Below are 57671 nucleotides of genomic sequence, written 5' to 3'. Positions count from 1 at the left end.
AAGGAACTCCATACTATGATGGAATGAAATTCCACAGAGTAATTCCAGACTTCATGATTCAAGGTGGTTGTCCACAAGGTACAGGTACAGGTGGTCCAGGATACACATTCGATGATGAGTTTCACGCTACTTTAAGACATGATGGACCAGGAGTATTATCTATGGCTAATGCAGGTCCTGGAACAAATGGATCTCAATTTTTCATTACTCACGTTGCAACACCATGGTTAGATGGTAAACATACTGTTTTCGGTAAAGTAGTAGAAGGACAAGATGTTGTAGATGCTATTGCACAAGGTGACTCTATCGATTCAATCGAAATCATTAGAGAAGGTGATGCTGCAAAAAGTTGGAATGCAGTTGAAGCTTTTAGAGTTTTTGAAGGGGCTCGTGAAAGAAGATTAGTGGAAGCTAAGCAAAAAGCTGATGCTGCTGTTGATGCTATTTCTGAAGGGTTTGAGAGAACTACAAGTGGATTGCGTTACCAAATGATTGTGAAAGGAGATGGAAAAAAAGCAGAAAAGGGTAAAACTGTTTCTGTACACTATAAAGGAGCGTTATCTGATGGTAGAGAATTTGATAATTCATACAAACGCAAAAAGCCAATCGAATTTCCTTTAGGACAAGGATATGTTATTGAAGGATGGGATGAAGGTATTTCGTTATTACAAGTAGGAGATAAGGCAAGATTTGTAATTCCTTCTTACTTAGGATACGGAGAAAATGGTGCAGGAGGTGTTATTCCACCACATGCAACTTTAGTATTCGATGTTGAATTAGTAGATGTTAAATAATAAGAATAAACATATAACTCTCAATCGCATAGATTGAGAGTTTTTTTCTGTTATAGAATAGACTAAAGGCTATGAAACAAGAATTAATTGATTGTCATGAACGCATAAAGGAGTATATTCATCATACTCCTATTATGGAATCAGGACATATAGAACATTTTTTAGGAAATGACCTTTATTTTAAGTGTGAGAACTTTCAGCGTGCTGGAGCCTTTAAGATGAGAGGTGCAACCAATGCCATTTTGCAATTAAGTGATGAACAAAGAAGCAAAGGTGTAATTACGCATTCTTCTGGTAACTTTGCTCAAGCATTGGCTTTAGCTGCAAAAAAACTCAATGTAAAATGTTATATTGTCATGCCACATGATGCTCCCTATGTAAAGCGAAATGCAGTCTTGATGTATGGAGGTGAAATTGTAGAATGTGCTCCGACTATGGAATCAAGAGAGCGCGTTTGCAATCATATGATAGAGGAAACAGGAGCTACTTTTATTCATGCCTCAAATGATATTAATGTAATCTTAGGGCAAGGTACTTCTGCTAAGGAATTATTGGAGTCCCAACCAGATTTAGATGTAATTATTGTATCAGTAGGTGGTGGTGGACTTTTGGCAGGAACTATCTTAGCCGCTCAAAACTTTGGCAAACCGGGAATTGAAGTTTATGGAGGAGAACCCTTGGAAGCAGATGATGCTTATCGCTCTGTCGAATCAGGTGTTATTCAATGCAACAGTTCTACAAATACTATAGCAGATGGTTTGAGAACTCAATTAGGCGATGTTACATTTCCAATAATTAAAGAAGGAGTAAAGCAGATTATTCGCGTGAGAGAGAATGAGATTGTATCTTCTATGCGTGTGATTTGGGAAAGAATGAAGATTATTGTTGAGCCCAGTAGTGCTGTAGCACTTGCTGTTCTAATTAAAGAGCGTCCTCTTTTCGAAGGAAAAAAAGTAGGTATAATATTGTCAGGAGGTAATGTTGATTTAGATAACTTACCATTTGATAATTAATTAGATAAAAGCAAAAGGAAGTTAGTTTTAAACTAACTTCCTTTTGCTTTTCTTTATTTTTATTTCTTTTCTACCAAAGTATAGTCCTGCTACAATGAGTACGCCGCCTATAATTTGCATAATACCTAAGTGTTCTTCATCCAGTAATCCCCAACCAAAGGCAATTAAAGGCATGAGCAAAGATACAGATGAAGCAAAGCTTGCATTTGTTTCGTTTATCAACTTATAGTAAAATATATTTGCCAACGCACTTCCGAAGAAAGCCAGTAGAAATACGAAGCCTATTCCTTGTATCGCTTCAGGGTGATCCCATATTGTTTGGAAGAAGCCAGTACTGATTAGCACGATAAGAGCTGGAACTAAAAGAACAAACTCAATAAAAGCGGTCCATACAATTGGGGGAATATCTCCCATATATTTTTGCGTTAACAATCCACTATAGGCATACATAAGTGAGGCTATAATCAGCAATAAGTGGTAGAACCATTCATTGGGAACGACTGTCGCTGTTTCTGGACTTTGTAAGAGTAAGATAACTCCTATGAAAGAAAGAACAACTCCTGTGACTTCACCTAAATGCGTTTTGTACTTAAAGAATAAGGCACCTAATACAATGACGAAAATAGACATCAAAGCGTTTAGTATTCCCGCAATAGAACTGTGAAGGTGTACTTCAGCAATAGGAAATAAGAACATCGGAATAAAGCTTCCTACGACTGCTGTTAAGAATAACCAATGAAACGTTTTTTTGGGCATTATCTTTATATGCTTAATCGAGATAGGCAATAGGAAGATACCTGCAAAAGTTATTCGCAGGGCTCCAACTTGTATGGGAGTGAAATACTCTAATCCTCTTTTTATCAGTATGAATGAAGATCCCCATACAAGCGATAGAACTATTAAGGTAATCCAGTGTTTAGGCTTTATTTTCAATGTTTATTACTTTTTGGTGCTGTGTATATTATAAAAAAAAGACCACAAATTGTTGTGGTCTTTATATTTTGATGGTTAAGTTAGTTAACTCTTTTTTCTTGTATCTAGTTCACCAAAATACATCTCTTGGAAACTCTTATTAACTCCGTGATCAACGCGTTTGTGGAAAGTTTTTGGGTCAATTTCTACCGGTTTTTCATATCCACATGCACTAATAAACTCACCTAAAGCTTTCATTGTATTAGCATGGAAGTTAGCAACGCGTTTTCTCTTGTCAGTTACATTCAAAGCAGAGTACAATTGCTCATCTTGTGTTGCAATACCTACAGGACAGTGACCACTATCACATTGTAAAGCTTGGATACATCCTAAAGCGAACATCATACCACGAGCACTATAACAAGCATCTGCACCTAATGCCATTGCTTTTGCAATGTCAAACGCAGAGATGATGCGTCCTGATGCTAAGATTCTAATTTTATCTCTTAATCCACTTTCGATTAAAGTTTTATTAGCAAACACTAAAGCATCGTTTAGCGCCATACCCATATAGTCAATGAATTCAAGTGGAGCAGCTCCAGTACCTCCTTCAGCACCATCAACAGTGATAAAGTCTGGGTGGATTCCTGTTTCAACCATTGCTTTTACTATAGCTGTAAATTCATCTTTTCTACCAATACATATTTTGAAACCAACTGGTTTACCATTTGCTAACTTTCTCAATTTAGCAATGAATTGAATTAATTCAGTTGGATTAGAGAATGCAGTGTGACCTGAAGGAGAGTGTACTGTTGTGTGAGGTACAATACTTCTGATCTTAGCAATTTCTTCTGTATTTTTTTCAGCTGGTAACAATCCACCATGACCTGGTTTAGCACCTTGAGATAATTTAATCTCAATCATTTTTACTTCAGGGTAGTTTGCACGTTCTTCAAATAAAGCATCATCAAAGAATCCCTTTTCATTACGACAACCAAAGTATCCTGTACCGATTTGCCAAATTAGATCTCCTCCTGAACGGTGGTATTGACTAATACCTCCTTCTCCTGTGTTATGAGCAAATCCTCCAATTTTAGCACCCTCGTTCAAAGCTGTAATCGCTCTTTTACTTAAAGCACCATAACTCATCGCACTAATATTATATATACTTGCACTATACGGTTGTGAACATAAATCGCTTCCGATAGTCACTCTAAAGTTAGTGTCGTTTACTCTTTTTGGATATACAGAGTGAGATGCCCACTCATAACCAATTCTATTTGGATCATCTTGCATACCAAAAGAAACAGTTTGTTTCTCGTTTTTCGCTCTTTGGTAAACGATAGAACGTTCACGTCTATTAAATGGTCTTCCATCTAACTCACCTTCCCAGAAATATTGTCTCATTTCAGGACGAATAGATTCGAACATATATCTAAAACGAGCGAATATAGGATAGTTTTTACGTATCGTATGTTTTGTCTGCTTCAAATCAATAATTGTAAGGATTGCTAAGAATCCAGAAATTACTGTGTTAACAATAGCCGCTATTGAATTTGGATTAAGGACTAAAGAGAGAATAGAATATGCTAAGTATAGTACCACACATGCAATTGTCAATTGTCCAAAAGTAAATCTGTTTAGGAATTTTTTGTGAAACATAAAATAGAATTTAATGCAATCTAATTGTTGTTTAGTTTGTAAATGTTATTACGGTTATTAGTTTAAATTTTCACTCAAATAATCATTGATTTGTTATAGTCAAATCAATCAATTAATTAAGTGTAAATCGTCGCAAAGGTAGCAAAGATTTTGAATTTACCGAGTTTTTGTAATTATTATTTTGTTAGTGAAAACAGGTAAAAATATCAAATTCATAATTTTTATCTTTTTATTATATAATTATTTGGTAATATGATATTTGATTACGAAGAATACTCTAATTTGTTATTAGATATTGGTGTTTTTCTAAGGCCACTTTTGCGACTTATAGATACTTTGTCTACCCGAAACTTGATAAGCAATGTAACACGCCAATGCAAAGTAGAGCGCATTCTCAATTCCAAACAGTTCGATTGCCATAAGTGTACAAGCCCATGGTGTCTTGGTTGCCCCTGCAAAAACAGCTACAAAACCAATAGCTGCCAAGATATCCACTGGTATATTTAAATAGATAGAAAGAAAACTTCCCAATGTAGCTCCAATGAAAAACAAAGGCGTTACTTCACCTCCTTTAAATCCTGCACCAAGCGTAATGGCTGTAAAGACTATCTTTAGCAAAAACACTTCTGCACTTTGTTGCACAAAAAAAGATTCTTCTATTGTCGGTACACCTAATCCCAAATATTTGAAATCTCCGATAATCAATATAAGTAAAACAAATATTGTACCACCTATCAAGGGTCTAAGTGGAGGATAGACTATATGTTTAGTTAATGTTTTGTTACAGAAATCTGTAAGTTTTATGAAGATTATTGCTGCAAGACCGAAGGCAACTCCCGTTAAGCTTACTTTAGCTATAGATAATAGGTCAAAAGGGAGCGTAGTGTTTTGTTTATATGCTGTATGGGTGATGCCCCATTGTAGGCATATAATGTGTGCAATTACAGCAGATAATAAGACAGGATAGACATATTTGTATTTTACTCTACCTACAAGCATGAGTTCTAAGGCAAATAGGGTTCCAGCTATAGGAGTACCGAAAACTGAAGCAAAACCTGCACTTACCCCAATGAGGAGGATTGTTTTTCGATCGATGCTAAACAAGGAAAATAGCCTTGAAAATTGATCAGCAATAGCTCCTCCCATTTGTATAGCTGTGCCTTCTCTACCAGCAGACCCTCCAAACAAGTGAGTGACTAGTGTACCTAAAAGCACTAAAGGAGCCATTTTGAAGGGAATGATAGCCTTTGGTGTATAATATTCATCTATCAAGAGATTGTTGCCCTTATTAGCTCTACCTGCATAATAGTAATAGAGCAAGCCTATTAAAAAACCAGCTATGGGTAGAAAATAGAGCAAGTAGATATGGTGTGATCTAAATTCAGTGATGTGTTCGAGAAGATAGAGGAATAAAGCTGATGTAGTTCCTATGAAAGAACCTATTACCGCACTTAGTATGGTCCACTTTACAAAGTAAATTACAATGTTTTTTTTAGATAATCCCGCTTTTAAGGTAGTTAAAAAATGATATGCCATAGCCTATTAAATAGTAGTTATACTGTTTTTTTAATAGACGTCATCAGCATATTTAAGCGGTTCGAGGCAGACATCATTGCCTATATTTGTAAAACAAAGGTATAAAAAAAGTCTGATTCAACTGAACCAGACTTTAAATTTTTAGTTTTAATATCATTAAATATCATCAAAACTTACATCCGTGAAAGAATTTACTTCATCTTTTTGATATTCTTTTTTGAAATCTTTTTGATGTCTTTCTGAAATTACTTCTTCACCTTTTTTGTCGATAACATAGTTTGTCATCTCATCTAAAATTTCTCTAAAGGCACCAAAATCTTCTTTGTATAAGTAGATTTTATGTTTTTTAAAGTGGAATGATCCATCATCTTCTGTAAACTTTTTACTCTCTGTAATTGTAATGTAAAAGTCTTCAGCTTTCGTTGCTCTAACATCAAAGAAATAAGTTCTTCTACCAGCTCTTAGTACTTTAGAGAAAATCTCCTCTTTTTCTAACATTTCGTTATCTCTCATAATTCCTTCTTATCAATTAATTGATTTGTTCATATATAGTATTCAAAAGTCTAAAAAAAAACTTAATAAACCAACTTTTTATAATAATTCTTTTTCGCTGAGTTGTTTTTGATGTAACTCATTGTAATAGCCTTCTTTGGCTATTAATTCTTCGTGAGTACCATTCTCTATGACTTTGCCGTTTTCGAGGATGATTATTTTATCTGCGTTTTTAGCTGATGAAATACGATGCGTAACGATTAAAGTCGTTATGTTTTTACTGTGTTTTTCTAAACTCTTTAGGATATTTTCTTCCGTTTCTGTATCTACGGCTGAGAGTGAATCATCTAAGATGAGTATAGGTGACTCTTTTATCAGTGCGCGCGCTATCGATACACGTTGTTTTTGCCCCCCAGAAAGAGTTAATCCCCTTTCTCCTAACACGGTATTGTAACCTTTGTCAAAAGAGATGATATTCTCGTGAACAGCGGCTTTTTTTGCCACTTCTATAATTTCCTGTTCTGTTGCATCTTCTTTTCCAAATCTTATATTATTGCTGATTGTGTCAGAGAACAGAAAAGCATCTTGGGGCACAAAAGCAATAGATTGTCGCAAATCATTTAAGTGACAATCTTTTATAGGATTGTTGTCAATGAGTATTTTGCCATCTTCAATATCGTATAATCTTGCAATTAGGGATAAAATAGTTGATTTTCCTGAACCAGTTTTACCTAATATAGCAAGTGTTTCGCCCTTTTCTAATGTAAAAGAAACATTGTCTAAGGCTTTTATACCTGTGTCATCGTAAGTAAAAGAAACATTTTGAAATTCAATTTTTCCATCAATAGGAGTATGCTCCTTTGCTGTATTGTAGATTTCAGGTTTAATATCTAAAAATTCATTAATGCGTTTTTGCGAGGCTTCTGCTTCTTGTATCATCGTGGATACCCATCCCAGTGATGCAACAGGCCAAGTAAGCATATTGATGTATAGTATAAATTGGGCAATGATTCCTATATCGGGAATCTGTCCATTAAAATACATGATAGCTCCTATGGAGATTACAACTAAGTTGCTCAATCCGATTAAAAAAATCATAAGCGGGCCAATGAGTGAACCTGTCTTGGCAAGTTTTAGATTTTTTTCTTTACTCTCTTGGGTTAGTTTTTTAAAGTCCTCTTGTTTTTCTCCTTCAATAGCATACGCTTTAATTACTCTTATTCCAGAGAAAATCTCTTGTGTGAAAGAGGATAATTGAGATAGGTTTGCTTGAAATATAGAACTCCTTTCGTTAATCTGTCTACTTAGTTTAAAGATAAAGTAACCTAAAAGAGGCAATGGCAACAGCGAATAAAAAGTCAATTGAGGTGAGATTAAATACATCTGAGTTAATACAACCGCAAACCTGATCAGTGTATTGATCGAATACATCACTGCGGGACCTGCATATTGTCTAACTTTTCCTACATCTTCACTGATACGATTCATTAAATCACCGGTTCTATTCTGTTTGTAGAAGGATTGGGTGAGTATTTCGTAGTGCTTGAATACTTCGTTTTTTAAATCAAATTCGATGTGACGAGACATGACGATTAAGGTCTGTCTCATCAAGAAAGTTAAAAAACCTGCAATGAGGGTTGTGACTAAAATCCAGAAGATATTTTGCCCCAATAGTTTAATGACCGTCTCTTTGTGTAGGGCATCGATTTGCTCAAGTGTACGAATGGAGTCCCCAACAAGTTTAGGAGTATATAAGGTGAATATCTGTGCTACAATAGTAATAGTAACACCTATAATAAAACGCGATTTATATTTGTAAAAATATTTATTTAGATGACTTAATGCACTCATTGGTTTGATAAGGCTTGTTGTTTGTGGTTATAATTAACAAGAAATAACTATTGCTATTCATGTTTTAAAAAGTGTTTTAGGGTTTGCAAATCAAGGGAATACACTGTTGTCTCGTTTTTTCCTCTTTTTGATATTCTCAACTATTAAACACTTTGTAATTTGTTTGTTTTGACCATGCAAAAGGCAAAGATAGCGTATTATAGAATAGATAGAATTTAAGAGATTTAATAATTTACTAAAAATATCGTTAAAAAATAACTCATCGCATCTTTCTTGTTTGATTAAAAGTATATTTTACTACCTTTGCGCTGTTATAAGAAAACAACAACAAATTTATAAAAAGTTCTTAAGTAGCATGTTAAACAGAAGACACATTCGTATAAAGGTTATGCAATCACTTTATATGATGCAACAAAGTAACTCTGAAAATATCCAAGTAGGAGAGAAGTTTCTAAACAATAGTATAGAAGACGTACAAGATTTATACTTGTTAGTGTTAACGACCTTAGTAGAGGTTCGCAAGAAAGAGGAAGAATATATCTCTATAGCACAGAAAAAACATTTAGCTACATCTGCAGAACGCAATCCAAACAAAAGACTTATCGAAAATAGCGTACTTCTTTTATTAGAGAACTCTATATCTATTACCTCTAAGTTGGAGGAGAAGAAGTTAACGCAGTGGTCAGTATATGACAACTATATCACTATGTTACTTGAGGAAATCAAGGAAAGTGATATCTACAAATCATATATGGCTAAGTCTTCAGTGACATTTGAAGATGACCGCGATTTTGTGGTGGATATTTTCACTGAAATCATTGCTCCCAACGAAAAAATATATTCTTTCTTTGAAGATTATAAATTAACTTGGTTAGATGATTTACCTGTGATTAATACTTTGATTCAAAAGCAATTGAAGAAATTAAAGGAAAGAGATACCCAAGTATTTGTTCCAAAGATTTTCAAAGACGAAGAAGATGCTGATTTTGCAACTAATTTGTACAGAAAGACAATTTTGAACTTTCAAGAATTATTTAGAGAGTTTGAAGACAAAACTCCTAACTGGGATGCTGATCGTATCGCGGAGATAGATACAATTATCTTGCGTATGGCGATTTGTGAAATGTTAAAATTTAATAGTATACCTGTTAAAGTGACAATTAATGAATATTTAGAGATTGCAAAAGAGTATTCTACGCCAAAAAGTAGTATTTTTATCAACGGAGTATTAGACGGTATTTCTAAAGCTTATGCTGAAGAAGGAAGACTAAACAAAGTAGGAAAAGGATTACTTTAAATTAAAATACAATAAAAAATGAAGAAAAGCTTGTTGTTAATCTGTACAGTAGCCTTGTTTGCGGTTGCTTGTGACGGTAAAAAGGAAGATGCTACTAAAAGAATTGACGTAGAAAACGCCAACAAAGTAGAATCTCAAGTTAAGAATACTAAATTTCCTAAAGTTAAATTTGATAGATTATCTCACGACTTTGGAAATGTGAAAAATAACGATGCTGTATACACTGAATTTGAACTTACAAACGTAGGAGAAGATGATTTAGTGATTATCAATGCAGAAGCTTCATGTGGTTGTACTGTACCTGAATATCAAAAAACACCTATTAAACCTGGTGAGACTTCTAAAATTAAAGTGCGTTTTCAACAAAGTCAACAAGGACTTCAACAGAAAACAATTACATTGACTACGAACACAGAAAACGTAGTTGAATTATTGACAATTCAGGCTAATGTAGCTCCAAGAGATTAAGTAATTATAAATTCGAAAAATATAGGACATGGAAGGAATGACAAGTTTTTTACCCATTATCTTAATGTTTGCAGTGATCTATTTCTTAATGATTAGACCGCAACAGAAAAAAGTAAAACAAGAAAAAGCTTTTGAAGCAGCATTAAAAGTTGGGGATAGAGTAGTAACTAAATCTGGTATTCACGGAAGAATTGGTGAGATCCAAGAAACTACAATTATCTTAGAGACTATGGCTGGTAAGTTACAAATTGAAAAAGTAGCTATCTCTATGGATTTCTCAGCTAAGCTAAACGAGAAAAAATAAGATTATCTATTCAATAGAGTAGATTTGAAAATAGCAATCCTCTTTGTTGTCAAAACAAAGAGGATTTTTTATTGTATTTACTCCAATGTTCTAAGATCGCGTAAAGGTGATTCAAGGTTAAAGAATTTTTGGGAAAGTGTAGTCTCTTATTAAGAGGGGATAATAAATTATAGCGAAATACTAAAGCATAGGCTACGCACTTCTTTAGAATAGTGCTTTTATATGCACCTTTTAGGTGAATTCGAAGGCAACCTCTATATCAACTTGAATAAGCGAATGTTCTCAATTGTCTGTATGCTGAAATCAAGTACATTTCTTTAGCTTTTTACAATAAGATAATTATCTATAGTTTTTTGTTATGAGGGAAATGACTGCAATATGGTTGGTACTTTCTTGGGGGTTTCTTGGGGGATGCTAGGGGTTTTCTTCGAGAAACACCCCTTTTTGGCAGTAAAACTGCAAGGATACCGCAAGAAAAGGGCAAGAAAGTCCAAGGAAAGTACTATTTTTTGTTCAACTATTTAACCGCAGATTCTACATTAGCCAAATACTACAAAGCAATTTTACTTCATATCTCTTTTATTAGTTCTAAAACCATACTAGGGTATACTTTACTCAGTAATTCAGCGCTATTTTGTGTAATTATTTTTCGTTCAGATGTCTATTGTGTAACCTGGGTTAAACTCGTAATATGATTTACGTTATTACAAAAGGGAAATAAAATGAAAATCTTGTTAAAAGAATAACTTGAGGTCTCTACATAGGTACAAACTTTTGTATGCAAACCAAATTTTGATCTTCTTTGTATCTTTGTGAGTATTACAAATTATGCTATAAATGTCCGAATCTATCCCCCGGTTGAATAGGCTATCTGCAATTTTAGTACAATTGCAGTCTAAGCGATTAGTGACTGCAAGTGAAATTGCTGCCAAACACAATGTAAGTGTTCGCACTGTGTATCGCGATATACGAGCTCTTGAGGATTCAGGTGTTCCTATTGTTACTGAAGAAGGCAAAGGGTATTCTATTATGGAAGGTTATTCTCTACCGCCTATTATGTTCTCTCAAGAGGAGGCTAATGCTTTGATTACAGTAGAACAACTTATCGGACAGAATAGCGATAGCTCTCTTGTTCAACAGTATTGCAGCGCTGTTGAAAAGTTAAAAGCTGTGATGCGTTTTAGCCAAAGGGAGAAAATGGAGTTGTTGTGTGATCGCATACAAGTAAGACCAAATTCCACAGAAAGAAATTCGAGTGATTTGCTTGTGAGGTTGCAATCAGCTATGGTTAATTATCAGGTAGTTGAAATTGCGTATCTCTCTTTGGATAATAAGAGAACCGAGAGAGAGATTGAACCATTTGCTTTGTACACTACTCAAGAGAATTGGATTTTAATTGCCTTTTGTCGCCTTCGCAGTGAGTTTAGAGCTTTTAGATTAGATCGTATTGAAAGGATGCACGTGTCTTTGAAGTGTTTTGAACCTCATGATTTAACTTTACAAGAATATATAGAAAGCTGTCGTCAAAAGTATCGCAATAGTGTAGAGGAGGCCAAGAACGAATAGCTTGTTTTTCTTCTTTCTTTTAGGTGAGTGTACTCCTTAGATTTTTTCGTATCCAGTAGTGTCGCCTATGGTAGTTACTTTGATTTTTTAAAGCAATATAATTACTGTGTGCTAATTTATTTTTTCATTTTTTGTATGCTGATGTGTATTATAGATAGTGAATTTTTTTCATTTGTGTTTTACCCCTGACATACTGTTGACATTCTGTAGTATTATTTTTGTGGAAGAATTAAAAAAAGATAATTAGAATGAAAACAATTGAAGTAAAGCCATTTTATATCATTGGTATTACCGTGCGAACCTCTAATATGAATAATCAAGCTGCTAATGATATTCCCTTGTTATGGCAGCGATTTATTAACGAAAATACAATAGAACAAATTCCCTCTAAATTAAGTAATGAGATTATTTCGATGTATACAGAGTACGAAGGTGATCACACATTGCCTTATACGACTTTGTTGGGATGTAAGGTCTCAAGTTTAGCCCAGATTCCAAGAGGTATGACAGGGTTAGCTGTCGAGGGGGGAACTTACTTAAAGTTTACAGCTAAAGGTGATTTAACAAAGGGTGTTGTTATTCAAAAGTGGGTGGAAATTTGGAATCAAGACTTAGCGAGAAGGTTTACACATGATTACGAAGTATATGGTGATAAGGCTTCTAATGCAAGTGATGCAGAAGTAGATATTTTTATTGCCGTTTGATAAGTGAATATATGTCTACATGAGAAATAGATAACTACTATTTAAGAAAAGCAAAACCTTTAAGGGGATGTTTACTTGCACTTCGCACTAGTATACTTAGACAAAATATTTACATTTGGGAGACAATGAAATAGGGAGGACCTTTATCTCAGTGGAAGTGTCAAAATAAAAAAGTAAAAAAGAAAAGCAGTTTGCTTTATGTCATCATGGGGACTTCAGTAAACAAACTGCTTCGTAATATTATTTTTTTATGGAATCTACATATAGAATCAAATCAATCAATCGAGAGGAATAGCCGATTTCATTGTCATACCATCCCACTACTTTAACCATCTTGTCGAGTACAGATGTGAGCTGTGAGTCAAACAGGCAAGAATGTGGGTTACCTATGATATCAACTGACACAATGGGATCAGAAGTATAGTCTAATATTCCTTTTAAATGTGTTTCTGCTGCTGATTTGAATGCTTGATTTATTTCTTCGATGGTAACTTCTCTTTTGACATAACAAGTTATATCTGTCAAAGAGCCATCAGGAACGGGAACGCGAATACCTCCACCGCCGATTTTACCTTCGTATTCAGGGAATATTTTAGTTAATGCCTTAGCTGCTCCAGTGGTCGTAGGAACAATTGATTGGGCAGCACCTCTTGCCCTGCGTAAATCTTTGTGAGGTTGGTCGTGTAAGCTTTGATCTGTTGTATAAGAGTGAACAGTCGTGATATACGCTTGTTCTATACCACACAATTCCTTGATAACCTTCACCATTGGCGCTGCATTATTTGTAGTACAACTGGCATTGGAGATGATTAATTCTTCTCCTGTAAGTATATCTTGATTCACACCCAGTACAATTGTTTTTATGGTATTGTCTTCTGGAGGAACAGATAGGATTACTCGCTTAGCCCCTTGTTCGATGTGCTGCTGTAGAGCATCATATGTTTTTCTCTTACCTGTAGACTCAACAACGTAGTCTATATCAAGGTGTTTCCAATTGATTTGTTGGATTTCACTTTGTCTAAAGAAAAAGATCTTGCGTCCATCTACATAAATGTGATCTTGATCATGGGTAATTTGATTTGGTAGAATCCCGTGAATACTATCGTATTTAAGTAAGTGAGCCATTGTTTGCGTATCCGCTAAATCATTAATAGCAACAACTTCAATTTGGGGATGACTAAGGAGTAGTTTGAAAAGGTTACGACCGATACGGCCAAAACCATTAATCGCTATGCGTATTTTATTCATAAACTATTAAACAAGAAGGTCGCTTACTAAGCGACCTGTTTCTTTATTGTTATAAAAGGTGTTTTTGTGCTCTATATGAAGAACGAACTAAGGCTCCACTTTCTACGTGTCTGAATCCTAATTCCAAACCTATCTCCTCATACTTTTTGAACTGTTCGGGAGTGATAAACTCTTTTACAGGTAGGTGCTTTTTACTTGGTTGTAAGTATTGACCGATTGTCAGTACATCCAAGTTCACCGCTCTTAAATCATGCATGGTTTGGATTACTTCTTCTTCAGTTTCACCAAGGCCTAACATGATACCTGATTTTGTTCTGTTGATTCCTTGATCTTTCAAGTATTTTAATACTTCTAAACTTCTCTCGTATTTAGCTTGTATACGCACTTCACGTGTTAATCGACGTACTGTTTCCATATTGTGAGAGACAATTTCAGGAGCTACTGCAATGATGCGATCTATGTTTGTCTCTATTCCTTGGAAGTCTGGAATTAATGTTTCCATTGTTGTTCCAGGACTTATACGGCGTACAGCATCTACAGTTTCTGCCCAAATGATAGAACCTCCATCTTTTAAATCATCTCGGTCAACACTTGTGATTACTGCGTGTTTAATCTTCATTAATTTAATAGAGCGAGCTACTTTTTCAGGTTCATCCCAATCCACTGTTTCTGGTCGTCCTGTTTTTACACCACAGAATCCACAAGAACGCGTACAGATGTTACCTAAAATCATGAATGTAGCGGTTCCTTCACCCCAACATTCTCCCATGTTAGGACAACTACCTGATGTACAGATTGTGTGAAGTTTATATTTGTCAACTAAACCTCTTAATTCTGTATATTTTTTACCAGTAGGCAATTTTACACGTAACCATTTCGGTTTAGCTTTTGGCTGTATATTTGAATCTAAAATTGAGTCCATATTTTTGATTTTCAAAAAGCAAATATACTTATTCTATCTATTTTTAACCACTCTTTTAAGAGGGATTTAGCTAATTGGTTGTATATCAAAGAATAGGAGGTCTTGGTCTTTGTGGTTATTTGGTGTGATTTGGATGTGAATTGCTGTTAGTCAGATTGTTGATTTTTCAATGGTTATAAGCGATAAGAATGGGGTAGAACAAACAGACTTGATTGATTCAGTGCACTACATTGTCAATTTACTTCTATTCAACTTTAATTCATTTGTCTTTTTCAAGGATTAACAAGAAGGTTTAAGTACTGTAAAACCTCGATAATCACAAGATTTAATACAAAAATAAGGTTACTAATTTGCCTAAAAGTATCAGAAAAACTATATTCGCTAACAAATTTAAAAAACGATGGATAACAATATTAAATTATCTCCAGCAGATAAATGGATTACGGCGCCAATGAGTAGATTCATGAGTAAATCTACGTCTGGTGGGATAGTATTATTTTTAGCTGCTGTATTTGCTATTTTTATGGCTAATTCTCAATGGGCTGATGCATATATGAGCTTTTGGGATGATAATCATATTGGCTTTACGCTTAATGATATGACGTTGAATCACTCTTTAAAGCATTGGGTGAATGATGGATTGATGGCAATCTTTTTCTTTGTGGTTGGTTTAGAATTGAAACGAGAATTGACAACAGGAGAACTATCTTCACCTAAGAAAGCAATGTTGCCTATCATAGCGGCTATTGGTGGAATGGTGGTACCTGCTACTGTTTATTTGATCTTCAATGGTGGAACTGATGCAGCACATGGTTGGGGGATTCCGATGGCAACTGATATTGCTTTTGCCCTTGGAGTACTGTATTTATTAGGTGATAGAGTACCTACTTCACTTAAAGTGTTTTTGACTGCTTTAGCTATTGCAGATGACTTAGGTGCTGTATTAGTTATAGCGATGTTCTATACAAGTGATTTGTCAATTACTAATTTGGGAATGGGACTTGGATTCTTTGGATTGTTAGTGTTGAGTAATTTAATAGGAATCAGAAATACAATTTACTATGCTATTATTGGTATTGGTGGAGTGTGGTTGTGTTTTTTACTATCTGGTGTTCACGCGACGATTGCAGCGGTTTTAGCAGCTTTTGCAATTCCGAGTACGGCAAAAGTTAACGAATCATACTTCGTTACTAAATTAAATAGCTTAAGAGATCGATTCAGTAAAATTGATCCTGATGATAAAATACCAAACTTGACTGGTGCTCAGATGGAGTGTGTTCACGATATAAAAGATTTGTCAAGAGATGCTTTACCAGCTTCTATTCGCTTGGAGCATAGTATGCATAACTTTGTGGCTTTCTTTGTAATGCCTGTTTTCGCACTTGCGAATGCTGCTATTCCAATCAGCTTAGGTGACGGTGGTTTCAGTGCTGTAACTTTAGGGGTGGCATTTGGACTGTTAATAGGAAAAGTTATTGGTGTGTCTGGACTAACTGCTTTGTTGATTAAATTGAAAGTAGTTTCGATGCCTAAAGGAATGACTTATTTGAATCTATTGGGATTAGGGTTCTTAGCGGCGATTGGATTTACAATGTCGTTATTCGTTACTGAATTAGCATTTGATATCAATCTACATCCAGAGTTCCCTGATCAAGCTAAACTGGGGATTTTAATGGCTTCAGGTTTAGGTGGAGTTATTGGTTATGTCTTGCTTTTTATGTTTGGTAAAAAGAAAGAAGAAATGGAATAATAAGGGTATATTACCCAATGAATATACAAGCTCTGTGGAAGTTAATTCACAGAGCTTTTTTTATTATTTCAAATCTGCTAAATGGTATCTAACAAATACTATATTTGCAAATAATTATAAAATAGATATACGAAGTTACATGATTACAGTTAACGACATTTCAGTTCAGTTTGGTGGTACTACATTATTTAGTGGTGTCAATTTTTCGATTAATGAAAACGACAAGATTGCTCTTATGGGGAAGAATGGAGCAGGAAAATCTACTCTATTAAAGATTGTTGCAGGGGTAAATAAACCATCTACTGGAAGTATATCTGCACCAAAAGATGCCGTAATTGCTTATTTGCCACAGCACTTATTGACAGAGGATAATTGTACTGTGATGGAAGAAGCATCTAAGGCTTATGCGAGTATATTCTCTATGAAAAAAGAGATTGATGAGCTTAATGAAGAGTTGACTGTTCGCACCGATTATGAGAGTGATGCTTATATGAAGTTGATTGAACGTGTATCTGAGCTAAGTGAAAAGTTTTATTCAATTGAAGAAGTTAATTATGAGGCTGAAGTAGAGAAGATTTTGAAAGGTCTGGGATTCGAAAGAGAAGATTTTACACGCCCAACTTCTGAATTTAGTGGAGGCTGGCGAATGCGAATTGAATTGGCTAAGATCTTATTGCAGAAACCAGATTTAATTCTTTTAGATGAGCCTACCAACCACATGGATATCGAGAGTATTCAGTGGTTAGAGGATTTTTTAATTAATCAAGCTAAAGCGGTGATGGTTATTTCCCATGACCGTGCATTTGTGGATAATATTACAAATCGTACAATCGAAGTTACGATGGGTAAAATCTATGATTATAAAGCGAAGTATTCTGACTACTTAGTGTTGCGTCAAGATAGACGTGCTCATCAGTTAAAAGCGTATGAAGAACAGCAAAAGATGATTGCGGAAACAACTGAATTTATAGAGCGTTTTAAAGGAACTTATTCGAAGACTTTACAAGTGCAATCTCGTGTAAAAATGCTTGAAAAGTTGGAAATAATTGAAGTAGATGAAGTGGATAACTCTGCACTTAGATTAAAGTTTCCACCTGCTGCGCGCGCTGGACAGTATCCTGTTGTGGTAAAAGATCTTTCGAAGTCCTATGGTGAGCACGTGGTGTTTAAAGATGCCAATATGGTGATTGAAAGAGGGCAAAAAGTTGCTTTTGTTGGAAAGAATGGGGAAGGTAAATCTACGATGATTAAAGCGATCATGAAGGAAATTGACTTTACAGGTGACGTAGAGATAGGGCATAATGCTCAAATTGGATATTTTGCACAGAATCAAGCTTCTTTGTTAGATGAGAACTTAACAATCTTCGAAACAGTTGACAGAATTGCAGAAGGAGATATCAGAACGCAGATAAAGAATATTTTGGGAGCTTTTATGTTCTCAGGAGATGATATTCAAAAAAAGGTTAAAGTACTTTCAGGAGGTGAGAAAACGCGTCTTGCGATGGTTAAGTTATTATTAGAGCCATATAATGTGTTGATTCTCGATGAGCCTACGAACCACTTAGATATGAAGACAAAGGACATTATCAAAGATGCGTTAAGGGACTTTGAAGGAACAGTTATTTTAGTGTCACACGACCGTGACTTCTTGGACGGTTTAGCAGAGAAAGTATTTGAGTTTGGAAACAAACGTGTAAAAGAGCATTTTGAGGACATCAAAGGATTCTTAGCACATAAAAAAATGGAAAGTTTACGCGAAATTGAAAAATAGTTACTTTTCTACATAAAAGATAGAGCCCTCTTTAGTTAGAGGGCTTTTTTTATTTATCTACTATTTTATTTTGGTTATGTCTTTCCACTTATAAAGGCAAAGGTAAAAGACGAGTTACTTGTAGTAATCAGTTGGTGTATTTTTATCTTATAAAACTTAGTAGTCAATAGGTTGTGTAGTCGGTGTGTATTGTGTATATTATTATGGAAATGGGTTGTAATGGCATGCGTTTTGATTTACCTACCTTAGTTCCTTTGAACTTGGGTATATGAGTTTCTGTGATAGGTGGTAATAATTTAGGAAAAAACGTGATTTTTTTGTATTAATTAACTTTGTAAAAGAAGGAGTTTTCGCGATTATGACTTCATTTTTAGATAAAATAGTTTAATTTTATGCGAAAATTTGTAGTTACCAAGTGAAGGGATTTTTAGAAAATACAAAGCAAGGTATATATAATATCAAATAGTAGTCAATGAATAGATTGAAATTAAAGGGGATTTTTACTGTTGTATGTGGAAGTATTCTCTGTGTATTTACATCAAACACTGCTCAAGCACAAACGCTGACTTTTTCTCAGGCATATGAAATGATGCATAAAGAGAATAGCGCGTTGAAAGCACAAGAAAAACAAGAAGAAGTGCATGAATACGAATGGAAAGCAGCCAAGGGATTGCGTTATCCAACAGTTAAGGCATTTGGGATGGGCGTTTATTTGGATCGATCTTTAGGAGTTGATTTGAATGGACTTCGCAATGGAGTAGGAGATTTTGTTCATTTACCTAATCCTGAGCTTTTGGGCAACTGGAGTGTTTCTTTTAACAAAAGAGACATGGCTTTTGGTGGGTTTATGGCTACTTGGCCTTTGTTTACAGGAGGAAAGATAAATGCTGCTATCAAGGCAAAAAGTATTCAAAAAGAAATAGGAGAAAAAGATTTAGAGAATAAGCAAAATCAATTGATTTCAGAATTAGCCCAGCGCTATTATGCAGTAAAGTTAGCTGATGAGGCAGTAAAAGTGCGCGAAGAAGTGCTAAAGGGAATGCAACACCATTTGCACGATGCAACTAAGTTAGAGGAGAATGGCATGATCGCTCCTGTAGAGAGGCTATCTGCCGATGTGGCTGTCTCAGAGGCAAGACGTCAGTTGGATGCAGCTATTAAAGATATCAAATTGGCACGCATTGCTTTGGCCAATACACTTGAAGTAGATGAGGTGCCAGAAGACTTGGTAAGTGGTTTCTTTATTTTAGACGCATTGGAGGATTTAGATTTTTACAAAGATGCTGCTTTAATCAACTACCCTATACTTCAAAAATTAGTTCTTCAGAAGGATTTAGCAGAACAAGGAATTAAAGCTAAGAAATCGGCTTACTATCCTACTGTGGCAGCTTTTGGTCAAACAATTTTAGCGCACAATAACCCAATGAGTGCTGGTGTTATGCACGATAATGATAATGTTTGGGTAGTCGGAGTAGGAGTGTCGTACACTCTATTTGAGGGATTGAGAAATCGAAATGAGATTAAGGCTGCAAAGGCTACAAAAGAAAGTGTTGAACTTTTTGAAACAAAAGCTAAGAACGATGTGCAAATGCTTGTGACCAAGTTGTATCAAGATATTGAAAAACAAGTTGAGCAAATAGAAAACTTGTCAACACAAGAAAAGTTAGGAGAAGAACTTTTACGCGTGCGCAACAAAGCTTTTTCAGAAGGGTTTGCTTCTTCTACAGATGTTGTGGATGCAGAAATGAAACTTTCGGGAATTAAATTACAAAAACTTCAAGCTCATTTTAATTATGCTATAAACGTAGCTTCATTATTAGAGTACGCAGGTTTAAGTCAGAATTTTATAGAATACGCAAAATAATATTAAGGTAAAAGATGAAAAATAAAGCTATTAGTGCACTTATAGGAGTAGTTGCTGTTGTTCTCATTGTAGTGATCTCTATTTGGTTCATGACAGGAGATAAAGATTCTTATATTCAAGGACAAGTTGAGGCAACTCAAATAAATGTCGCATCAAAAATACCTGGACGTATTGATGCTATCTATGTAAAAGAAGGGGATAAAGTTAAGAGTGGGCAAGTATTGTTGCAAATTAGTACACCAGAAATAGACGCTAAGTTGGCTCAGGCAGAGTCTGTGCAAAAAGCAGCTCAAGCATTAGATGCCAAAGCGACAAAAGGAGCAAGAGAAGAAGAAATACAAGCAGCCTATAATATGTGGCAACAAGCCAAAATTGGTGCTGAACTTGCCGCTAAAACATATACAAGGGTAGAGAACTTGTTTAATGAGAAAGTACTACCAGCACAGAAAAAAGATGAGGCTTATACACAGTATAAAGCTGCTCAAGAGGTTGAAAAAGCCGCTCATTCTCAATATAGAATGGCAACAAATGGAGCTCGTGTAGAGGATAAGCAAGCTGCTTTGGCTAAAGTACATCAAGCAATGGCTGCTGTGCAGGAAGTGCAAATATTAAAAGGAGAGGGAGAAGTAAAAGCTCCTCAATCGGGAGAGGTACTGACGATTATGCCTAATAAAGGGGAAATTGTAAATTCTGGATATCCTATTGTAAACTTAGTTGATTTAGATGATGTATGGGTATATTTTAATATTAAGGAGAATCTAATGCCTTATTTTAAAATGGGAGCTAAGTTACATGCTAGCGTTCCTGCATTAGGTAATCAAGAGATCGAATTAGAAGTAAAGTATATTGCAGCTCAAGCAGATTATGCAACATGGAGTGCAACAAAAACTAAAGGGGAGTTCGATATGAAAACATTTCTGATTAAAGCTTATCCAGTGAAAAAGGTTGATGGTCTACGTCCTGGAATGAGTGCTTTAGTTTTAGAGAAAAGTTTGAAATAAATCATATTAACGTGAAAAAAGGTTTTGTATCCATATTTAAGAAAGAGTGTGTTAGGATATTTTCTTCTCCAAGATTATTGCTCTTGATGATCGGAATACCGGCTCTGTTATTCTTTTTCTATTCAAGTCTATTGTCGGAAAATGTAGCAAGGAATTTGCCTGTGACACTTTTAGATTTGGATAAAAGTAGTGTATCTCGTCAATTAGTCAGAATGATTGATGCTAATGCTACTATGGATATAGCTTATGAGGTTACAGATGAGTTAGAGGGACAAAGAACGGTTAGAACAGGTAAGTCTTTTGCACTTATTGTTATCCCAAAAGACTTTCATAAGAACGTACAAAACGGATTGGCACCTAATGTGATGTGTTATTTTAATGGACAGTATCTATTACCTGCAGGATTGATTCAACGTGATTTTCAACTGATAGCAGGCTCTTTTGCTGCAGGTGCACAAATTGAAATATTAAAGAAAAAGGGCATGATGCCTGAGCAAACTAAGGGAGTTATTACTCCTATTGGAACAGATAGTCACACTTTGTTTAATCCCTTTTTAAACTATGGTGCTTATTTGAACCTTGGCTTTTTGCCAATGGCTTTTCAAATTGTGGTAATGATTGTTTCGATTTATGCGCTTGGGAATGTTTTAAAATACAAAAGAGGCCATGAATTATTAGAGCAAGCAAACAATAAAGTTTTTGTTGCGATAGTTGGAAAATTACTTCCCTATACAATTGTGTTCTTTATTGTAGGCTTTTTTATGAATAGTTTGTTGTTTTATAAAATACAAGCCCCATTAAATGGCAGCTTTGCTTTTATAAACTTGATTACATTATCATTCATTATTGTGTGTCAATCTATGGCGCTATTTGTAACTTCGGTTGTTACAAGTTTGCGTACGGCTATGACGATTGGAGGAGGATATACTGCATTGGCTTTTTCATTTACGGGTTATACTTTCCCGCCAGAAGGGATGAGCAACTTTGTGCAAGAGCTTAATTATATTTTTCCTTTTCACTCTTATTTGAGATTTGTTATTAGCTATGCTGTTCGCGGTATCTCTTTTAATGGTATGCAACGTACTTATCTGATTGTGTTATCAGTATTTGTTGTTATAGGTATTATTTCGGCTCCGATATATTATTTGCGATTAAAGAAAGGAGGCTACAATGTTTAAGAATCTAATAGCAGGTTTGGCTTTAATTTTTGAAGGTGCTAAACGAGAGGTTAAGTTGATTTTTTCTGATTCAGCAGTAATTACATCTTATATATTTTCCGTTTTATTTGTTTTCTTTTTTTATTCTTACGTTTATTCAAACGAAGTGATAGAAGATTTATCAATTGTAGTGGTAGATCAAGATAACTCTAAGTTAAGTCAACAAGTAGGGCGAATGTTAGATGCAACAGCTCAGGTAAATGTAACTTATAAAACGCAAAGTGTTGACATAGCGCAACAATTGTATAAAGAAGAAAAAGTACATGGTATAATTATTATTCCACCAGATTTTGGACATGATATTCAAAAGGGATTGACTCCTTCAGTTTCAGCTTATTGTGACGCTGCTTATATGCTTTATTATAAGCAAACTATAGGGGCAGTAATGCGTACTATGGGGACGATTAATGCGCAGATAGAAGTAAATAAAACGATGTCTTCTGGTGTACCTATGAAACAGGCAATGGCAAGTAGACGACCATTTAATCCCGTACCAGTTCCTTTGTATAACATAAATTCGGGTTACGGAACATTCTTATTGCCAGTGGTGTTTTTAATTGCTTTACAGACTTTGCAGATTTCTGCTATGGGAGTGATAGGAGGAACACTACGTGAGGGAAATTTGTTTGCGAGAACATTTTCTTATGCGAATAGAAAATATGGTATTTTCTTTTCTACGATTGGAAGGAGTTTAGCTTATTTAGTATTCTCTATGTTCTTAATGATGATTGCTACGTTAGTTGTGACAAGAGCATTTAATTTCCCACTAAGAGGGAATTTATTTGAAATCATCGTATTTTTAATTCCTTTTATTCTGGCAGTTACTTTCTTGGGAATGACAGCCGTTAACTTTTTTAGGAAAAGAGAGGAGGCGTTAATGATTGTAACCATTTTTTCACTGCCAACGATGTTGTTTTCTGGAGCATCTTGGCCAATGAGTTCTTTTCCTCTTTGGATGCAAAAGCTTTCTGTATTTGTTCCTACAACATTAGGAGCACAGGGATATGTTTCCTTGTCGCAATTTGGTGCATCTTTATATGAAATTAAAGATATCTTTATTCAAATGTGGTTAGTTTGTATATTTTACTTTATTTTAGCACTCTGGACCAACAGAAGGTTTATTTGTAAGAAAACTACTAATTCAATATAGCTTTATTTCTGATAAAGCAAAAGCAGATGTATGTGAATACATCTGCTTTTTTATTTGTTTACTGTTAGTTTATATATACCCGTTTGATTTTTGTCGTTGTCGGGATCTTCACATAAGAGAAATTCTATTTCTTTAGCATTTTGTTTGTATATAGTAATTCCTTCGAACTTGTGATTCTCACTGATGACTTTGGTCTTTTCTAATTTGAGTTTCTTTAAGTTGATTTTTCCAATTAAACTTCCTTTAATTTCACCGTCCTTGTAATTGGATGCTACATCTTCTGCAGCAGCTAAAAAGTAAATATCTTCATCTACTTTTACAGCATCAGTAAAAGAGCTCTGTACTTTATTAATCTTTGGTAGTTTAATAGGAAAGTAAGTTAATCTAAAGTTATCTATAATATTCTCACCTGTAACAATGAAGATTCCATTTTGACTTTTAGGTCCATTACCTCTATTAAAAAAATACCAAGTCTCACCGTCTAATATTGCACCTTCGATATTGAAGTTGTCATTGTCTATACCTGCAAAAGCTTTCATCGACTCGTAAAGAATATCCAGTTGCTGGGTACTGATAACTTCATTAGTTAGTTTGTGCACCTCAATTAAGTCAATTCTTTTCTCTGTAGAACCTGAACCAAATATGTAGTAGTTTAATTCATTTTGTGTGATGGATTCAAAATCGGGTTTCATATTCTTAGCGATATTCTCTTGACCATAATCTTCTTGGCTTAAAGGAGTTTTTGTAAAGAGAGTATTAGTCATGTCATAGTGATATAAGTAAGTGCTGTTATCAGCTATGAGGTGTATTTGTTCATCGTTGTATACTATACCGGATGCAGCACTTAATCCGAATATGTGGAATAGAAATTCTAATGTCAATTGTTTCATTTTAAAAATGTTGGATATATAATTTCAAATCTAAATAAAAAATGTTAATTTTTAAGTTCTAAAATAAAGATGATTATGGGATTTGAAAAGAAGTACAAAGTATTAGGGGATATAAAATTAGATGAACTTGCAACTAAACCTGATTTTGAGATGAAATCAAAAAAGGCAGTGCGAAAATTAGATGAAGTGAGTCGCCGATTGGGGAAGTTTCAAGATATAATGTATGCACATAATCGCTACAGTGTTCTGATTTGCCTACAAGGGATGGATGCTGCGGGTAAAGATAGTTTAATCAGAGAGGTATTTAAATCTTTTAATGCCAGGGGAGTTGATGTACAGAGTTTTAAGCGACCTACTTCTTTTGAGTTAGAACACGATTATATGTGGAGGCATTATGTTACTCTTCCAGAAAGAGGAAAGTTTACAGTATTTAATCGCACCCATTATGAAAATGTGTTGGTTTCTAAAGTACATCCAGAAATAGTGCTGAATGAGCGCATTCCTAACATTGAGAGTTTAGAGGATATCACTGATGATTTCTGGGAAAAAAGATACACTGAAATACAAAATTTTGAAAAGCACATTAGCAATAATGGAGTGATTGTGCTAAAGTTCTTTTTGCACATGAGTAAGGATGAGCAAAAGAGTAGAATACTGCGCAGATTAGATAAGGACAAACACAATTGGAAGTTTGAGCCAGCTGATGTTAAAGAAAGACAGTATTGGGAGGATTATCAACGCTACTATGAAATGGCAATCAGTAAAACTTCTACAGAGCAATGTCCGTGGTATGTCATTCCAGCAGATAATAAAGATTTGTGTCGTTATATACTCGCAAGTATTCTTGAGGAGGTAATGAGTCAATATGACGATATTAAGATTCCTGAATTGCCAGACAATGTAAAGGCAGATTTAGCTTTGTACAAGGAGAGGTTAATGAGTGAATAAGTCAATGTAGAATAACCTTTTTAATGTTGCTGTATGACCTTGTTTGTAAAAAGAAGTGAGGTTTTTATTTTTAGATTATTTTTTAATACTATAGGAATAGGGGAAATCTTTTTAAAGCATTAGTATAATTGAGATATATTATCGAAATCAACTCATTATATTTGCAAAAAAGTTTTAGAGGATGAACTTATCGATTTACTTTAGTGAGTTTAGATATAATATAAAGTTAGCGTATCCTATTATTTTAGCTATGTTAGGACATACCATAGTTGGAGTAATAGACAATATAATGGTAGGGAAAATAGGTGCTACTGAATTAGCAGCAGCTTCACTTGCCAATAGTTTTGTGTTTATAGCTATTTCTTTAGGAGTAGGTTTCTCAACAGCTCTTACGCCTTTAATAGCGCATAGTGATGCGGAGAATAATACAAAAGAAGGACGTTCAGTTTTTGTGAACGGACTATTTCTATGTACGACTTTAGGTATATTATTGTTTGCGATAATTTACTTTGCTAAACCGTTGCTTATGCATATGGGACAACCAGAAGAAGTAACAGTTTTAGCAAAGCCCTTTTTGGATATCGTAGCTTTGTCGTTGATTCCCATGGTAATGTATCAAGCCTACAAGCAATTTGCAGACGGAAAATCGCAGACCAAGAACGCCATGTATGCAACTGTAATATCAAATGTAACTAATGTTTTATTTAATTATTTATTGATTTATGGTATTTGGATTTTTCCTGAGCTGGGAATGTTAGGAGCAGCATATGGAACTTTGATTTCTCGATTGGTCATGATTGTTTACATGCATTTTGCTTTGAGAAAGCAAGAAATGTTCAAACCTTTTCTGTTGGATATTAAATTATCAGAGGTAAGTAGAGATATGTTGAGTAAAATTACCAAGATAGGAATACCCTCTGGTATGATGAGCTTCTTCGAAGTAGCATTATTTGTAGGGGCAGTATGGTTGTCGGGCATGATCGGTACTGTATCTCAAGCAGCTAATCAAATTGCACTGAGTATGTCTTCTATGACATTTATGTTCGCCAGTGGATTAAGTGTTGCAGCAATGATTCGCGTGGGTAATCAAAGAGGACTAAAGGATTATGTAAAATTAAAGACCGTAGCAAGATCTATTATGCTGATGGCTGTAATTATTTATATAGGTTTCGCTTTGTTCTTTATAGTGTTTAGAAATTATATTCCAATGCTTTTCTTGGATAACAAGGACTTGGTAAATGAGGTAGTCAATAGTGAAGTAATTGCAGTTGCTGGTCAACTGTTGTTAATCTGTGCATTCTTTCAAATTTCAGACTGTATTCAAGTAGTGACATTAGGAGCACTTAGAGGACTACAAGATGTCAATATACCAATGATTATAACATTCATTTCTTATTGGATTGTAGGATTCCCTGTTTCAATCTACTTGAGTTTATATACTGATATTGGTGCTCCAGGGATATGGATTGGATTATTAGCAGGATTAACAATGGCCGCAATTTTTTTATATCTTCGCTTCCACATATTATCAAATAGATTAATCAGAAACAATTAATACATTATACAATGGAATTACCTAAATTCGTTTTAGCAGATAATACAGATAACCCAGACGATATCTTCATTATTCACTTAGAGTTTCCTCGTTTTATTATTAACTTAAATACAGATGAGATAGAATTTTTAGAGTCTATAGAAGAATCTGAAGAAAGTGAAGTTGAGTCAGAAATGGAAACGCTAATCGTACAAGCAGGAAAGTTTTACGAACGCGAAATGGAACGATATGTTGAAGATGAAGATTTAGAAGATTAATTTTCTGAAAGCTTATTCTTTGAAATAAAGTTTTAAAATATCTTGAGCAGCTGCGAAAGGTGATATCTCACTATTTTGCACTGCTTTTTTATTGTGTACAATTTGCTGTTTGATTATAGGGTCATTATAAAAACGCATCAATATATTTTCATTAATAGTTTCCATCATCCAATATTGATTTTGTTCTTTTCTTCTATTTTCAAAATAAGTATTTTCTTTGGTCAGATTGATGTAATCTTGTATAAGATTCCAAACCTCCAATATACCAGTGTTTTGCAAGGCACTGCATGTACGTACTTTTGGAGTCCAATCAGATGCTTTCTTTGGAAATAGGTGTAGAGCTCTATTGTATTCAAGTTTAGCTTGATGGGCTTTATTGATATTTTCGCCATCAGCTTTGTTTATAATAACAGCATCAGCCATTTCCATAATACCTCTTTTTATTCCTTGTAATTCATCACCTGCGCCAGCGAGGTTAAGCAATAGAAAAAAGTCAACCATACTGTGTACTGCTGTTTCACTTTGTCCTACACCAACAGTTTCAACAAGGATTGTGTCAAATCCACAAGCTTCACATAGGATTATACTTTCTCTTGTTTTTCGAGCAACTCCACCTAAGCTATCTCCCGATGCTGAAGGACGAATATAGGCGTTCTCATCCTTTACAAGGTCCTCCATTCTTGTTTTATCACCTAATATACTTCCTCCAGTGACACTGCTACTGGGATCAATGGCTAAAACAGCAACCTTCTTACCTAAAGAAGTGAGTAGTTTACCAAAAGCTTCAATAAAAGTACTTTTACCTACACCAGGAACTCCAGTTATTCCGATTCGAATAGACTTATTAGCATAGGGTAAGCAGCCTTGAATAATTTGTTCTGCTTGACTGTGATGCTGTAAATTTAAGCTTTCTACTAAAGTAATGGCTTGGCTGAGTGCTACTTTGTCTTGTTGAATGATGCGATTAATTATTTCTTCAGTATTGATTTTCTTTCTTCTTCTTTCCTGAAATCGCTTAATTGCCTGTGCATTGGTAATATTTGGTTGTTCAATACCTTCATTTTCTTGTAAAGCTGATTTGTTTGGATGAGGGTTTGATGTGTGCACGGTAATAAGTTTTTGTAGTTGATAAAAAGTAAATGTAGTAAAATTATCCGTTCGTATAATTTAAGAATATCAAATTATGTTCTTAGGCTGTATATACTACCTTTGCTTTTCCCAATTTTAAATAATCAAATATGAATAACTTATTAAGTGTGCCAAGTAGAGTGATAAGTAAGATAAACGAACAAACTCAAGCACAGCGCACTGTTTATCCAATTTTGCTTGCAATTAGTTTTGGACATTTATGCAATGATTTAATACAAGCTATTGTTCCTGCAGCTTACCCTATGTTGAAAGATAATTATAACTTGAGTTTTGCTCAAATTGGTATGATTACCTTTTGCTTTCAATTATCATCCTCTTTATTGCAGCCTTTAGTTGGTAGTTATACAGATAAACATCCTCAGCCTTACTCTCAAATATTCGGTATGATATGCAGTATGTTAGGTGTGATACTATTGAGTTATGCTCCATCTTATGCGATGGTGTTATGTGCAGTTATTTTAATAGGTATAGGGTCTTCTATATTTCATCCAGAATCATCAAGAGTATCCTATGTTGCATCTGGAGGCAAACGAAGTTTAGCCCAATCTATATTTCAGATCGGTGGAAACACTGGAACTGCCTTAGCTCCTTTATTAGTAGCTTGGCTTGTATTACCACATGGACAACAACACTTATTGTGGTTTGTAGTGGTAGCTATTATCGCCCAGTTCTTTTATATGTTTATAGGTAACTGGTATAAAAAAGTATTGGTTCACCAAGCATCAAAAGCGAAGAAAGTAATCCGCATACCTGAGTTGTCTAAGCTTAGAGTGAATATGTCAATTATTGTATTGCTTTTATTGATTTTCTCAAAGTATTTTTACGTAGCGAGTATCTCGAGTTATTTCCAATTCTACACTATGGAACGCTTTGGAATTAGCGAAGTACAAGCACAAGTTTACTTGTTCTATTTTTTACTGTCTGTAGCAGCTGGTACTTTGATTGGTGGCTTTTTTGGAGATAGAGTAGGAAGAAAGTATATTATATGGTTCTCAGTGCTTGGTGTTGCACCATTTACTATTTTATTGCCTTTTGCAAATCTCTTTTGGACTGGAATATTGATTGTTATTATCGGATTTATATTGTCATCTGCTTTCCCTTCAATTTTAGTTTATGCGCAAGAACTTTTACCTAAAAAGATAGGTATGGTATCTGGATTGTTTTATGGTTTTGCTTTTGGTATGGGAGGTTTAGGTTCTGCTGTTTTAGGATGGTGGGCTGATCATACTTCTATTGAGACTATTTATCATATTTGTGCTTATTTACCTTTAATAGGTATCATTGCTGCATTTTTGCCAAATATGAAAAAGGTCAATTTTAGAGAGGAAGTATAATTTATATTTATTGCTATCTTTGAGTGTATTAACTTTTTGATAGTCAATAGTATGAGTATCTTATATAAACTTAGCGTAATAGCGTTTATCGTTTCGTCTTGTAGTGGTAAAGTTGGTTTAAGTGCTAAATCAAATGACTATAAGACAGCATACAAAAAAAGTGTTGAAGTGTATGATAAGGATGTCAGTTCTGAAATTTACAACAGAGAAATTTCTCCTATTATGACAGGAGAAGGAAAGATATTAAGTCCATATAGAACACTTCCTCAACAGTAGGTAACAAAAAAAAGGTGTAAGTATTCAAGTACTTACACCTTTTTTGTTAACCTGTATTTTTATAATATTTTTCCTGTTAAGAACATTGCTGCAATTGTAAAGTAAATGATTAATCCAGAAACGTCTACTAAGGTTGCTACAAACGGAGCGGATGCAGTTGCTGGGTCCATACCAAGTTTTCGCAAGATAAATGGAATCAGTGAGCCTGATAACGTTCCCCATAAAACAATAAAGAGAAGGGAAACTGCAACACTTAGTCCTACATAAACCCAATGTTCACCATAGTCATAAATGTGCGATTTTTGCCAAATAAGAATTCTAACAAAACCTATAATACCTAAGATACCTCCCAACATTACTCCTGATGCAAGTTCTTTGCGCATTACATACCACCAATCGCTTATTTTTAGCTCTCCTAAGGCCATAGAACGTATAATTAATGAGGCTGCTTGAGATCCGGAGTTACCTCCACTGGAAATGATAAGTGGAACGAATAAGGCTAATACTACTGCCTTTTCTATTTCATCTTCAAAATGTCCCATTGCAGATGCTGTAAGCATTTCTCCAAGGAAAAGGATAATTAACCAACCGGCTCTTTTTCTAACTAATTCAAATAATGGTGTTTGAGTATACGAAAGATCTAATTCTTCCATCCCCCCAAACTTCTGAATATCTTCTGTATCCCTATCTTTAATAGCGTCTAAGATATCATCGAATGTAACAATACCGACTAATACTCCTTTTTCCGTTATAATAGGTAAAGCAGAGCGATCGTATTTTTCAAAAATATCAAATGCTTCCTCTGTGTGTGTAGTTGTCGTTATAGCAATAAAATTACTATCTATCAATTCAGATATAAGTGTATCTTCTTCTGCAAGAAGTAATTCTCCAACTTTTAAGTCATCAATTAATCGATTGTGATCATCGACTACATAAATATAGTTTAAAGTCTCCGCTTTTTTACCGTATTTTTTAATGTGTTGAAAGACTTGTTTGACAGTTCTATTCGCCTTTGTTTGTATATACAAGGGCGTCATTAACCTCGCAATACTATCTTCATTATATCCAATTAGGTTAAGCGCTATCTGTTTTTCTTCCGCATTCAGTAAGTTAATAGAGTATTTGATTAACTCATCAGGAAAATTTTCAAGTAATTCAGTACGGTCATCTGGTTCAAGATTATTTAAAACTTCCGCATAATCCTCTTGAGTCATACTGCGAACAATCTCCTCTTGTATATTTATATCTAAAAATGAGAATACTTCGACCTTCAGATCAGGAGAAAGCTTTAGAAATTCAAGGTTTCGCTCTTTTCTCTTCATCTCAGAGATAGCTTCAGCTATGTCGGCTGGGTGCAAATCTTTAAATGTCATAGATTGAAGTTTTTAAATATTAAATAATCTTTATTTTTTATTAGTGATGCAAAAGTACGTTATCCTATGTACACTAAAAAATTTCTAATGGATTTATAATAAAAAAACAATTTTTATTTATCGTAATAATCTTAATTTTATAAGTTTTGTTGCGTAATGTGTAAGGATATAAGGTTTATTATAATGTCATTGATCTAAATCATTATTGTTGATTTATGATCATATAGTCATTTAACTTTTAAGAGAAATGTTGGCTTAGTATCTCACAGGAATAGTAGAGGCAAATAAAAAAGGTATAAGATTACTTATACCTTTGAGTTGTGAATTGTGTTATTCTATGTCGTCAGAATAGTCTATTCGATTTGTAAAAGAAGGATCAAGACTCTTTTTAGCTTTAGCGCCCATCTCTTTGAGTTTTTGTACAGAAGTGATAAGGTTTCCTTTTCCTTGGCTAAGTTTGTTGAAGGCGCTGTCATATTCGTTCTTCGTTTCATCTAATTTCTTTCCTATTTTACTTAAGTCATTGGTAAGACCAACAAACTTGTCATATAATAACCCTGCCTGTCTTGCTATTTCATACGCATTTTCTTGTTGCTTTCTCTGGGTCCACATTGATTCAATGGTGCGTAGTGTTGCCAATAGCGTAGAAGGTGTAACAATGACAATATTCTTCTCAAAAGCTTTTGTGTATAGTGTATTATCTGCATTAATGGCGATAGAAAATGCTGTTTCTATTGGAATAAAAAGCAATACAAAATCAGGACTTGTGCCTTTATAAAGCTCAAAGTAATTCTTTTCTGATAAGCCATCTATATGTCTTTTTATAGAGTAGAGGTGTTCGTGTAGATATTTTTTTTGTTGATCTTCATCTACTGCATTTATATATTGTTCGTAGGCAATAAGTGATACTTTTGAATCGATAACCATATGACGTTGATCTGGTAAGTGAATAACTACGTCTGGTTGCAGTCTATTGCCATTTTCGGAAGTATAACTTTGCTGTGTTTCGTATTCTCTTCCCTTTTCTAAGCCCGATTTTTCTAATACACTTTCCAAAATCATTTCACCCCAATTCCCCTGCATTTTATTATCGCCTTTTAAAGCTTTGGTTAGGTTAATGGTTTCCTCACTCATCTTTTGATTCATTTGTTGTAAACCAAAGATTTGTTGGCGCAATGCAGCGTGGTGGTCTATGCTTTCTTTATGGGTTTGCTCTACTTTTTGTTCAAAGTGCATTATCTTTTCTTGTAGAGGGGAGAGCAGTGATTCTAAATTCACTTTATTCTGTTTGGTGAATTTCTCGCTTTTGTCTTCTAAAATTTTATTAGCTAAATTTTCAAATTCATTAGAGAACTTTTCTTGTAGTGCAATAGTTTCTTTTTGTTGTACTTCTAATCGCTCTTTTAGATTGTTGTATTCTGTATCTCGAATAGATATACGGGCAATTAGTTCTTGATTGTCCAATCGAAATAGGTCTGCTTGTTCTTCGACCTGTTTTTTTTCTTGTTGTAATTGGGTAATAAGTTTACTTTGAAACTCATTTTCGGCCTTTAATTTTATAGTTTCTTCACTGGTTCCTTGTTGATCTCTTTTCGATGATCTACCGATAAAAAAAGCAAGAACGATTAGTATGGCTAATAATGCAACAAGAATTTCATGTGACATAAGAGGATGGTTTATTGATAAAGGTCAAAAATAACAATTATATCTTGGGTTGTAGGAAAAAGTATTGCTAAGCTTTATCGCAAAAAAAAGAGGTATATTTTACATATACCTCTTTTTGAATATTTAAGTCTTAAAGATTATCTACTTAAGTACATTTTTCTACGAGAATAGATTTCATAGAACTGATCATCTCTTAAGTTCTCAATAAATAAGATACTCTCTCCTGTTGATTTCATTTCAGGGCCTAAAGCTTTATTTACGTTTTTGAACTTATTAAATGAAAAGACTGGTGTTTTGATAGCATATCCTTTCAACTGTGGATTAAAGTCGAAATCTGTTACCTTGTTGTGTCCTAACATTACTTTTGTAGCGTAGTTTACATAAGGTTCTCCATACGCTTTTGCGATGAATGGTACTGTTCTCGATGCTCTTGGGTTTGCTTCGATGATGTATACAATATCATCTTTAATTGCAAACTGAATATTGATTAAACCAACTGTTTTAAGAGCAACTGCTATCTTGCGTGTGTGGTCTTTTATTTGGTTTAATACAAACTCTCCTAAGTTGAATGGAGGTAACATAGCATGGCTATCACCTGAGTGAACTCCACATGGTTCTATATGCTCCATAATACCGATGATGTGTACATTCTCACCGTCACAGATAGCATCTGCTTCAGCCTCAATAGCTCCTGCTAAATAATGGTCAAGTAATAATGAGTTACCAGGAATAGAGTTCAGTAGTTCGATTACGTGCTCTTCTAATTCTTTTTTGTTGATAACGATCTTCATTCCTTGTCCTCCTAATACATAAGAAGGTCTTACTAATAGAGGGAAGTCTAATTGATCTGCAAGTTTTAATGCTTGTTCAGCTGTTTTGGCCACCCCGAATTGAGGGAATGGGATATCTAGTTGCTCTAATAATTCAGAGAAACGACCTCTGTCTTCTGCTAAGTCTAATGCGTCAAAGCTAGTCCCTAAGATCTTAATACCATTCTTTTCGAGTTTTTCAGCTAGTTTCAGCGCTGTTTGACCACCTAACTGTACGATTACCCCTTCTGGTTTTTCGTGTTGGATGATGTCATAGATATGTTCCCAGAATACTGGTTCGAAGTATAATTTGTTCGCTGTATCAAAGTCAGTAGACACTGTCTCTGGGTTACAGTTAATCATAATTGTTTCGTATCCACATTCTTCAGCAGCTAATACTCCGTGTACACATGAGTAATCAAATTCAATACCTTGACCGATACGGTTAGGTCCTGAACCTAATACCACTACTTTTTTCTTATCTGAAACAACACTTTCGTTAGAAACATAACGCGTGCCGTCAGGTCTTTCGATTTCAGCCTCGAAAGTAGAGTAGTAGTAAGGAGTTTTAGCAGGGAACTCAGCCGCACAAGTATCTACAAGTTTAAACACACGTTGAATATTCATTTCATCACGTAATGTGTGAACTTTACTCTCAAGTGTATTTAGCATGTGAGCAATTTGTCTATCAGCGAACCCTTTTTGTTTAGCCTCAAGTAATAAATCTTTCGGCAATGTTTCTAATGTATATTTAGAAATCTCTTTTTCTAACATGTATAGTTCTTCGTATTGTTTTAAGAACCACATGTCTATTTTTGTGATTTCGTGAATTCTACTTAATGGAATACCGTGTTGGATGGCATCATAGATTACGAAAACTCTATCCCAACTTGCGTGAGTAAGTTTATCGATAATTTGATCATAGTTAGTGTATCCTTTACCGTCTGCTCCTAAACCATTTCGTTTAATCTCTAATGATTGAGTTGCTTTGTGTAAAGCTTCTTGGAACGAACGTCCGATACCCATAACCTCACCTACAGATTTCATTTGAAGACCTAATGTTCTATCAGCACCTTCAAATTTGTCAAAGTTCCAACGAGGTATTTTAACGATTACATAGTCTAAAGTCGGCTCGAACAAAGCTGAAGTAGATTTAGTAATCTGATTTTGTAATTCATCAAGCGTATATCCTAAGGCAAGCTTAGTTGCAATCTTAGCGATAGGGTAACCAGTCGCTTTAGAAGCTAATGCAGAAGAACGAGATACACGTGGGTTAATCTCAATAGCTACGATATCTTCTTTTTCGTCTGGTGATACAGCGAACTGTACGTTACATCCTCCTGCGAAGTTACCGATACTACGCATCATCTTGATTGATAGGTCACGCATTCTTTGGAATGTTCTATCTGATAATGTCATAGCAGGTGCTACAGTGATACTATCTCCAGTGTGGATACCCATAGGGTCCATATTCTCAATAGTACAGATGATTACTACGTTATCATTTTTGTCGCGTAATAATTCTAATTCGTACTCTTTCCACCCAAGTAAAGCTTTGTCAATTAAAACTTCGTGGATAGGTGAGGCTTCTAGTCCATAGGTTAATAAATCGTCGAAGTCTTCTTCTTTGTGAACGAAAGCAGCTCCAGTACCTCCTAAGGTAAAAGAAGGACGAATAACTAATGGGAAACCAAATTTTTGAGCGATCTCTTTTCCTTCTAAGAAAGAAGTAGCTGTACTTGCAGGAGCTGCAGGAACGTCTATCTTCTCTAAAAGTTGTTTGAATTGCTCGCGATCTTCAGTGATGTTAATTGCATTAATGTCCACTCCAATCAAACGTACTCCGAAGTCAGCCCAAATTCCTTTATCGTCACATTCAAGACAAAGGTTTAATGCTGTCTGTCCTCCCATAGTTGGTAATACAGCATCAATTTCTGGGTGTGCAACAAGAATTTCGATAATCGATCTTGTTGTTAATGGCTTTAAGTAAATATGATCTGCCATAGAAGGGTCAGTCATAATTGTAGCAGGGTTAGAGTTAACCAAGATAACTTTAATTCCCTCTTCTTTTAATGATCTCGCTGACTGTGAACCTGAGTAATCAAATTCACAAGCTTGTCCGATAATAATTGGTCCTGAACCAATGATTAGTACCGTTTTGATAGAAGTGTCTTTAGGCATTTTTGTGTTGTTTTTCTACTTTATAAATTAAACAAATTAAATATAAAGTAAGTTTAGTGTTGTAGTGTGTGTGTGATGTGATATTGTGCGTTGCGTTAAGACAGAGTATAAAAAAAGGCGTTACGAACAATAGTAACACCTTTATTTATGCTTTCTTAAAACATTATTTTTTATGTCTTGTTTCACAAGAAACAGTTAATTTATGTCTTCCTTTAGCTCTTCTTGCAGCTAATACTTTTCTACCGTTAGGAGTAGACATTCTATCCATGAAACCATGTTTGTTTCTTCTTTTTCTATTTGATGGTTGAAACGTTCTCTTGCTCATTGCTTTTATCTTTAAATCTTAAATTTTAACTATTTCATGATCAGCTTTGAAAGATACGTATCCCCAAAACCGAGTGCAAATATATAAAGTCTTTTTTCTCTTACAAAACCTTTTTTAAAAATATTTTACTTTTTGTTCGTAAGCACTTCAAATATAGGAAAGAAAAGAATGTGGAAACAATATTAATTTAATGTTATCTTATTGTTACTTTTGCTTTTTGAAAAAAAGTAAAACAATTTTTGTAATGAATTTAGATTTGTTCCGTCGTTTAAGTCTAAACGGACTAAAGTATTTTTTATACTTTTTATTTGTTTTTTTCCTCGGTAGATTGAGTTTTTTAATCACCTTCGGGAATTTCACTGATTTGTCTTCATATAAGGTAGGAGTAATAGAGGCTTTTATTGTCGGAGCTCGCTTTGACGTTTCAGCGATCTGTTATGGATTTTTACCAGTTGTTTTATTATGGCTTATATCTTTATTTTTACCCAAGCGCTTTAATATAAGATATAGTCGCTTTTACGGTAGCTTTATCAAGTACTACTTAATCTTTGTATTAGTAGTGTTTTTATCACTTATTATTATAGACTATTTTTTCTATCAGTTTTTCCAATCTCATATCAATCTCTTGTTCTTCGGTATTTTTGAAGATGATACTACAGCTGTTTTGAATTCAGTATGGACGGATTATCCTATCTTCAAAATATTAATTACTTATGTGATTGCAATTGTAGGGTTGTTATTTGTTTCGAAAAGAGTAAAGAAATCATTGGCACGTCCTATAATACAACAGAGTAAAGCTTTATCACTTGTTTTACTATTGTTATTTCCTTTAGTTTTTGTTGGGATGCGTGGAAGTGTAGGAGTGTTTACGCTTCGCAGAGAGCACACCAATATTACAGCTAATGAGTTTGTTAATTCACTGTGTTATAATGCGCTTTATAGTTTAAAGTTTGCCAACTCAGAACGCAAGGAAAATAGGATAAACCCCGATATTGAAAGTGAATTAAAAGCTAATGGTTACGAAAGTTTGCTTGGTGTTTTACAGCACTATAAAGGAGAGCAGCTTGATTTGTTTGACAATAATTTAGAGCGAAAGACTGCCTATAGTGAATTCTTAGAGCAAAATCCTCCTAATGTTATATTCTTACAGATGGAGAGTATGAGTAATCATTACTTTGACATGAATTCAAAAGAATTTAATCTTATCGGAGATCTGGCAGGTCAATTAGATGACCTATACTATTTTAAGAATAGCTTATCAGCTTATAATGGTACGATACAGACTTTGGAGAATTTTATATTAGGTACACCAAAGACGATTATATCCCAATCTGTGTATTTTGACACTCCTTTTAGCAGTGCTATTACACTTCCCTTTAAGAGCAAGGGATACGATACGTATTTCTTGACAGGAGCGAGTATATCTTGGCGTAATATAGATAAGATGCTTCAAAAACAGTCTTTTGATTACATCGAAGGAAAGAATAATATTTTAGAATCCTATCCTGGTGCCGAAGAATTTGCTTGGGGGGTTCACGATGGTTATTTAATGGATTACATTTTAGATAAATTGAAAGTAGATGATGGAAAACCAAAATTCATTTTTGGTTTGACAATCAGTAATCATACGCCTTTTGTTGTTCCTAAAAGTTACACAACGCAACCTATCGTCATGCCAGATAGTTTAAAACAAAAGATAAGAGTTGATGAGCAAACAGCTTATGCCAACTTTTACTCTCATCAATATGGTGCTGCAATGCTTGCTAAGTTGATTGAAGAAGTTAGGAACTCTCCATTAGGTGAGAATACCATAATAGCAGCTTCTGGAGATCACAATATTCGCCAAGTTTTCGAATATTCTCCTGAAGAAGGTTTCCTCAAGCGAAGTGTGCCTATTTTGTTTTATATTCCAGAGAAGTATAAACCAAGTAATTTTGATCAAGAGAGAGTATCTTCTCATAAAGATATATTTCCTACCCTTTTTAATTTGAGTCTATCTGAAACCATTTATACGTATACAGGGGATAATTTATTTGGCAATGAGAGCAAATATCACTTTGCTATTAATGATTACAATTTTATAGCAGATTCAATCGGAGCTGTTGCAATAGAGAATAATCAACCCTATTACTATACATGGTCAAATTCGTCACAGAAGCGAAAGTTAAAGATTGACGAGGCAAATTCTACTCATGCTAAGTATATGTTAGAAAAGATGAAATCATTTACTACGATGAAGACGATTAAGATTTATCAAGATATCAATAAGGCACAAGAACTTAAAAAACAACTTTAGCCTTGGAAAGAGACTCAGTTGGGTCTCTTTTTTTTGCTGTATGGCGAAGAAGTCCTTCTGATTGGTCAGTAGGTAGGTCAGTAATTTTAAGCTATAAGATAGTTTATTTGCAAAGTTTGCTTATCTTCGCTGTCAAGATTCCAAAATAGGAATTAAAATATCAACAAAGAAAGGTTATACTTAGCTGTATACGAAAAGGGAATCGTGTGTAAATCACGAACTGTCGCGCAACTGTAAGTAACTTAAAATTCTTTACCCTCATAGTGTTCCACTGTCTATGTGTAGATGGGAAGGACGGTAAAAGAATGTTACAAGTCAGGAGACCTGCCTATCTTTAGTAGACCATGCTTTCGCGGTTTAGAGCTTATGTCAGAGTTGAATATCCTTAATGCAATCATTGTTTTTACAATGGTGTTTTTATTGTATTCACTTCTCTTTTCATTTGTTTCCTTTCCCAATTTATTATTGTTTACTAATTATAGGGTTCCTTTATTTCTCATCTGATATTTTATCAATATAAGTTTGAATTAATGGTAGTATCTGAATCAATCGAATTACAAATGCAACAAGCTGAAACACGTGTTTTTAAAGTGGTGTTTCCTGAAATAATAAATCATCATAATACGATGTTTGGGGGTAGGGTAATTTTGATGATGACAGAAACTGCTTTTATGACAGCTACGCGTTTTTGCCGCAAGAACTTTGTAATTGTCAATGCTGATAAAATTGATTTTTTAAAGCCAATACCTGCTGGTTCACTGATTGAAATGGTAGGTAATGTCGAGTCAATTGGCAATACAAGTATTCGCATTCGCGTGAATGTATTTAGAGAAAAAATGAAAGATATCGAACGCGTTGAAGTAGTTAGTGGTGTATTTACCTTAGTTGCTATCAACGATGATAATAGACCAGTTCGAATCTTAGATTAAGATATTTAAAATAATAAATTGTGTAAGCATCTTACATTTTTTAGTTTTTGGTAGAAAAATAGCTCCGTTAAGGGGCTATTTTCATTTTGTACTTTACAAAAAGTAGTTTATTTCGAATTCATATCAAAAGACCAAAACTAAGTAAAATGAACTTTTACTTTAAAAGGATAAACTCTTGATTCTTATTTCTCTTTACCTAATACGAATGAATTTGTTATTAGCATTAATAGAACCAGTAGTCTCATTAATGTTTTAATTACTAAAGAAATGAATATTTGGCTTGTCGTGTTTGTTTTAAGCTTCTAATGTGCTTTAGTAATGCTTTTTGATGTTTTTGAATTAATGAATGCACTTAATCTTAATTCTTTCTTGTTGGTTGTAACACTGAGATACTAATTATGAGCTCTTTTACTTCAATAAGTAGAAGTGTTTTCTTAGGACTTTCTTGCGGTTTCCTTGCAGTTTCTTGGGGGTTTTCCTCGCAAAAGGGGGTGTTTTCCGAAGAAAACCCCTAGCATACCGCAAGAATACCTAAAGGAAGTGCGATCAACTTAGTACCTAATCACTCTTGTAGTAGCGATGTTTTTTGGCTAACTACCTTAAAAATGTAGTCAATCAGTTTTCTTTTACAGTAAAGTTTCAATTGCTCGATATCACTTTAGCTGTTTATTTAGTAGTTTAATGAAGAAATTGCATACGTAGTTTGACTGATTTTTCTCGTTGTAAAATGTCTTCATATACTGACGTATTGTGAAAGCAGTTTAAAGTGAATTGTACTGAAGGAGATTGATTCGCGCAATTGTCTTTTCCTTTGAAAATGTTTTACTGTTAGGCTTTTATTTCTTCTATTTGAGTACTGTTGAAGGTGGGTATTGCGAAAGAAGGTAAGAACTGTTTTTGTACTGCGGCACTTTGTAATAGTGGGGAGAACTGTTCTTTTACATTTTCTTCAAAGACTTTTTAAGCTGATCCGACATTTCTACTATTGTAATGTATAAAAAACAACAAGTCTACCTTGATTAGAGGTAGACTTGTCCCAAAAACTAGAAGGTTAAAAATAATTTTAACAATATAAGAACTATTATATGATAGTTGACTTGCTGTGAGTCATGTTATCCTGATATCGATGACCCGTTCTAAAACGCACGTGGTTGGCAATTTTATTGCCTACATCAGTTGTACTATAAGTTGATTCTTTGACTAAGTCAGGAGTTAGCACTCCTTCGTTAATTGTGTGTAATACAGCATCTCTAATCGCTTCGGCAGCATCGTGTTCTCCTAAGTGATCTAACATCATTGCACCACTGAGAATAGATGCGATTGGATTGGCAATACCTTTGCCTTTTGCTTGTGGATATGATCCGTGAATAGGCTCAAATAGCGCTGTGTGCGTTCCTATCGATGCAGAAGGTAGTAGTCCAATAGATCCACCGATTACACTGGCTTCGTCTGAAATAATATCACCAAACATATTCTCTGTTAAGATTACGTCGAATTGTTTAGGGTTCAAAATTAGTTGCATTGCTGCATTGTCTACAAACATATATTCAACTTCTACAGTTGGGTATTGAGCTGCTAAGGATTGCACTACTCTTCTCCACAATCTCGATGTTTCTAAAACATTGGCTTTATCAATTAGGGTAAGTTTTTTGTTTCTTTTATCTGCGGCTTGAAAAGCTAGGTGTGCAATGTTTTCGATTTCATCTTGTGAATAGGAGCAAAGGTCTGAAGCAGCTCGCCCATCTGCGGATATACTCTTTTGGCCAAAGTATATCCCACTAATTAATTCACGAAAAATAACTAGATCTGTATTTTGAATAATATTTTCTTTTAAAGGACTTTGGTTAATTAGCTTGTTGTAAGCTTTGACAGGTCTAATATTGGCGAATAACCCTAATTCCTTTCGTAGGGCAAGTAAACCTTGTTCCGGTCTCACTGCAGCATTGGTATCATTGTCATACTTAGGGTCGCCAATAGCACCAAATAACACAGCATCTGTTCTTTTGCATACAGCTATAGTATGCTCTGGTAGGGGCTCATTTGCTTGGTCTATTGCCACTGCTCCAATTAAGGCATTGTGGTAATGTAGCTCAAAAACATAAGTTTGTGAGACAGCGTCTAATACTTTTATAGTTTCTTTTACTACTTCTGGGCCTATACCATCTCCAGAAAGTACTGCGATTTGGTAACTTTTTGTCATAATTAATTGTTTTGGTTGTTGCGCTCGAAAGCTTCTATTTTGCTCTTTTGACTTAGTAAATAGTCAATATCGTCGTATCCGTGTAGAAGACATATCTTCTTATAAGGATCAAGTTCAAAGTTGTGCTTTTGTTCATTTACTTCTATGGTTTGTGCCTCCACATCAATTTTAATTTTGGTCAAAGGTTCTCGTTGAACTGTTTGAAGTAAGTAGTGCAGATATTCAGAACTAACAGTGATTGGTAATAACCCATTATTTAAAGCATTCCCTTTAAAAATATCTGCAAAATAACTACTTACAACAACTTTAAAACCATAATCTGTCAATGCCCAAGCAGCGTGTTCTCTGCTGCTCCCACAACCAAAGTTGTTTCCGGCAATTAGGATTTCTCCTTTATATTTTTTGTCATTTAAGACAAAGTCCTCCTTGAGAGTATTGTCTTGATGATATCTCCAATCTTTGAATAAATTTTCTCCAAATCCTTCTCGAGTAATACTTTTTAGAAATCGAGCAGGAATGATTTGATCTGTGTCTATATTTTCTGTCGCTAAAGGGACAGCTGTTGATTCTAATTTAATTAACGCTTGCATAATCGTAAAGTTTAGTGTACGAAATCTTTCCTTCAATAGCTACAATTGCCGCTGTCAGTGGACTTGCAAGTAAAGTGCGCGAGCCCTGTCCTTGTCTTCCTTCAAAGTTTCTATTGGAAGTAGAAACACAGTAATCTCCTGCAGGTATTTTGTCTTCATTCATAGCCAGGCATGCAGAACAACCAGGTTGCCTAATGATAAAGCCTGCTTGCTCAAATACGCTGTCTAATCCTTCCTCTTTAATTTGTTGGACTACCTGTTGGGATCCGGGAACAATCAAAGCATTTACGTCTTTGGCAATTTGTTTTCCATTGATGTAAGATGCTGCTATTCTAAAGTCTTCTATCCTCGCATTGGTGCAACTTCCTATAAAAATGTGTTTGACCGCAATACTATCTAATTTTTGCCCTTGTGATAGCCCCATATAGGTCAGCGCTCTTTCTTCAGATTTGGTTTTGATAGCTGGTATGGTTTGATCTACTGCAATTCCCATACTTGGATTTGTCCCATAAGTAATCATTGGTTGGATATCTTCTGCATTGAAGTGGTATTCTTTGTCAAATACTGCATCTTTATCACTTGGCAGAGACTTCCAATAATTAACTTTTTTAGTCCATTCTTCTGCTTTTGGTGCAAATACTTTGTCTTTTAAATAGTCAAATGTCGTTTGATCTGGTGCGATCATACCTCCGCGAGCACCCATCTCAATACTCATATTGCATATCGTCATACGTCCTTCCATACTCATTTGTTCAAATACCTCTCCAGCATATTCACAGAAATAACCTGTACCTGCGTCTGTACCTACTTGAGATATAATATAGAGAATGACATCTTTGGGTTGCACATACTGTGATAGTTTACCTGAAACTGTTATTCTCATCGACTTTGGTTTGTTCATAAGTACACATTGACTGGCAAATACCTGTGCAACTTGACTTGTTCCTATCCCAAAAGCGATAGCTCCAAAAGCGCCATGCGTAGAGGTGTGACTATCTCCACATACCATACTCATTCCCGGCTGAGTAATTCCCAATTCAGGAGCGATGATATGTACAATTCCCTGATAAGGATGTCCAAGATCATAGTAGGTAATCCCATTCTTTTGACAATTGTGAGCTAATTGTTCAACTTGCTGTTTTGACAATTCATCTTTTATAGGCAACTCTTGATTAAGCGTAGGAACATTGTGATCTACAGTAGCCAAGATTTGTTTCGGTCTGAAAATGTCTATTCCCCTTTTTTCCAGTTCCTTAAATGCTTGAGGACTTGTAACTTCGTGTATTAAGTGTTTATCTATATATATGATTTCAGGACCGTTCTCTATGCGTTCTACTACATGAGCATCCCATACTTTGTCAAATAGTGTTTTTGCTGTTTTCCCCATTTTACTTTACTTAAGCTGTACGGTTGATCAAATGATTTTGAGAAAAAGTATGCATGATGGCAAACAAATCTTTCTCTGTTACTTCTTTTTTGACATCGGCCACTTTTAAGAAATAGTCATATAGTACGTCGAGTTCTTTTTTAGTAACGTCATAGCCTATATTCTTAAATCTATATGCCAAAGCAGAACGTCCACTTCTCGCAGTAAGAATGATAGCTGATTCATTGATACCAACATCTCTTGGGTCGATGATCTCGTAAGTATCTCGTCTTTTGATCACCCCATCTTGATGTATCCCTGAGCTATGTGCAAAGGCATTTGATCCTACTATAGCTTTGTTGGGTTGTACCAACATACCCATTGTTGTCGAAGTCAATTGACTCATTTCATTCAACATGACGCTGTTTATATCTGTGTAGAATCCCAATTTTTCATGTTGCTTTAGAATCATGACGACTTCTTCCAAAGCCGTATTACCAGCTCTTTCACCTATGCCATTAATCGTACATTCAATTTGCCTTGCCCCATTTATAATTCCTGCAATTGAATTTGCTGTAGCCATTCCTAAATCATTGTGGCAGTGACAAGAAAGGGTGACATTGTCTATGTCTTTTACGTTTTCTTTCAAATACTTTATTTTTGCGCCATAATCTGCAGGTAAGCAATATCCGGTAGTATCTGGTATATTAATTACTGTAGCACCTGCTTGAATAACTGCTTCGCATACCTTTGCCAAATAGGCATTATCTGTACGGCCTGCATCTTCGGCATAGAACTCTACATCTTCTACATATTTTTTGGCATAGTGTACTGCTTCTGCTGCTCTATTTAAAATATCTTCTTGGCTTGTATTGAACTTGTACTTAATATGTGATTCTGAAGTTCCTATTCCTGTGTGTATTCTCGGTTTTTGTGCATATTGTAAAGCTTGTGCAGCACTGTCAATGTCCTTTGTATTAGCGCGTGTTAAGGCACATACTTTTGCTTTTTTTACAATTTTAGAAATGGCTTGTACTGCATCAAAATCTCCTGGGCTTGAAATTGGAAAACCAGCTTCTATGACATCTACACCGAGTTCGTCGAGTTTTTGAGCGATATATAGTTTTTGGTTCTTATCTAATTTACAACCAGGTACTTGCTCTCCATCTCGTAGTGTAGTGTCAAAAATCTCTATTTTTTCCGTTTTCATAATGATTGGTTTTATAAATAACTTTGAACAAATGTGTAGATTTGGAATTTATTTCTAAATTGTCAAGTAAATTAAAATACAATGCCTAATCATTTATTTTTTTAACCAAACTATTGAAAACAAATGAATTATAAGATAATTAATTACAATGCCAAATTATAGTAAAGACTCCCTTTTTGTTTTGATAAAATCACTTAATCGCTCTGAAAAACGCCAGTTTACACTATACGTAAATCGCCTTCAGAACAATTCGGATGCAAAGTTTATCTTGTTGTTTAATGCCTTAGATAAGATGGAATATTACGATGAACAACTGATTTTAAAGCAGGGGATTACGACAAAACAGCAACTTTCAAATTTGAAAGCAAATTTGTATCGTTCTATTTTGAGTAGTTTGCGCATGAACCCAAGTAAGAAGAACGTGCGCATTCAGATTCGTGAACAGCTCGATTTTGCTACTATTTTGTATCAAAAGGGATTGCATAAACAAAGTTTGAAGATATTAGATAAAGCAAAATTACTTGCTTTTGATTTAGAGGAAAAAACGTTAGCTCTGGAGATTATTGAACTCGAAAAAGTAATTGAGTCACAGTACATCACCCGTAGTATTGCAGGGCGTGCGGATGAACTTATAGAACAGTCGGACAGGTTGAGTAAACAATATGTCTATGCTACTCGTTTGTCAAATCTCTCGCTTAAGTTTTACAGTGAAATGCTCACCTCTGGTTACGCGAAAAGCGAGGAGGATAAACAACGGATTATTTCTCATTTTAAAGATCAATTGTTAGATATAAACTTTGACGTTCTTAGTTTTCGCGAAAAACTGTGGTATTTCAAGGCTCATGTCTGGAGGTGTTTTTTAATTCAAGATTATCGAGGGGCTTATCGCTATTCTCTGTCGTGGGTTAACTTGTTTTACAATCACCCTAAGATGATACAGAGTCACCCAATTTGGTACTTGAAGGGAAATTCCTATTTGTTTAAATTGATTTTGATGTTTAAATCTGTGGAGCGCTATTTATATTGGAATAATAGATTGGAAAACGTACTTAATGTTGACACTTTTCCACAATCGGAGAATATTGATTCACAAGCTTTTTTACTGCAGTTTAGCAATAAATTGAATATTGAGTTTATCAAACAAACTTATGATGGAAGTTTGTTGTTCGTTAAGCAATTGCAGAGAGGATTGAATGAGTATAAGAATATGATAGACGAGCATCACTTTTTGGTGTTGTATTTCAAAGTAGCTGCTTTGTATTTTGGTTATAAGAAATATGAAGATTCCTTAAAGTATACCAATATGATTTTGTTTAATACCCGACATGCTGTACAAGAGGACTTGTTGTTTCACACGAGAATCTTATCCTTGATGGCTCAGTTTGACTCTGGAAATGATGAGAAGTATGACGAGTATGTGAAGGCAAATAAGTTGCTTATTTTAAAGATGAAGAATCACACGCCTATTCACGATTCTTTTATGAAGTTATTTGAGGGGTTATCACATATTTATCCCGATCAACAGAAAAAACTATTTACTTCTTTTGTTGTTGAAGCTCAAGATCTTTTTAAGAATAAATATTACCGCCGCAGTATCTTATACATAGATGTATTGAATTGGGCACGTATGAAAATAGATTAAAAAGGAGGTCCTAATGCTGGACCGCCTTTTTTATTTTTTTGTCAATAGGTTATAGATTACATATAGCCATCCAAAGATGAAGTGAATAATCGCCCATAAAATGGATTTATTGCGTTTCCACGATAGATATACAGCAAGAATAGAACCTATAGATAGTCCAAACATTCCACCTCCCCATAGTCTTATTGTCGGAGATGAAGCAAAAGCTAATGTGCTACTTAGCGTTAGTAAAATGAGTAATAAACTTTTGAGATTTTTCATAATTCGCGTTTTTTTAGTTCTGTAATTCTTTTAAAGTTAGTTTTTTTTTATTATTAAGTGGATTATATACAGCTAATTAAGTGGTGTTTTAGTTTTTTAAATGATTCTTTGATGTATGAATATAGTTAATTAGTTCTTTTAGGTTGAGGTATTTGAAACATTGCTTTTTAAGTGTAGCCCTTTATTTTGTAGAATAGTGGTACAATTAGTTTATTAGTTATTGATAAGTATAGTTTAAAATGGGGGAGTCTATCAATTATAATCAGATATATCCATAGAGTTTTAGAGTTGCTTTATTTTAGTTTGCACTATATAAGATTCTTTTTATTTTATTTCTACTATAGTATTTGTGTTTTTGAGAATAAAGGTGTGTTAATCCATTAAAATTAGGTTAGTGAGATTAATGAACGTATTAGATTTACCTGAGGTGAAATCAAGGTCTTTCAGTTGGATTTACATTTCAATCTTTCTTTTTTATTGTAAATGATGTATACCAAGCTCTTGTAGATTGTCTGAATATTCTTTGGTTGTTATTTAGAGTTATTATGAATAGTTTGATTTTTGAATTGTTCAATATGCGAATAATTATATCTTTGTAAAAGTTTATTATTTTTAATTAGTTTAAATAATTATAATGAAAAGATATTTATTTACTATGAGCTTAATTTTTTGCTCGTTCATAGTGTATGGTCAGAGCTTAAAGGCCGTGTTTGATAAAACAGATAAAGTTTACTCAGGTCATGATTTGATTAAAGAATTAGTTCAGCAGCAAAAGGATACTCAATTTACTCGTTATTTTAAAGCTATTTATCCTACGGATTCGGTCGATGGATGGGAGCATAAAATAGCGTATGAAGGAGTTCAGCTAAAGGACTCTGTTTATCAGTATACGTTGTCAAAGTACAAGAGAGGAGTGAGTCAAGCTGACAGTGAGGCTATATTGGTATCTACAAAAGTGTTCTTTTTCAAAGATAAGAATTACAGAAACAGCAGAATGATTAGCAGAAAGTTCCTCAAGGGTGGATATATTGAGGAAAAGGAGAAAGAGGGAAACTCTGTTCGCCTAAAATGTCTTAATTCAGAAGGAGAAACTGTCAATGACAATGGATGTCTGAAGTATTCAAGAGTGAATTTTCCTAAGCATAAGTTTAAGAGGCTATATAGTGATATGTATCACAAGCTTTTTAAAGTGGCCAGTTTGGAATTAGGGCAAGATGAGAAAGTTAATATAAGGTTGATGATTGTTGCAGACCCAAAGACAAATAAGTGGAATATTTATTTTAATGACTTGGATAAGTACAATTTATCAGAGCAAAACAAGTATCAAATTATAGCCGCTTTATCTAAGGTAGTTAATAGTGAGCCTATTGACAAGACTTATTTTGATGAAGATTTATATGGTAATCTTTACGAATATCCGATTTCGATTCCGATCCAATTAGAAAATATTTAGTGTTTTATAATTGAGAATGGAGTGTAAGAAGAACATAAAAAAAGCTGTTCGAAAGGAACAGCTTTTCTCAAATAATATTTTAGTGTTTGTGTAAAAAGGCTTGACGTTGTAATAACGTTTCTTCACTTTCTACGTGGTTGTCATCTGGAATACAACAATCCACTGGGCATACTGCCGCACATTGTGGTTCTTCGTGAAATCCTTTACATTCAGTACATTTTGAAGGTACGATATAGTAGAATTCGTCTGATACAGGTTCTTGTGCCGCATCAGCGTCTACTTCTGTTCCATCAGGTAAGACCACTTTTCCATTAAGGGCTGTACCATCTTTGTATCTCCAGTCATCTGCTCCTTCGTATATCGCTGTGTTAGGGCATTCTGGCTCACATGCACCGCAATTGATACATTCGTCTGTTATAATGATTGCCATAGCTTATATTTTGTTTTATATGTATTAACTTTGTATGCAAATTTACACCCAAAAGTATTCACAAACAAATCAATATGAATTTAGATGTTAAAAAAAATACATTTGTTAAATTAGGTGCTTTTTTAAGCCAATTTACTACAAATGAATTTATAAAAAACAATGATGTTTGTCATAATGACGAATTTTTTTCTGCATTTGAGCAATTAATTTATAGTTCTGTAAATTATAATGGATGGTTTACAGAAGAACAAGTTTTAACTTCAATTCGTTCATGGGCAGATGCTTTAACGCAAGAAAATATTGATCAATGGTGTTCTAAGTATGATTTTACATTAGAACCTATGAAGAAAGTAGGCTTGATTTTGGCTGGTAATATACCTTTAGTAGGATTTCACGATTTCTTATCGGTTTTAATGAGTGGTAATATTGCCGTGGTTAAGTTATCTTCTAATGACCAAAAACTTTTACCTCTTTTAGTGAAGTATATTATGGCTATCGAACCAAACTTTGCTGATAGAATTGTGTTTAACGAAGGTAAGTTAGAGGATTTCGATGCTGTTATTGCTACAGGAAGTAATAATACAGCAAGATATTTTGATTACTACTTTAGCAAAGTTCCCAATATAATCCGCAAGAATAGAAATTCAGTTGCTGTTTTAGATGGTAGTGAATCTCATGAGGATATGGTTGCTTTAGGTAAAGACGTTTTTACTTATTATGGGCTTGGATGTCGTAATGTTTCCAAGTTGTTTGTTCCTACAGGTTTTAATTTTGATGGTTTTTATCAAGGAATGTTTGAGTATAAGGATGTGATTGAGTACGAAAAGTATTCTAATAATTACGATTATAACAAAGCCGTTTTTCTGATGAGCGATTTTAAAATATTAGATAACGGTTTTCTTACTGTGAAAGAGGACAAAGGTTATTCTTCGCCAATATCTTCTGTGTTTTTTGAATATTATGATGATTTGGATACTGTTCAATCTCGTTTGAGAGAGGATAGTGAAAAAATTCAGTGCGTAGTTTCAAATGGATTAGTAGAGGGAAGTATTCCTTTTGGAAAGACACAAGAGCCTAATCTGTGGGATTATGCTGACAATGTGGATACTTTAGAATTTTTGCTAAACTTATAACATGAGTCAAATACACAACTTTTGTGCTGGACCTTGTTTACTTCCTGAAGTTGTTTATCAACAAGCAGCGCAAGCTCTAATCGACTTTGACGGGTCAGGTATGTCTATTTTGTCTATTTCGCATCGTAGTTCAGCTTTTTTAGCTGTATTAGATGAGGTTAGTCATTTAGCTTTGGATCTTTTGGGCTTGGATAAAGGGGATTATGATGTCTTGTTTTTACAGGGCGGAGCAAGTATGGAGTTTTTGAGGATACCTTATAATATGCTTTCCACAAAGGCAGGTTATATTAATACTGGTGTATGGGCCTCTAAAGCTATTGAGCAAGCGCATCAGTTTGGACAAGTCAAGATTACAGCAAGTTCTGAAAACAATGAGTTCAAGAGTATTCCTAAGGGTATTGTAGAAACTTCGTCTTTAGATTATTTGCACTTTACTTCGAATAATACTATTTATGGGACACAATTTGATTATGTTCCACAGGCTAATTGTCCTATCGTTTGCGATATGAGTTCTGATATCTATTCAAGGGTATTTGATTATAACAAGATTGATGTCATTTATGCTGGTGCACAGAAGAATATCGGACCTGCTGGTTTAAGTGTAGTTTTTATTCGCAAAGGAGTACTTAACAATAAGGTTCGTTTTATTCCCAATATGTTAAACTATCAAGAACACATTTCTAAAGGGAGTTTGTATCACACTGCAAATGTATTCGCCATTTATACTACGCTTTTGAATTTAAGATGGTTAAAAAGTTTAGGTGGGGTAGAGGCAATTGAGAAGGTCAACATTAAGAAGGCAGCTACTCTGTATGAGGCAATTGATTCTCTTGATTTTGTTCGAGGTATTGCTGAAAGTGACTCTCGTTCTAAAATGAATGTAACTTTTGATTTTGTCCATAGTAGTATTGACAAATTGTTTGATGAAATGTGCGTTGAAGCAGGAATAAAAAATATACGTGGACACCGCACTCTTGGTGGATATAGGGCATCGCTGTATAATGCTTTACCTCTTAATAGCGTTACCGCTTTGGTTGAGGTTTTACGGGAAGTCAAACACAAAATCTAATTATTATTAATTGTCATTGATGAAAATATTAGCTAATGATGGAATATCTCAAGAGGTCAAATTAGCGCTTGAGAAAATTGGTTACGAGATTGTAGAAGTGCGTGTTGCTCACGAACAATTATTTAATTACATCCATAAGAATAAAATAGAAGGATTGCTTTTGCAGAACGGTACTTTGCTTAATAAAGTAATGATAAATGAATTAAAAGAGTTGAAAGTGATTGTGTATGCAGGGACTTCAATTGAGCTCGAATTAATTGACTATATTTCATCAAAGGGTATCCATGTGGTATGGGCAGAGGAAGCCTTGGCAAATGCTACAGCTGAAATGGTTTTTGCTCATTTGTTTACGGGATGTAGGTTGTTGCAAGAGTCTAATCGGAATATGCCTCTGGAAGGGGATAGCAGTTTTAAATCACTGCAAGAATCCTATAGTACTGGAATAGAATTAGCTGGGAAAACATTGGGTATAATAGGAATGAGCAAAGCAGGTGAATTAGTTGCTCAAAAGGCATTAGCTCTTGGTATGCATGTTTTGTACTGTGATAAGGATATTGATAGTTTGAGAGCTGATTATGTATTGCCAAATAATGTTCAGTTTAGAGTAGAATTGGATAGTTCTCCAATTGAAAAAGTAGTTCATGATGCTCACTTTTTGACTGTTCATACAAGACACTTTGAACGTTATGTATTAAATAAAGAATCTTTTGATCAAGCTCATCATCTTATGGGGGTTATCAATTGTGCCTATCCAGAAGCTGTAAATGAGGTAGCATTAGTAGATATGGCAAATGAAGAACGACTTTTGTTTGCGGGAGTTGACCGTTTTGAAGAAGAGCCAAAACCTGCTATACAAGTTTTAATGCAACCTGCGTTTTCTCTATCTCCAAATATAAATACTTCGACAGATGTGAGTAAAATGTTAATCTGGGATGAAATAATTGAAAAAATGCAATTATTGAGAAATTAATTTAGTAGTTTTAGCTTAACAAATAAAAAAGTTATGATAGATCAGATTACTAAATTGATTGAACAAGTAAGTTCAAAAGAAATTAGCCAAGCGGGTATCTCTACAGATCTTGCAGGTGCTGTAACAAAAGAAACAGGAGATAGTATTATTAATGGATTTAAGGATAGTATTTCTGGTGGAGATTTAGGTGCATTGACAAGTCTATTGGGAGGAGGAACATCTAATTTAATGTCAAATCCTATGGTTATGGGAATGATAACAAATTTAGTAGGAAGTTTGACTAGCAAGTTAGGTCTTGGAGAAGGAATAGCAAAGAATTTTGCTGGATCAGTGATTCCTGGTATTATCGAAAGCCTTGTGAGCAAGTCTAAAGGTGGAGAGTCAGGATTCCAAATTACTGATTTAATTAGTAGTTTTGGAGGTGGCGATTCAAAAGGCTTACTTGATTCATTAACAGGAGGAAAAGAAGGCCTTGGAGGGGCAATGAACGCTTTGAAGGGGTTATTTTAATAATAATTTACAATAGTATTAAAGGGAGGTATTCAACTTATGAATACCTCCCTTTTTTGTATAATTTAGACTTAGTAAAAATAATTATTCGCATAATTTGATTTTATGTTAACTTTTACTTTATATTTGCTTTTATTTAAAACAAATCTAAATAAATATAAGTATGAGCAGAATAATTAAATCTTTACTGGTATTGAGTTTAACTACAGGATTTATCGCTTGCAGTAGCGATGATAATAGTTCTTCTGATGGAGATAACAATACAGGAGGTAATGAGACAGAAAACGTAGAGCGCTACGTAATAGCAGCTTCTTCTTTAGAGCATGAGGGTGTAGCTGACTATCTTTTAACAGTAGAGGATATCGAAAGTGGAAGTGTAAACTTGAGCAATAATGGTATTGAGCAAGATGGAGCATATCGTTATTACTTAACAACAAAGAATAAGTTTTACAGTTTGTTATATGGACAAGGTAATCCTGGTGCAGTAACAGTTTACACTTTAAACAATAAGGGGAAGTTAGTTAAGGGGAATGATTTTGTCACGGAGACGGTGCAAGTATATGGAGCAATGAATAATGACTTTGTCATGTGGAAAGTTCCTCGTAGCGGTGTAGAAATCGCTCCTTGGTATATTGTAAATACTGATTCAGATCACATCGTAAGTCAAGGTATTATAAATACAGTTGAATTAGCAAATAACGGTGAGCGTGCACACTTTAGTGGGTTAACTCAAATAGGAAATAAATTATTAGCTCCATATTTCTCAATGAGAGGAATCTCGGGTGATGTTTGGGGAACTTCATTTGCAAATACTGCTTGGGTGGCTGTATACGATTATCCAAGTATGAATTTGGATAAAGTCATCACAAGTGATAAGAGTTCATATATAGGTGCTTATTTTAAAAATGGTTTATTTCAAGATGAAAAAGGGGATGGATATGCTTTCTCAAGTGCGAATGTATTAGGTGGAAAAGGGGAATTAATCTCTACTAATCCTTCGGGAATTTTAAAAATTGACGGTAAAACTTTAGAGTTTGATGACAAGTATTTTTGGGACATTGAAAAAGCTACAAGTGGTTATTTTGTTAGCGGTTTAGTTTATGCTGGTAAAGGAAAGTTTATTGCTCGCCTTGAAAATGATAAGTTAAACAACAGTAGCAATGTAATAAAATACGCTTCTTTAGACGTATATACTAAAACTTATAAGTGGATTGAAGGTTTACCTGAAACTATTAAAGACTTAGGTTTTTCTGATAAAAGCAATTTATCTCTTATGGATGGAAAAACTGTTTATGTGGGGGTGACTACAGATCAAGGAAGTTTTGTTTACAAAATGGATGCAGAGACAGCTACAGCTACAAAAGGAATAAAACTTGAAGGTGGTACAATCACTGCAATATCAAAATTATCTTCTAAATAATAATTGTAATTGATCACTGTGTAAAAAGACAATCTATCTATAAGGTTGTCTTTTTACTATATAAATATATTCGTCATGAAGATGAGAATTTTAATTCAATACTTAGCTGTATTTTTCTTGTTTATTAGCTCTACTGCGTTTGCTCAAGAAACGGCTATACTAAGGGGGATTGTCCAAGGTAGCGAATCAGAACCTATTATTGGTGCTTCTGTCGTTATCAAAGAAAATAATAAGTTTGGACAGACCAATTCAAAGGGGAATTATGAGATTCCCCACTTAAAGAAAGGGCAGGCTTACACTGTGTACGTTAGTTATATTGGTTATCGCGATTATCAGAAAGAAATTCAAGTAAGCGATAATACTATTTTGAATATCCCTTTGATTCCCGATAATTACAATTTATCTGAGGTCAACATTTTAGCTAAAAGTAAGAACCAACAAATAAAAGAGAAGGCCTATAATGTTTCTGTTTTGGACGCTGTCAAGCTGCATTCACGTGCAATGGATATAGGTCATGCAATTGATAAAACAAGTGGAGTAAGAGTAAGAGAAGATGGAGGTGTAGGATCTACGATGAATGTCTCTTTGAATGGATATTCTGGAAACCAGATAAAGTTTTTTATAGATGGGATACCCATGGATAATTTTGGTTCGGCTTTTCAATTAAATAACATACCAATCAATTTGGCAAATCGCATTGAGATTTACAAAGGAGTTGTCCCTGTTGGTTTAGGATCTGACGCTTTAGGTGGAGCAATTAACATCATTACTAATACCTATGATAAGACTTCTTTGGACATGTCTTATTCTTACGGTTCTTTCAATACTCATCGAAGTAACGTAAACTTTGTCTATGTAGATGAGAAGACTGGTTTTTATACACAGTTAAATGCCTATCAAAATTATTCAGATAACGATTATAAAGTTCGTGTGAATGTCAACGATATCCATACGGGAACAATTGTCGGAAGAAATAAAAAAGTAAAGCGTTTTCACGATAAATATCACAATGAAAACTTTGTCGGTCAGATTGGTTTAGTAAATAAATCTTTTGCAGATCGAATAGCAATAGGAATAACTTTAGGACAGAACTATAAAGAGATTCAAACTGGAGCGAGGATGGAATCTGTCTTTGGAAATCTTCATCAAAGAGGAGATATAGTCATGCCAACTTTGATGTATGAAAAGAAGAATCTTTTTATTGAAGGACTTGATGTTCGATTAAATGCAAATTATAATCTGGGAAGTGATCAAGTGATAGACACTGTGTATAGAAGATACAATTGGGTACAAGATTATATAGATTATGAGGAGTTGTACGGCAAAAAGGGAGGAGAGCGAAACCGAACAATGTATAAGTTTAAAAACAACAATGGGATGGTAGCTACAGTGATTAACTATAAACTGGGAGACAAACACAATTTTTCTTTTAGCAATACAATTAATTTCTTTAAACGCAAAGGAGAAGATGAACTCAATCCCGATGATATTATAAAGAATAAACCTTCGGAAGTTTTAAAGAATATAAACGGTTTAAGCTACCAATTTACACCAAATACAAAATGGAGTATTACTGCATTTGGAAAGTATTATTATCAAAGAATTAATTATACAGATTCATATAATCCAACTGGTAAGTGGGGGGATACTGCTTATAAGGGGTATAGTGCAGATCACAATTACTTTGGTTACGGAATTACAGGATCTATATTTGTGTTAGATAATTTGCAAATTAAAAGCTCCTTTGAAAAGAGTATTCGATTGCCATCTTCAGTAGAGCTTTTTGGAGATAAGGTAAATATTGCGGGTAATAACAAACTGAATCCTGAAGTAAGTAATAACTATAATTTGGGAGTGAACTATAGCCCACAATTAGGGAAAAATCACTTGATATCTATTGACTTAAATGGTTTCTTTAGGGATTCGGAAGACTTTATCCGTCCTGAACTATCAACACATAAGACCCACCAAACCTATGGTAATTTAGCATCAAGTCAAAACACGGGAATTGAGGGTGAAATTCGATATTACTTTAAAAACAATTTTAATATTGGAGTCAATGGTACTTATCAGAATTTAATTAATAAAACAAAGACGATTGCTAATTTAGCAAGTAATCTTTACAAAGATCGATTGCCAAACATTCCTTACTTATATGGAAATGTAGATGCTAACTATACTTTTAATAAAATATTTAAAGAAGATAATCTTAGTTTAGGTTATGCTATGATGTATATCAAAGAGTTTTACCTCTATTGGCCATCATTAGGATCTAAGTCTGATGGAAAATTTACAATACCTGATCAAATTACCCATGATTTTGTCGCGACTTATACCTTCGGAAAAGAGCAAAAGTTTCAATTTACCTTAGAATGTAGAAATATGTTTGACAAAGTAGTGTATGATAACTTTAGTTTACAAAAGCCTGGTAGGAGCTTTATAGGTAAGTTTAGGTATTTCTTTTAGAAAGTAAAAATAGAGCAGTGATTATTATTATAATAATTACTGCTTTTTTTATAACTTGGTTATAACTTTATAAATTTACTAATGACACTAAAAGAATTATTAACAGATTTCTTTTTATTCGCAAAGAAGCCCAACTTACAAGGAGTTGTTCTTTCTCCTCAGTATAAGCTATTCAATACGCTCAAACTGTGGGGGCTTTGTCTTTTTTCAATTGTAGCTCTTCAACAGATATTAGATTTGGTATTGGATATTCCAGAACCAGATTTAATAGAATTAGTCTTAAATGAATTAGGCGTGGTTCCTTTTATTCTATTTGCTGTTGTAATAGGACCATTTATTGAAGAATTAAGTTTTCGATTGCCTATGCGATTTAAACCGAGCTACTTGTTTATAGGGTTTATTTTGACTTCAGCTTACTTTTTGTTTAGTGTAGATAAACTGAATGAAACTGTTGCAAATGGATTATCTATTGTTACACTATGCCTTTTTGTTGTATTGACTTACCTTATAGGCAAGAAAAAAGAAGTGTTGAAGAAGTTGTACACCACTTATTTTTCCTACATATTCTACCTTTTAACTTTAATTTTTGGGTTTATACATATTACTAATTTTGAAGAAATTACCTCGAGGATTTTAATTTTATCTCCTTTGATAGTCTTTCCTCAATTTGCATTAGGCATAATGATGGGATATGTGCGCATTCGCTACGGGTTTTGGTATTCCTTTTTATTTCACTTGATCAACAATGGATTTGCTGTTTTGGTTTTGTTAATAGCACGTTCTTATTTTCCAGAGTTGCTCTAAGAATAGACTCTATATTGGATATAAATTATTGTGTTTTTACTGTTAATCTTTCTGTATTAAAAAAGGATTATTATAACTTTGAACAGTAGAATTTAAAACGTATTAGTTATGAATAGTATTCACTGGCACACCAAATTGTTTGACGAACTAACAGTCAACGAACTGTACGATATCTTGCGTTTGCGAACTGATATCTTTGTTGTAGAGCAGAACTGCCCTTATCCAGAGATTGACGGAAAGGACAAACAGTGTTTACACATTTATGCTACACATCAAGATAAGGTAATCGCTTGTGCAAGAATAGTTCCTCCTGGACTAAGTTATCCTGAGATATCAATAGGCAGAGTTGCTATTGCACCAGACTATAGAAAAGACGGTTATGGTCGAGTTTTAATGCAACTTGCTATTGAAAAGATTGCTCAAGAGTTTGGTGAACAGGATATTCAAATCGGTGCTCAGTGTTACTTAAAGAAATTCTACGGGTCATTTGGTTTTAAACCATCTTCTGACGACTATTTAGAAGATAATATCCCCCATGTAGATATGATACGCAGCGCTTCAGAATACAGCAATTAGAAATAATATACAATAAAAATAATGAGGGTGTCCCAAAAGGTCACCCTCTTTTGTATTATATA

49 protein-coding genes and 2 riboswitches (1 of these 51 running past the window's edge) are annotated in these 57671 nt (G+C 34.4%); of the genes, 30 read left to right on the top strand and 19 right to left on the bottom strand.

What is annotated here, in order from left to right; genetic code table 11:
- Both GJV76_RS06095 and GJV76_RS06090 read left to right on the top strand, forming a co-directional pair.
- Positions 1–794, top strand: the 3' portion of a protein-coding gene (locus GJV76_RS06095; protein ID WP_155091753.1) for a peptidylprolyl isomerase. The gene continues 139 nt to the left of window position 1, outside the view; 794 of the gene's 933 nt are visible here — the last part of the coding sequence; its start codon lies beyond the left edge, outside the window; its stop codon occupies positions 792–794.
- A 71-nt stretch (positions 795–865) separates the two neighbouring features.
- On the top strand, positions 866–1807 hold the full coding sequence (locus GJV76_RS06090; RefSeq protein WP_155091752.1) for a pyridoxal-phosphate dependent enzyme: 942 nt from the start codon (positions 866–868) through the stop codon (positions 1805–1807).
- A 27-nt stretch (positions 1808–1834) separates the two neighbouring features.
- Here GJV76_RS06090 and GJV76_RS06085 read toward each other — a convergent pair whose 3' ends face one another.
- The 5 genes from GJV76_RS06085 to GJV76_RS06065 form a co-directional block, all read right to left on the bottom strand.
- A complete protein-coding gene (locus GJV76_RS06085; protein WP_155091751.1) occupies positions 1835–2740 on the bottom strand; it encodes a DMT family transporter in 906 nt (301 codons plus the stop codon).
- A gap of 84 nt (positions 2741–2824) precedes the next feature.
- Positions 2825–4381 (bottom strand): FMN-binding glutamate synthase family protein, encoded by a 1557-nt coding sequence (locus tag GJV76_RS06080; RefSeq protein ID WP_155091750.1) that lies wholly within the window; start codon positions 4379–4381, stop codon positions 2825–2827.
- A 306-nt stretch (positions 4382–4687) separates the two neighbouring features.
- Positions 4688–5917, bottom strand: a complete 1230-nt coding sequence (locus GJV76_RS06075; protein ID WP_155091749.1) for a voltage-gated chloride channel family protein — start codon at positions 5915–5917, stop codon at positions 4688–4690.
- Between the two features lie 27 nt (positions 5918–5944).
- Positions 5945–6007, bottom strand: a riboswitch (Fluoride riboswitch).
- A 66-nt stretch (positions 6008–6073) separates the two neighbouring features.
- Positions 6074–6430 (bottom strand): PUR family DNA/RNA-binding protein, encoded by a 357-nt coding sequence (locus tag GJV76_RS06070; RefSeq protein ID WP_155091748.1) that lies wholly within the window; start codon positions 6428–6430, stop codon positions 6074–6076.
- Between the two features lie 78 nt (positions 6431–6508).
- Positions 6509–8260, bottom strand: coding sequence for an ABC transporter ATP-binding protein (locus tag GJV76_RS06065; RefSeq protein WP_155091747.1), 1752 nt, complete (start codon positions 8258–8260; stop codon positions 6509–6511).
- A 355-nt stretch (positions 8261–8615) separates the two neighbouring features.
- On the opposite strand from GJV76_RS06065, the gene nusB reads away from it, so the two are divergent.
- From nusB to GJV76_RS06035, 5 genes are all read left to right on the top strand, one after another.
- Entirely contained in the window at positions 8616–9557 is a 942-nt protein-coding gene (gene nusB / locus GJV76_RS06060; protein ID WP_155091746.1) for a transcription antitermination factor NusB, read from the top strand.
- 18 nt (positions 9558–9575) lie between these two features.
- Positions 9576–10025: a DUF1573 domain-containing protein gene (locus GJV76_RS06055; protein ID WP_155091745.1), complete on the top strand. Its 450-nt coding sequence runs from the start codon at positions 9576–9578 to the stop codon at positions 10023–10025.
- A 28-nt stretch (positions 10026–10053) separates the two neighbouring features.
- Positions 10054–10329 carry a preprotein translocase subunit YajC gene (yajC, locus tag GJV76_RS06050; protein WP_155091744.1) on the top strand — a complete coding sequence of 92 codons (276 nt, stop codon included), beginning with the start codon at positions 10054–10056 and terminating at the stop codon, positions 10327–10329.
- Between the two features lie 837 nt (positions 10330–11166).
- Entirely contained in the window at positions 11167–11895 is a 729-nt protein-coding gene (locus GJV76_RS06040) for a helix-turn-helix transcriptional regulator (protein ID WP_155091743.1), read from the top strand.
- Between the two features lie 248 nt (positions 11896–12143).
- On the top strand, positions 12144–12599 hold the full coding sequence (locus GJV76_RS06035; protein ID WP_155091742.1) for a GyrI-like domain-containing protein: 456 nt from the start codon (positions 12144–12146) through the stop codon (positions 12597–12599).
- Between the two features lie 240 nt (positions 12600–12839).
- On the opposite strand, the gene gap is transcribed toward GJV76_RS06035, so the two are convergent.
- Together gap and lipA are read right to left on the bottom strand one after the other, a co-directional pair.
- Positions 12840–13847 carry a type I glyceraldehyde-3-phosphate dehydrogenase gene (gap, locus tag GJV76_RS06030; RefSeq protein ID WP_155091741.1) on the bottom strand — a complete coding sequence of 336 codons (1008 nt, stop codon included), beginning with the start codon at positions 13845–13847 and terminating at the stop codon, positions 12840–12842.
- Between the two features lie 49 nt (positions 13848–13896).
- Positions 13897–14769 (bottom strand): lipoyl synthase, encoded by an 873-nt coding sequence (gene lipA, locus GJV76_RS06025; protein ID WP_155091740.1) that lies wholly within the window; start codon positions 14767–14769, stop codon positions 13897–13899.
- Between the two features lie 400 nt (positions 14770–15169).
- Here lipA and nhaA point away from each other — a divergent pair, with 400 nt between their 5' ends.
- From nhaA to GJV76_RS05995, 6 genes are all read left to right on the top strand, one after another.
- A complete protein-coding gene (gene nhaA / locus GJV76_RS06020) occupies positions 15170–16519 on the top strand; it encodes a Na+/H+ antiporter NhaA (protein WP_155091739.1) in 1350 nt (449 codons plus the stop codon).
- Between the two features lie 139 nt (positions 16520–16658).
- Complete coding sequence (locus tag GJV76_RS06015; RefSeq protein WP_155091738.1) at positions 16659–18290, top strand: ABC-F family ATP-binding cassette domain-containing protein; 1632 nt, start codon at positions 16659–16661, stop codon at positions 18288–18290.
- Positions 18291–18762: 472 nt separating this feature from the next.
- Positions 18763–20154, top strand: coding sequence for a TolC family protein (locus GJV76_RS06010; protein WP_155091737.1), 1392 nt, complete (start codon positions 18763–18765; stop codon positions 20152–20154).
- Between the two features lie 14 nt (positions 20155–20168).
- On the top strand, positions 20169–21155 hold the full coding sequence (locus tag GJV76_RS06005) for an HlyD family secretion protein (RefSeq protein WP_155091736.1): 987 nt from the start codon (positions 20169–20171) through the stop codon (positions 21153–21155).
- Between the two features lie 11 nt (positions 21156–21166).
- Positions 21167–22333 carry an ABC transporter permease gene (locus GJV76_RS06000; protein WP_317162598.1) on the top strand — a complete coding sequence of 389 codons (1167 nt, stop codon included), beginning with the start codon at positions 21167–21169 and terminating at the stop codon, positions 22331–22333.
- Positions 22326–23522 (top strand): ABC transporter permease, encoded by a 1197-nt coding sequence (locus tag GJV76_RS05995; protein ID WP_155091735.1) that lies wholly within the window; start codon positions 22326–22328, stop codon positions 23520–23522. Before GJV76_RS06000 ends, GJV76_RS05995 begins: the two co-directional genes overlap by 8 nt.
- A 50-nt stretch (positions 23523–23572) precedes the next feature.
- Here GJV76_RS05995 and GJV76_RS05990 read toward each other — a convergent pair whose 3' ends face one another.
- Positions 23573–24412, bottom strand: coding sequence for a DUF6929 family protein (locus GJV76_RS05990; RefSeq protein ID WP_155091734.1), 840 nt, complete (start codon positions 24410–24412; stop codon positions 23573–23575).
- Between the two features lie 75 nt (positions 24413–24487).
- Here GJV76_RS05990 and GJV76_RS05985 point away from each other — a divergent pair, with 75 nt between their 5' ends.
- The 3 genes from GJV76_RS05985 (at position 24488) to GJV76_RS05975 (ending at position 27172) form a co-directional block, all read left to right on the top strand.
- On the top strand, positions 24488–25360 hold the full coding sequence (locus GJV76_RS05985) for a PPK2 family polyphosphate kinase (RefSeq protein WP_155091733.1): 873 nt from the start codon (positions 24488–24490) through the stop codon (positions 25358–25360).
- Positions 25361–25541: 181 nt separating this feature from the next.
- On the top strand, positions 25542–26915 hold the full coding sequence (locus tag GJV76_RS05980; RefSeq protein WP_155091732.1) for an MATE family efflux transporter: 1374 nt from the start codon (positions 25542–25544) through the stop codon (positions 26913–26915).
- Between the two features lie 11 nt (positions 26916–26926).
- Positions 26927–27172 (top strand): hypothetical protein, encoded by a 246-nt coding sequence (locus tag GJV76_RS05975; protein WP_155091731.1) that lies wholly within the window; start codon positions 26927–26929, stop codon positions 27170–27172.
- A 12-nt stretch (positions 27173–27184) separates the two neighbouring features.
- Here the strand turns inward: GJV76_RS05975 and meaB are convergent, their stop codons facing one another.
- Positions 27185–28279 (bottom strand): methylmalonyl Co-A mutase-associated GTPase MeaB, encoded by a 1095-nt coding sequence (gene meaB / locus GJV76_RS05970; RefSeq protein ID WP_258204077.1) that lies wholly within the window; start codon positions 28277–28279, stop codon positions 27185–27187.
- 131 nt (positions 28280–28410) lie between these two features.
- Here meaB and GJV76_RS05965 point away from each other — a divergent pair, with 131 nt between their 5' ends.
- Both GJV76_RS05965 and GJV76_RS05960 read left to right on the top strand, forming a co-directional pair.
- Entirely contained in the window at positions 28411–29655 is a 1245-nt protein-coding gene (locus GJV76_RS05965; RefSeq protein WP_155091730.1) for an MFS transporter, read from the top strand.
- A gap of 51 nt (positions 29656–29706) precedes the next feature.
- Positions 29707–29931, top strand: coding sequence for a hypothetical protein (locus GJV76_RS05960; protein WP_155091729.1), 225 nt, complete (start codon positions 29707–29709; stop codon positions 29929–29931).
- Positions 29932–29990: 59 nt separating this feature from the next.
- Here GJV76_RS05960 and mgtE read toward each other — a convergent pair whose 3' ends face one another.
- From mgtE to rpmH, 4 genes are all read right to left on the bottom strand, one after another.
- On the bottom strand, positions 29991–31304 hold the full coding sequence (gene mgtE / locus GJV76_RS05955) for a magnesium transporter (protein WP_155091728.1): 1314 nt from the start codon (positions 31302–31304) through the stop codon (positions 29991–29993).
- 330 nt (positions 31305–31634) lie between these two features.
- Positions 31635–32969: a DNA recombination protein RmuC gene (gene rmuC / locus GJV76_RS05950; RefSeq protein WP_155091727.1), complete on the bottom strand. Its 1335-nt coding sequence runs from the start codon at positions 32967–32969 to the stop codon at positions 31635–31637.
- Between the two features lie 137 nt (positions 32970–33106).
- Positions 33107–35959 carry a carbamoyl-phosphate synthase large subunit gene (gene carB / locus GJV76_RS05945; protein WP_155091726.1) on the bottom strand — a complete coding sequence of 951 codons (2853 nt, stop codon included), beginning with the start codon at positions 35957–35959 and terminating at the stop codon, positions 33107–33109.
- A gap of 163 nt (positions 35960–36122) precedes the next feature.
- The gene (gene rpmH / locus GJV76_RS05940; protein ID WP_006256972.1) at positions 36123–36284 is read right to left on the bottom strand and encodes a 50S ribosomal protein L34; all 162 of its coding nucleotides are present in this window, start codon (positions 36282–36284) and stop codon (positions 36123–36125) included.
- Between the two features lie 244 nt (positions 36285–36528).
- On the opposite strand from rpmH, the gene GJV76_RS05935 reads away from it, so the two are divergent.
- Both GJV76_RS05935 and GJV76_RS05930 read left to right on the top strand, forming a co-directional pair.
- A complete protein-coding gene (locus tag GJV76_RS05935; RefSeq protein WP_155091725.1) occupies positions 36529–38580 on the top strand; it encodes an LTA synthase family protein in 2052 nt (683 codons plus the stop codon).
- A gap of 154 nt (positions 38581–38734) precedes the next feature.
- Positions 38735–38926: riboswitch (cobalamin riboswitch) on the top strand.
- Between the two features lie 184 nt (positions 38927–39110).
- A complete protein-coding gene (locus GJV76_RS05930; protein WP_155091724.1) occupies positions 39111–39509 on the top strand; it encodes an acyl-CoA thioesterase in 399 nt (132 codons plus the stop codon).
- Positions 39510–40590: 1081 nt separating this feature from the next.
- On the opposite strand, the gene leuB is transcribed toward GJV76_RS05930, so the two are convergent.
- The 4 genes from leuB to GJV76_RS05910 are packed head-to-tail and all read right to left on the bottom strand — an operon-like array spanning position 40591 to position 44875.
- Complete coding sequence (leuB, locus tag GJV76_RS05925) at positions 40591–41709, bottom strand: 3-isopropylmalate dehydrogenase (RefSeq protein ID WP_155091723.1); 1119 nt, start codon at positions 41707–41709, stop codon at positions 40591–40593.
- Between the two features lie 2 nt (positions 41710–41711).
- Positions 41712–42299 (bottom strand): 3-isopropylmalate dehydratase small subunit, encoded by a 588-nt coding sequence (leuD, locus tag GJV76_RS05920; RefSeq protein WP_155091722.1) that lies wholly within the window; start codon positions 42297–42299, stop codon positions 41712–41714.
- Positions 42283–43686, bottom strand: a complete 1404-nt coding sequence (gene leuC / locus GJV76_RS05915; RefSeq protein WP_155091721.1) for a 3-isopropylmalate dehydratase large subunit — start codon at positions 43684–43686, stop codon at positions 42283–42285. Before leuC ends, leuD begins: the two co-directional genes overlap by 17 nt.
- Before the next feature lie 10 nt (positions 43687–43696).
- Positions 43697–44875: a 2-isopropylmalate synthase gene (locus GJV76_RS05910; protein ID WP_155091720.1), complete on the bottom strand. Its 1179-nt coding sequence runs from the start codon at positions 44873–44875 to the stop codon at positions 43697–43699.
- 148 nt (positions 44876–45023) lie between these two features.
- Here GJV76_RS05910 and GJV76_RS05905 point away from each other — a divergent pair, with 148 nt between their 5' ends.
- On the top strand, positions 45024–46517 hold the full coding sequence (locus tag GJV76_RS05905; protein WP_155091719.1) for a hypothetical protein: 1494 nt from the start codon (positions 45024–45026) through the stop codon (positions 46515–46517).
- A gap of 30 nt (positions 46518–46547) precedes the next feature.
- Here GJV76_RS05905 and GJV76_RS05900 read toward each other — a convergent pair whose 3' ends face one another.
- The gene (locus GJV76_RS05900; protein WP_155091718.1) at positions 46548–46778 is read right to left on the bottom strand and encodes a hypothetical protein; all 231 of its coding nucleotides are present in this window, start codon (positions 46776–46778) and stop codon (positions 46548–46550) included.
- Positions 46779–47433: 655 nt separating this feature from the next.
- Between GJV76_RS05900 and GJV76_RS05895 the strand changes: the two genes are divergently transcribed.
- Positions 47434–48231: a hypothetical protein gene (locus tag GJV76_RS05895; protein ID WP_160339397.1), complete on the top strand. Its 798-nt coding sequence runs from the start codon at positions 47434–47436 to the stop codon at positions 48229–48231.
- 79 nt (positions 48232–48310) lie between these two features.
- Here GJV76_RS05895 and GJV76_RS05890 read toward each other — a convergent pair whose 3' ends face one another.
- Entirely contained in the window at positions 48311–48661 is a 351-nt protein-coding gene (locus tag GJV76_RS05890; protein WP_155091716.1) for a 4Fe-4S dicluster domain-containing protein, read from the bottom strand.
- A gap of 74 nt (positions 48662–48735) precedes the next feature.
- Here GJV76_RS05890 and GJV76_RS05885 point away from each other — a divergent pair, with 74 nt between their 5' ends.
- The 8 genes from GJV76_RS05885 (at position 48736) to GJV76_RS05850 (ending at position 57609) form a co-directional block, all read left to right on the top strand.
- On the top strand, positions 48736–49794 hold the full coding sequence (locus GJV76_RS05885; protein WP_155091715.1) for an acyl-CoA reductase: 1059 nt from the start codon (positions 48736–48738) through the stop codon (positions 49792–49794).
- Between the two features lies 1 nt (position 49795).
- Positions 49796–50863: a 3-phosphoserine/phosphohydroxythreonine transaminase gene (gene serC, locus GJV76_RS05880; RefSeq protein ID WP_155091714.1), complete on the top strand. Its 1068-nt coding sequence runs from the start codon at positions 49796–49798 to the stop codon at positions 50861–50863.
- Positions 50864–50882: 19 nt separating this feature from the next.
- The gene (locus GJV76_RS05875; protein WP_155091713.1) at positions 50883–51833 is read left to right on the top strand and encodes an NAD(P)-dependent oxidoreductase; all 951 of its coding nucleotides are present in this window, start codon (positions 50883–50885) and stop codon (positions 51831–51833) included.
- Positions 51834–51866: 33 nt separating this feature from the next.
- On the top strand, positions 51867–52343 hold the full coding sequence (locus GJV76_RS05870) for a hypothetical protein (protein WP_155091712.1): 477 nt from the start codon (positions 51867–51869) through the stop codon (positions 52341–52343).
- A gap of 163 nt (positions 52344–52506) precedes the next feature.
- Positions 52507–53763 (top strand): DUF4374 domain-containing protein, encoded by a 1257-nt coding sequence (locus GJV76_RS05865; RefSeq protein ID WP_155091711.1) that lies wholly within the window; start codon positions 52507–52509, stop codon positions 53761–53763.
- A 75-nt stretch (positions 53764–53838) separates the two neighbouring features.
- Positions 53839–56229: a TonB-dependent receptor gene (locus tag GJV76_RS05860; protein ID WP_230381502.1), complete on the top strand. Its 2391-nt coding sequence runs from the start codon at positions 53839–53841 to the stop codon at positions 56227–56229.
- A gap of 81 nt (positions 56230–56310) precedes the next feature.
- On the top strand, positions 56311–57033 hold the full coding sequence (locus GJV76_RS05855) for a CPBP family glutamic-type intramembrane protease (protein ID WP_155091710.1): 723 nt from the start codon (positions 56311–56313) through the stop codon (positions 57031–57033).
- Positions 57034–57141: 108 nt separating this feature from the next.
- Entirely contained in the window at positions 57142–57609 is a 468-nt protein-coding gene (locus GJV76_RS05850) for a GNAT family N-acetyltransferase (RefSeq protein WP_155091709.1), read from the top strand.
- Positions 57610–57671: the final 62 nt, after the last annotated feature.

It is taken from the genome of Myroides albus (genome assembly GCF_009711045.1).
In the GTDB taxonomy this organism is placed as follows: domain Bacteria; phylum Bacteroidota; class Bacteroidia; order Flavobacteriales; family Flavobacteriaceae; genus Flavobacterium; species Flavobacterium album_A.
This window is presented reverse-complemented; position numbering and strand designations above follow the sequence as displayed.

What these genes read in the sequence shown, in the direction of transcription:
- GJV76_RS06090 (WP_155091752.1), top strand. Translation starts at nt 866, where the DNA reads ATGAAACAAGAATTAATTGATTGTCATGAACGCATAAAGGAGTATATT.
- GJV76_RS06080 (WP_155091750.1), bottom strand. Translation starts at nt 4,381, where the DNA reads ATGTTTCACAAAAAATTCCTAAACAGATTTACTTTTGGACAATTGACA.
- GJV76_RS06075 (WP_155091749.1), bottom strand. Translation starts at nt 5,917, where the DNA reads ATGGCATATCATTTTTTAACTACCTTAAAAGCGGGATTATCTAAAAAA.
- GJV76_RS06070 (WP_155091748.1), bottom strand. Translation starts at nt 6,430, where the DNA reads ATGAGAGATAACGAAATGTTAGAAAAAGAGGAGATTTTCTCTAAAGTA.
- GJV76_RS06065 (WP_155091747.1), bottom strand. Translation starts at nt 8,260, where the DNA reads ATGAGTGCATTAAGTCATCTAAATAAATATTTTTACAAATATAAATCG.
- nusB (WP_155091746.1), top strand. Translation starts at nt 8,616, where the DNA reads ATGTTAAACAGAAGACACATTCGTATAAAGGTTATGCAATCACTTTAT.
- GJV76_RS06055 (WP_155091745.1), top strand. Translation starts at nt 9,576, where the DNA reads ATGAAGAAAAGCTTGTTGTTAATCTGTACAGTAGCCTTGTTTGCGGTT.
- yajC (WP_155091744.1), top strand. Translation starts at nt 10,054, where the DNA reads ATGGAAGGAATGACAAGTTTTTTACCCATTATCTTAATGTTTGCAGTG.
- GJV76_RS06040 (WP_155091743.1), top strand. Translation starts at nt 11,167, where the DNA reads ATGTCCGAATCTATCCCCCGGTTGAATAGGCTATCTGCAATTTTAGTA.
- GJV76_RS06035 (WP_155091742.1), top strand. Translation starts at nt 12,144, where the DNA reads ATGAAAACAATTGAAGTAAAGCCATTTTATATCATTGGTATTACCGTG.
- gap (WP_155091741.1), bottom strand. Translation starts at nt 13,847, where the DNA reads ATGAATAAAATACGCATAGCGATTAATGGTTTTGGCCGTATCGGTCGT.
- lipA (WP_155091740.1), bottom strand. Translation starts at nt 14,769, where the DNA reads ATGGACTCAATTTTAGATTCAAATATACAGCCAAAAGCTAAACCGAAA.
- nhaA (WP_155091739.1), top strand. Translation starts at nt 15,170, where the DNA reads ATGGATAACAATATTAAATTATCTCCAGCAGATAAATGGATTACGGCG.
- GJV76_RS06015 (WP_155091738.1), top strand. Translation starts at nt 16,659, where the DNA reads ATGATTACAGTTAACGACATTTCAGTTCAGTTTGGTGGTACTACATTA.
- GJV76_RS06010 (WP_155091737.1), top strand. Translation starts at nt 18,763, where the DNA reads ATGAATAGATTGAAATTAAAGGGGATTTTTACTGTTGTATGTGGAAGT.
- GJV76_RS06005 (WP_155091736.1), top strand. Translation starts at nt 20,169, where the DNA reads ATGAAAAATAAAGCTATTAGTGCACTTATAGGAGTAGTTGCTGTTGTT.
- GJV76_RS05995 (WP_155091735.1), top strand. Translation starts at nt 22,326, where the DNA reads ATGTTTAAGAATCTAATAGCAGGTTTGGCTTTAATTTTTGAAGGTGCT.
- GJV76_RS05990 (WP_155091734.1), bottom strand. Translation starts at nt 24,412, where the DNA reads ATGAAACAATTGACATTAGAATTTCTATTCCACATATTCGGATTAAGT.
- GJV76_RS05985 (WP_155091733.1), top strand. Translation starts at nt 24,488, where the DNA reads ATGGGATTTGAAAAGAAGTACAAAGTATTAGGGGATATAAAATTAGAT.
- GJV76_RS05980 (WP_155091732.1), top strand. Translation starts at nt 25,542, where the DNA reads ATGAACTTATCGATTTACTTTAGTGAGTTTAGATATAATATAAAGTTA.
- GJV76_RS05975 (WP_155091731.1), top strand. Translation starts at nt 26,927, where the DNA reads ATGGAATTACCTAAATTCGTTTTAGCAGATAATACAGATAACCCAGAC.
- GJV76_RS05965 (WP_155091730.1), top strand. Translation starts at nt 28,411, where the DNA reads ATGAATAACTTATTAAGTGTGCCAAGTAGAGTGATAAGTAAGATAAAC.
- GJV76_RS05960 (WP_155091729.1), top strand. Translation starts at nt 29,707, where the DNA reads ATGAGTATCTTATATAAACTTAGCGTAATAGCGTTTATCGTTTCGTCT.
- mgtE (WP_155091728.1), bottom strand. Translation starts at nt 31,304, where the DNA reads ATGACATTTAAAGATTTGCACCCAGCCGACATAGCTGAAGCTATCTCT.
- rmuC (WP_155091727.1), bottom strand. Translation starts at nt 32,969, where the DNA reads ATGTCACATGAAATTCTTGTTGCATTATTAGCCATACTAATCGTTCTT.
- carB (WP_155091726.1), bottom strand. Translation starts at nt 35,959, where the DNA reads ATGCCTAAAGACACTTCTATCAAAACGGTACTAATCATTGGTTCAGGA.
- rpmH (WP_006256972.1), bottom strand. Translation starts at nt 36,284, where the DNA reads ATGAGCAAGAGAACGTTTCAACCATCAAATAGAAAAAGAAGAAACAAA.
- GJV76_RS05935 (WP_155091725.1), top strand. Translation starts at nt 36,529, where the DNA reads ATGAATTTAGATTTGTTCCGTCGTTTAAGTCTAAACGGACTAAAGTAT.
- GJV76_RS05930 (WP_155091724.1), top strand. Translation starts at nt 39,111, where the DNA reads ATGGTAGTATCTGAATCAATCGAATTACAAATGCAACAAGCTGAAACA.
- leuB (WP_155091723.1), bottom strand. Translation starts at nt 41,709, where the DNA reads ATGACAAAAAGTTACCAAATCGCAGTACTTTCTGGAGATGGTATAGGC.
- leuD (WP_155091722.1), bottom strand. Translation starts at nt 42,299, where the DNA reads ATGCAAGCGTTAATTAAATTAGAATCAACAGCTGTCCCTTTAGCGACA.
- leuC (WP_155091721.1), bottom strand. Translation starts at nt 43,686, where the DNA reads ATGGGGAAAACAGCAAAAACACTATTTGACAAAGTATGGGATGCTCAT.
- GJV76_RS05910 (WP_155091720.1), bottom strand. Translation starts at nt 44,875, where the DNA reads ATGAAAACGGAAAAAATAGAGATTTTTGACACTACACTACGAGATGGA.
- GJV76_RS05905 (WP_155091719.1), top strand. Translation starts at nt 45,024, where the DNA reads ATGCCAAATTATAGTAAAGACTCCCTTTTTGTTTTGATAAAATCACTT.
- GJV76_RS05900 (WP_155091718.1), bottom strand. Translation starts at nt 46,778, where the DNA reads ATGAAAAATCTCAAAAGTTTATTACTCATTTTACTAACGCTAAGTAGC.
- GJV76_RS05895 (WP_160339397.1), top strand. Translation starts at nt 47,434, where the DNA reads ATGAGCTTAATTTTTTGCTCGTTCATAGTGTATGGTCAGAGCTTAAAG.
- GJV76_RS05890 (WP_155091716.1), bottom strand. Translation starts at nt 48,661, where the DNA reads ATGGCAATCATTATAACAGACGAATGTATCAATTGCGGTGCATGTGAG.
- GJV76_RS05885 (WP_155091715.1), top strand. Translation starts at nt 48,736, where the DNA reads ATGAATTTAGATGTTAAAAAAAATACATTTGTTAAATTAGGTGCTTTT.
- serC (WP_155091714.1), top strand. Translation starts at nt 49,796, where the DNA reads ATGAGTCAAATACACAACTTTTGTGCTGGACCTTGTTTACTTCCTGAA.
- GJV76_RS05875 (WP_155091713.1), top strand. Translation starts at nt 50,883, where the DNA reads ATGAAAATATTAGCTAATGATGGAATATCTCAAGAGGTCAAATTAGCG.
- GJV76_RS05870 (WP_155091712.1), top strand. Translation starts at nt 51,867, where the DNA reads ATGATAGATCAGATTACTAAATTGATTGAACAAGTAAGTTCAAAAGAA.
- GJV76_RS05865 (WP_155091711.1), top strand. Translation starts at nt 52,507, where the DNA reads ATGAGCAGAATAATTAAATCTTTACTGGTATTGAGTTTAACTACAGGA.
- GJV76_RS05860 (WP_230381502.1), top strand. Translation starts at nt 53,839, where the DNA reads ATGAAGATGAGAATTTTAATTCAATACTTAGCTGTATTTTTCTTGTTT.
- GJV76_RS05855 (WP_155091710.1), top strand. Translation starts at nt 56,311, where the DNA reads ATGACACTAAAAGAATTATTAACAGATTTCTTTTTATTCGCAAAGAAG.
- GJV76_RS05850 (WP_155091709.1), top strand. Translation starts at nt 57,142, where the DNA reads ATGAATAGTATTCACTGGCACACCAAATTGTTTGACGAACTAACAGTC.